The sequence below is a fragment of the Vibrio sp. MM46 genome (assembly GCF_027587135.1).
GTDB classification, from domain to species: Bacteria; Pseudomonadota; Gammaproteobacteria; order Enterobacterales; family Vibrionaceae; genus Vibrio; species Vibrio harveyi.
On the sequence record NZ_JAPPTO010000005.1, the window covers coordinates 114,549 to 172,219 of the forward strand.

Genomic DNA, 57,671 nt, shown 5'->3' on the forward strand with positions numbered 1-57,671 from the left:
TGTTTTATGTGTTCAACCGCGTCGTGGGCATTAATAATATCAAGGTAGGAGGGTAATCATGGGTTTGCCGAATTATGCATCCAAAGGCGAGAGAATTGCCTACGCTGGGTATTTGGTTTTTTGCGGCTTGGTGCTGTTTTTCCTTATCGCACCGATTCTAACCATCATTCCTCTATCGTTTAATGCCACACCTTATTTTACCTTTACTGAGGGCATGCTGAATCTCGATCCCGAGGCATATTCAGTGCGTTGGTATCAAGAGATGTTCACTAACGAGCAGTGGTTGTTAGCGCTCAAAAACAGTACCTTTATCGCTTTGATGGCGACTTTGATTGCCACAACGCTTGGCACATTAGCGGCACTAGGGTTAGCCAGCAGTAATTTGCCGTTTCGCAATGCCATTATGGCGCTACTGATCTCGCCAATGATTGTTCCGGTGATCATCTCGGCGGCAGCAATGTATTTCTTTTATACGCGCTTAGGACTGTCCCAAACATACATCGGCATCATTTTGGCTCACGCTGCACTTGGTACACCGTTTGTGGTGATCACGGTAACGGCAACACTGAGTGGTTTTGACCACAGCTTAGTTAAAGCCGCTGCTAGCCTTGGAGCTAATCCAGTATATACCTTCAGACATGTAACGTTTCCTCTAATACGTCCGGGTATGATCTCCGGTGGCTTGTTTGCTTTCGGCACTTCGTTTGATGAAGTGGTGGTCGCGTTGTTCTTAACGGGGGCGGAGCAAAAAACCGTACCAAGGCAAATGTGGTCGGGCATTCGCGAGCAAATCAGCCCGACCATACTCGCCGTCGCGACACTGTTGATTTTTATGTCGGTGTGCCTGCTCGTTACGCTAGAAATACTACGCAGACGAAACGTGCGTATCCGTGGCATTCAAGAATAAATCTGGTTAAAGCAACAAGCCATTTTGCGGTTACCCTGAGCTTTCTCTGCAAAGAATTACTCACTTTTTTGACCGAATGCGCCTACTTGTGGGCGCTTTTTTCGTTGAATCCTGACGCTTTGCTCAGTTATGAGAGCTCGTACTTTCAAACCGGACTTTTGTCCTGAAACTTTGTCCTGCTTCCTCATTATGATTGCGCCATCAGAACGAACGAGGAAAACATTATGACTGCTCATATCGCAGGTTCTGCAGAGGATTTTGCTTCAACTGTTATCATGCCGGGCGATCCGCTACGCGCGAAATACATCGCTGAAACCTACCTAGATGACGCCAAACTGGTTACGGACATTCGTAACATGCTGGGTTACACCGGTTATTACAAAGGTCAGCGCATTTCAGTTATGGGGCACGGCATGGGCATTCCATCAATGGTGCTTTACGGTCACGAACTGATTAATGACTTTGGTGTGAAACGCATCATCCGAATCGGCAGCATCGGCGCGACACAAAAAGACGTTCACATGCGTGACGTTATCTTAGCCCAAGCGGCAGGCACAGATTCACCGACGAATGCTAAGCGCAGCAGTGGCTACCATATGGCAACGTCTGCAACGTTTGAATTGCTGCACAACGCTTACATGTCTGCGAAAGAGAAGGGCATTGATGTCAAAGTGGGTAACATCTTCACAGGCGATCTTTACTACGATCCGGATGAAGACATGATCCCAGCCCTAGAGCGCTTTGGCGTGCTTGGTGTGGATATGGAAGTGGCGGGTTTGTATGGCTTGGCACACCAATTCGGCATTGAATCGCTGGCGATTTTGACCGTATCTGATCACTGCATTACTGGCGAAGAAACCACAGCAGAAGAGCGTCAGCTTTCTTTCAACAACATGATTGAAATTGCGCTAGAAACTGCGATTAAAGCTTAACCCTACAATTAAGTTTTCTTTGAGAGCTGGCTCGCTGGCTCTCTCTAATACTAAGAACATCTATCTCATGAGCCCTTGGAGTGAATTATGAAAAATAAAATAACACTCACCGCAATTAGCTTTCTCGCCAACTTCATCATGGCGGGTTTTGCGACCCAATTTGGTATGTTGGTTGAACCGCTTGCCAACACCTTTGATGCGAACGTTAACGAAGTCGCATCGATTTTCTCGCTATTAAACGGCGGCGCACTTGCCGGTACTATCGCGGCTTTCTTTTTGATTGAAAAAGTCGGCATCAAACGCATGACCGTATTGTGTTACGGTGCGATTGCCGCTGCGGCACTGAGTCTATATGTCGCGCCTTCTCTGTTTATCGTAATGCTTGGCATGACTGTGATTGGTTTCTGTGGCGGTGTCGGTCTTTGTATCGCGGGTACTATCGTTGTATCGGTATGGAAAGACAAAATTCAAAGCACCATGCTGGTGGTACAAGACGCGACCTTTAACATTGCTGGCGTCGTCTTCCCATTGATCACCACTTACGCGCTGACGAACGCAATGAACTGGAGCATCAGTTACCTAAGTGTGGGCGTTGTGGCGTTGGCAACCATGTTTGTTGCCTTACTAACCAACTTTAACCAATGTGGTGGCGAAAGCGGCTCTGAACAAGAAGCAAAATCTGAATGGAACTTCGGCATCATCAGCGGTGGCGTAGGTTTGTTCCTAGGTATGCTTGCGTTATACACCTTCCTAACTTGGGCACCAATGTTCGTGAAAGAGAAGTTTGATATCCCATTTGAGCAAGCGGGTAACATCATCACTCAATACTGGTCTGCGGCTCTGGTTGGCGCGTTGGTTTCTACTGTGATTGTTTCGCGCATGAAGATTCAAACTTTTCTACTGACGATTATCTCTGTTGCTATGGTGATCACCAGCGTTATCGTTACTACGGATAAACTAGAATGGTTGTCATACCTGACTTACGGTTACGGCTTTGCTTGTGCAGCGCTTTACAATGCTTTCATCGCTTACGGTGTATCGTTTGTGCGCAACGCAACCAGTAAGAACGTGTCTTACATCTTAATCAGCGGCAGTGCGGGCGCGATGTTCAGCCCAGCTATCAGTTCAGTAATGGAAAGCGTGGTTGGTCTGCAAACCGTGATGTACGCCATCCCAGTTATCTACGCAGTAGTCGTCGCAATGCTGGTGATTTCAATGAAGTTTAAGACAGTAGAGCAAACGCAAACCGCTTAAATGAAATTAAGTAAGAGAACAAAAAGGTCTGCACAGTGCAGACCTTTTCTCGTTTATAAGTGAAGAACTCAGCTATTCTTCAACAAAATTACGCAGTCCTTCTAAGTCGAGAATACGTAACCCTTTCTTTTCTTTAGCAATGAACCCTTTGCTTTCAAGTTCTTTCACTGCGCGGCGATACACACGATCTGAGGTGGCAAATCGCTCCGCTTCCAAATAGTTCTTTTGGAACCCATCCACTGGCAGGTCATTTAGATACTGATGATAAATGTCGTACGCCACGTTATAGGTAATTGGGTAAAGTAACCGGCGAGAAAGAATTTCCACCGTATCTTGGTAATCAATCGCGATGGCGCTAGCAAAGTAAAGCGACAGTCGAGGCTGTTCTAACAAGCATTTTTGCAGCTTTTGCGCGTCAATAATCGCAACTTCAACCGGTTCTACAGGAACAATGTCCATTTGGCAGCGGTAGCCAGTAAAGAACTCCATCTCACCAAAGACCTGTTGTTCACACTCAAGCGTGCCAAGCAGAAACGTTTTGCCGTTTCTTGCTGTAACGCCCATGGAGATACGACCGGAATCTACCAGATATAGGTTTTCGACATGCTCACCTTGGGTGAGGAGCTTTTCGTTTTCATCAAAAATTCGGCGCGTACAGATGCAATCTCGGATCGTTTTTTCGATGAGATGCTTATCTTCACTCCATTGCGCCTCAAAGCGTCCTTTACCTAGGGTTTGTAATTGCATCGACGTACCTTAAATGACAATTCCTGCGAGCTCAAAACGTGCCATTAATGGCTTGCTCTCTTGCTGATACCAACTTGCTGGCATGTTGGGTTTAAGCTGGGTTTTTTCTTGTTTGCTGATCACAACATAGCGCAAAAATGTGTCGAGTGTGCTCATCATTATTTCAAAGCTCATGTCGCCATCTTTACTGATGGTTTTTAATAGTCCAACGACCGTATCTTCCGGTATCAATGGTTCGATAACCGCATGTTTGCGCTCGGTAATTGTCTTAGAACAAGGTAGTGAAGCACGTGCAGTTTCCCAGCACACTTTATTGGTTTTACTCACGAGGTTGTGCTTATAGCAGTAATAGCTAAACAAAAAGCGTGACAGGTTCTGCCAGCGCTCAGCTTGGACTTCTAACCAAAGGTGTTGCAGCTCGATATCAGCGTCAGTCATGGGAATGCGTCAGAAAAGGAAAAGAGGGCGTAGTGTAACTGCGTTTAAGGTATTCGAAAAGTCACATGCATGTCGCCCTCTTTACGTTATTGCGTGATATTGCTTGGTCTCTTAACCCTGTCTTAACCAAGCCGCTGCTAGTTTCCGTTTTCACACTGCTCCGTCCTTGGGAGCGAATTCAAGTTAAGTGACGAAAACGTGTCATCTGATTGTGAGAAAGAAACATGTACAGAAAGTCTTTGGTTGCGGTGATGATTGCCGCCGCTCTTATAACTACAGGGTGCAATCCATCTTCCGCTTCTGAAGAAGCTAGTCAAGAAGGTCCGGCAGCATTTGCTCAGGTTGTAAAACTCTCTACTGTTGTTGCCAAATCCACGACTACGGCGTTGTATGAGCAAGTGCAAGGGCGCGTAAATCCCATCAAAATTGCGCAAATACGCCCTCAAGTCGAGGGGATCATCGAAGCAAGGTTATTCACCCAAGGGGACTTTGTGAAGAAAGGCACACCCTTATATCAAATCGATGCTGACTCCTACCAAATTGAAGTCGAAACCCAGCGTGCTAACGTGGTTGAAGCTGAAAACGCTTATAAAAAAGCACAAGCGCAATATGAGCGATTGAAAAAGCTCAGTGAGACTGATTTTGCAAGTCAGCAGAACTTAGATGATGCGCGTTTTAGTGTTGGTACAGCGAAAGGGCAATGGATGAGCCGCAAAGCGCAGCTTAATAAAGCCAAACTCGATTTAGAGCGTACCGTCGTAACCGCTCCAATTGACGGTGTGATAGGTGAAGAGCTGATCACTGAAGGTGCATTGGTCAAGCCGAGTGACTCGTCGCCGCTAGCGGTGATTCGTAAGGTTGATCAAGTGTATCTCGATGTTCAAGTGCCGGCGTCTATGGCTTCTCGCTTAACCGATGACATCCATCAATCTGATCGCAGCTTAAAAGTGATATCGCCCAGCGGTCACATCCTCTCCGGTAAGGTGGTCTATTCCGCTGTGTATGTGGATGAAGAAACCAGCAACGTGACATTACGTGCCGTCGTAGATAACACATCACGCGGATTATTGGTTGGGCAATTTGTACGAGCACAGATCCCCGTTGGCGAAGTTGAGGCTTTTGCTATCCCCAATTTAGCCGTGAAACACAAATCGACGGGCGAGGCTTACTTGTTGGTGGTGAAAAATGGGCAATTGGAAGAACGGCTTGTAACGACCGATGGTAATACTGGCGGCATGACCTTAGTGACCAGTGGTGTCAATGAAGGAGAGCAAGTGGTGGTCGTTGGTGGTGAGAACGCTTTTCCCGGTACCAGTATCGAAACAATGGAATGGCACGACAATACTAAGCAGTTGAATGGGTAATCACTATGTCGCACTTTTTTATTCGCCGCCCCATCTTTGCGTGGGTGATCGGCATCCTTATTACGCTTTTGGGTTTAGTGTCGATTACGCAGCTCGCAGTGGAGCGATTTCCGTCGGTGAGTCAGCCTCAGGTTGACGTCTTTTTTAGCTACCAAGGAGCCTCGCCGGAAACCATCAATGACACCGTTATTTCGATCATCGAACGTGAGTTGTTTGGTACTGATGGCATTGAGTCGTTTACATCCAGCTCAGATTCGACTGGTAATGGGCAGATCAGCGTGAAGTTTGCCTACGGGACTGACCCTGAACTGGCGCAAATTGCGGTGCAGAACAAAATAAAAACCGTTGAGCCTCGTTTACCTCAAGACGTAAGACAAAGTGGTTTGAATGTTGAGTCGAGTTCAAGCTCCGATCTGATGTATTTAAGCGTGTACTCCAAATCAGGCAAGATGACAGAAGGGGCATTGAGTGACTTTTTAGCGCGCAATGTGACCGATGAAATCAAGCGTATACCTGGGGTTGGTAAAGTGACGGTTTACTCTGCCGAGCACGCGATGCGTATATGGGTCGATCCACAAAAGCTAGTTTCTTATGACCTTACCATGTCTGACGTGACGGGCGCCATCAGCGCGCAAAACGTACAAATCGCTTCGGGGCAAGTAGGACAAGAGCCTGCAAAAGTAGGGCAGAAAACCGTAACGCCGTTGACCGCGTCGGGACAGCTCAAAAACGTCAAAGAGTTTGAGAACATCATTTTGCGCTCTTCGACTGATGGTAAACAACTGCGACTTAAAGATGTGGCGCGCGTTGAATTGGGGCAAGAAAGCTATAACTTTGGCAGTCGCATCAATAGCAAATCGTCGGCAAGTATCGGGATTAAGATGATGTCAGGCGCGAATGCGGTGGCGACGTCGAACCGCATTCATGCGCGGATGAAGGAGCTCAAGAAAACCTTTCCTGAAGACATCGACTACATGGCGTCGGGTGATGCAGCACCATTTGCGAAAATCTCCATTCAGAAAGTGGTTAAGACGTTGGTTGAAGCGATGATCTTGGTGTTTATCGTGATGTACCTATTTTTGCAGCGATTTACTTACACCTTTATCCCCGCCATTGTCGCACCGATAGCCTTGTGCGGTGCGTTCGTGATCATGAAGTTGATGGGCTTTTCGATTAATGTTTTCACTATGTTCGGGATTGTTCTATCGATCGGTATCATTGTGGATGATGCGATCATTGTGGTGGAAAACGTCGAACGCTTGATGGCAAAAGAAGGACTATCGCCTTTAGAAGCGACTAAAAAAGCGATGAAAGAAATCTCCGGTGCCGTAATTGGGGTAACGGCGGTCATGGTGGCGGTGTTTGTGCCAATCTCTTTCGCTTCGGGGACATCTGGGCAAATCTATCAGCAGTTTGCGCTGTCGATCGCTGTTGCGATTTTGTTCTCTGCATTTTTGGCGCTAACCCTGACGCCAGCGCTGTGTGCGACCATGTTAAAACCCATTAAGGAAGATGCGCACAAGCGTACGGGTTTATTGGGTTGGTTTAACCGCGCGATTGAATCCTCCACCCAGCGTTATGGCTCGTTGGTGGCGAAGACAACCAATAAAACGATGCGCATGATGGGGATTTACCTCGTGTTATCGGTGGGTGCGGTGTACATGTTCCAGCAACTCAACAGCACTTTCTTCCCAGAAGAAGATCAAGGTTACTTCTTTTCGTCGATCCAACTGCCAGCCGATGCGAGCCGAGAAAGAACCTTAGAAGTGGTTTCGATTGCTGAAAAGTTCCTATTAGCTCAGCCAGAGGTGCGCGCTTCCAACGTAGTCTTAGGCTTTAGTTTTGCGGGTTCCGGCTCCGGCTCTGCACTCATGATTACAGACTTAGTCGAGTGGGATAAGCGTGAGCGTTCGAGTGCGGACATTGCCAATGCATTTAACGCGTACATGAGTGAGCACTCTAATGACGGTGTGGTGTTTGCGGCTTTACCTCCTGCAATCCAAGGGTTGGGCGCAACTAATGGTGTTAGCTTTCAACTGCAAGACCGAGCAAATAGAAGTGCAGCCGATTTTGAGCAACTGAAACAGAAGTTCAACCAAGCATTGACGGCTCGACCAGAAGTGACAGGGCTGTTTTATAACGCGACTCCTTATACGGTAGGGCTGGCGTTAGATATTGACCGTGAAAAGGCAATGACGTTGGGTGTTTCGTTCTCTGACATTAGCGAAACTCTGAGCACCGCTATGGGGTCAAACTACGTCAATGATTTTCCAAACCATGGGCGGATGCAGAAGGTGATTGTGCAGGCGGACCAGAAATACCGCATGAACATCGAAGATGTTTTGGGCATTGCGGTGAAAAACAGCAGTGGAAAATTGGTCTACTTATCTGAGCTGATCAAAGCCGATTGGCAGTCCATGCCGCAACAGCTAACTCGATATAATGGTATGCAAGCGGCGGACACTTCTGCGATGGCGGCTCAGGGCTACAGCTCCGGACAGGTAATGAACGCAGTGTTAGAAGTCGCTAGCCAAGTCGATGACAGCGTGAGTATTGAATGGACCAACTTGTCTAAACAAGAACGCCAGGCAGAATCTGAAGTGGAGATCTTGTTGCTGTTCTCTTTGCTAGTGGTGTTTTTAGTGCTTGCCGCGTTATATGAGAGCTGGACCATACCGATTGCGGTTGTCTTGGTCGCACCGCTTGGGCTATTGGGCTCTGCGTGGGCGGTATCATTAAGTGGGCTGCAAAATGATATGTTCTTTAAAGTGGGGTTAATTGCTCTGATCGGTTTATCGGCTAAAAACGCGATATTGATTGTTGAGTTTGCCAACCAACAACGCAAGCTGGGATTATCGGTTGCTGAAGCGGCAATTCTAGCGGCGAAATTGAGATTACGACCAATCTTGATGACCTCTCTGGCATTTACCTTTGGTATTGTGCCACTGATGTTCGCAAGTGGGGCAAGCTCAGAGATACAGAACTCACTTGGTACAGGCGTATTTGGTGGCATGGTATCAGGGACGTTATTAGCCTTGTTGTTTGTGCCGACCTTCTTTGTGTTTGTGAACAAGCTAACCAAAACTAAGCGTTAAGTTGCGTCAATGGTTAGCCAAGTAGGAGCGATGCCACAGTAAGCTCTTGTCTAACAAGGCATTACTACGCTAGGCGATTCAAAAATAATAGGGGCGAGTGAATTCGCCCCTTTTTGCGTTCAGTTAGGGTCGTCTTAACCCAACCTTAACCTGACCCTTTTTAGTATCCACTCTCGAAAAAAGCGAAAATAATAACGAGCATGGAGAGTGGTAGCGTGACGGTTCTTATCGGTAGTCGATTTGTTTACTCTTTTCTTGATGGCACCATTGTGGATACCGAGCAAGAAGAAGAGACAAAAGTGCTTGGCAAAAACAGCAATCAGTTACTTGGTATGATGATTGAACACCCAAACCAAACTCTATCGAGGCAAATTCTGTTTGATAGAATTTGGACGGATAATGACGTTAAAGTCACTGAAGCGAGTTTGACCCAAGCCATTGCAACGCTAAGAAGGACCTTGTGCGACAATCGTCAAAAGTCTGAGTATATTCTTACTGTGCCTAAGTGCGGTTACCGTTTCATCGCTTCTGTCGAGTGTTTGCCTCCAGACAAGCTCATTGTTGAAGAGAGCCTTAAACAGCAAACACAAATCGAGATGCCTTCTTTGCATCGTGAAGAGACCACTTATGCGGTCGAGTTTTATCAAAATACCAAAAGTTGGTTAAGTAAAATTAGGGACGCTTTTGCGATATGGTAAAACACAGTCCAAAGCGTTCATTCCACCAACTAAACAACATTTAAGGGGATTTCATGTCATCCAATCACTTACAGCTTCTCATCGTAGAGGATGATCACGACCTTGCGAGCGCTGTGATTGACTATCTCGCCTTGGAAGACATCCATTGCGACCATGTGGCGAACGGCGTGGCATGCTTGCAGATGATTGAAAAAACCGACTATGACGTGATCATTTTGGATATCAATTTGCCAAGAATGAACGGCTTAGATGTATGTGAAAAACTGCGAGAACAAGGGTTGGAAACGCCAATCATCATGCTCACAGCATTAGACTCGCTGAGCGACAAACTTGCGGGATTTTCGCGCGGGGCAGATGACTACCTTATCAAACCTTTTGCGATGGAAGAGTTGATTGCCCGAACTATTGCCTTATCTAAACGACGTAGTGCGCAAAACACCAAGTTAACCATTGCCGATCTGACCATCGATGTACAAAAGAAGACTGTGAATCGAGCAGGGCAGTCCGTTTTACTGTCTCCGATTTCTTTTAAGATATTAGAAGTGCTGATGCGTGAGAGCCCTAATCCTGTCACTCGTGAGCAGTTGATGTACAAAATTTGGGGTGAAGAACAGCCCGACAGCAACAGCCTTAAAGTTCACATGTTTAACCTGCGTCAGCGCGTCGACCAAGGGCACCAGAAAAAGCTCATCAAGACCGTGGTGAAGCAAGGCTTTGTTATCTCAGAAGGAGATGTGTCGTGAAGATCAGACCCAGTATCCGTTTATACAGTTTCTTTGCAGTATTACTCACAGGCATTACGACCATTGTGGTGTTGTCCATTTTAACGATGCACTATTTTTTCTCCGGCATGGACATCGCACTAAGAGACTCGATGTTCTCTCACGCGATCTCTATAGAGACCCAGCCAGGAGAACCAGTAAAAATCAGCGACTTTACCATTGCTTCACGTTGGCGCGATCTGCCCCAAGATGTGCGTGAGAATATTCCTCGTGATAGCTTGGAAACGAATACACTTACCAACTATTTTGTTGATGGTTCGATCTTCTCGCCACCCAAAATGGCATTGTTTGCGATGAAAGTGCAGCATAATGGCATGCTGAAATATGTCTCAGTGTCTTTCTACGACAGCACTGAGCAGTTCCCCGTTGATGATGAATTTCCTCACTTCTTCATTATTTTTTCTACCGCGTTGGTGGCGATATTGCTGTTCTATTTGGTTTTGATCATCATCTTTCGCAAGGTCACAACACCTGTTGAACAGTTAAAGAATTGGGCAAAGAACATGACGACGGATCAGCTTAGTCAGCCTATTCCAGATTTTCACTACAGCGAGCTCAACGTGCTGGCGAATATCGTTAAATCAAGCATGGAGTCAGTGCAGCAAAGTGTTGAGCGTGAGAAGAAATTTCTTGCCTACGCGAGTCATGAGCTGAGAACACCTATTGCGGTCACCAAAACCAATACCGAACTGCTAAAGAAGATGTGTGAAAAGCAAGTTGAGGTGGAAAAACAACAGGAGGTGCTCAGACGGATATCGCGTGCAAATGCGACGATGACCGACTTAACAGAAGCAATACTGTGGCTCAACCGAGGTAACGCGCCTCAAATCCCTGCCAAAGAAGTGGTGTTGGGAGATTTATTAGCCCAAATCATTGATGAATTGTCCTATTTGCTGCAAGGCAAGCAAGTAACCGTCGATATTATTACTGATCGACAACAAGTGTTATTGGTTGAACCGTTAGCGCGAATGGTTTGCACCAATCTGGTTCGCAACGCTTTCCAACACACGGCAGATGGTTTTGTGCAAGTAAAGCAAGAGGGCAGCTCGGTGGTGATATTCAATCAAAGTGCAACTCAAGATGCAGAAGAGAACAATCTCGGTTTTGGCTTAGGGCTTGAATTGACTGAACGAATCATCAAGCAGAACAATTGGCTGTATAAAAACAGAGCCATTGATAATGGTCATGATGTCTTTATTGATTTTCTTCCAAGTTAAGTTCGACGCTTTTTGATAATACAACCCCTCGATTTACCGAGGGGCTGTTTTAAGCAAAGCACAAACGTGGAAGCTTAACGAGAAATGATCTTGATTGAACTGATCTTATCTTCAAAGCCATCGGCATTGTATGAGCCATGATCGCGGGTGTAGTAATCACCTCGGAAGTTTTTATCGACATAAAAACGGACACGCCATCCGCGAGGGATAGAAAACGAGCTCATTTTGTCATCGAATTTGTACATACTGAGGTCGGAAATGTCATGGCTAAGCATCAGTGATGGACCTGTTTGGTGTCGATACTGATAAATCACGGCTGACGCATTATCATTCACATCACTATCACTACTGCCACGAAGAGAGGAGCCTTCGCATTTCGCATCAGACGTTTTACAAAAGATACTGCCTTCCCCATATTGCTTTTCACAACTGCTTCGTACGTTTTGTCTTGCCTCTGCTTCAGTTCGACCTGCTTGAGAAAATGTATCCATAAAAGGTTTTAGAGAGCAAACGTAAACAAAATCACCGCCATAGCTAAGCGACGGTAAAAACAGCAATGTTCCTAACATAAATCTCTTAACCAAAGTCATATTGATAATCCTAATTTAAGTCGATCAAATAATCGCAGAATGAATACCACAACTTTGTTTTTAGGTAATGAGAACGGAGCGTTATGGCTTGAAAATTCACCTTAAAATTACACAAGCGTATGTTGTTGCTCATTATTTCGGCGATTTATTGACAAGTGCATTTCTGAGAGGGAAGAAAGGCAGCCAGAAAGCTCAACGAAAGTGAAACCATTTATGGTAAGTCACGTCGTTAAGTGATCCTGGTGAAAAAGCGCAATAGGTGAGAAATCCTTATCAAGCAAGTGAATTTTATAAAGTTCGTCTTCTGGCAGATTGAGTACTAGAAACTGAGACCAAAGCGTTTGATTGTTAATGAATTGTTTCTTTTAAAGCTCAAGGCGCTTTATATGAGAGTGCTCTTTGTCGTGAGAAGAGTAAATGGTGATGCCTAAGTGGTAACGGCATTTAAGGAACTCATCATATAGAAGAATAAAGATGGAACTAAAAAATCTCACCGTCGCGATAGCGACCTTCTTTGCTAGTACGAATGCGCTTGCTTTAAGTGAGCCATCGCAGCAAGTCACAGAAATATATCAACATCACGCTCATCAAAACGGTAATGATAGAGCGTTGCCAGATTATGCACCAACTAAGCTGCTTCCCCCACAACCGAAACCGACCCTTCGTACCCTTTCTACTCGGTCTGCGGAGCAGGCAGTAAACGTGTGTGATGTAGAAGCTTTCACTTCGAACAGTAGCAATGATGTGCTCAACGCAATCAAAACCCAAGGAGCAAGTTGTGTTAATGCGCTTTTCTCAGCCGAGAGTCGAATACAAGAAGCGGCGTTCGAATCTGGGCACATGTACAACATTGCAAAGCACACGACCAATTTAGCGAAAGCCTACGCTGGGGGCGGCAGTGATGAGCTTGAAGCTTTGTTCCTGTATTTGCGAGCAGGTTATTACGCTGAGTTTTACAACAGCAAGGTCTCGTTTCTTTCTTGGGTGACCCCTGCAGTAAAAGAAGCCGTCGATGCCTTCGTTAACAATGCGAACTTCTATGAGAACAGTGACCCACATGGCAAGGTGCTCAGCGAAGTCATTATCACTATGGACAGTGCAGGGCTCCAGCATGCCTATCTACCACAGGTTACGCAGTGGCTCACTCGCTGGGACAGTCAATACGCTCAGAACTGGTACATGCGTAATGCAGTGAATGGCGTATTTACCATTTTGTTTGGTGGTCAGTGGAATGAGCAATTTGTGCAAACCATCGGTAATCAGACTGAGCTTGTTAAAGCACTAGGGGATTTTGCACTGCGCTCGTCAGCTATCGGTTCTAGTGATGAGTTTATGGCAGCGAATGCTGGTCGTGAGTTAGGACGATTAACCAAATATTCCGGTACTGCTTCCAGTACAGTGAAAAGCAAACTGACCGAGATCTTTGCTCAATACGAGATGTACGGTAGAGGCGATGCCATATGGCTTGGTGCTGCCGATACGGTCTCTTATTACGCGGATTGTAGTGACTATGGAATTTGTAACTTTGAGTCCCAGTTGAAAGGTTTGGTGCTTTCTCAATCGTACACATGTAGTCCTACCATTCGTATTTTGTCGCAGAACATGACGCAAGAGCAGCACGTCGCGGCTTGTTCGAAGATGGGGTACGAAGAAGGGTATTTCCACACTTCACTTGAGACAGGAAGACAACCTGTTGCGGATGACTACAACACGCAATTGCAGGTCAATATCTTTGATTCAAGCGATGACTACGGCAAATACGCTGGACCGATTTTTAACATCAGTACCAACAATGGAGGAATGTACCTTGAGGGCGATCCAGCAACGCCGGGGAACATCCCTAATTTTGTTGCTTATGAAGCGCCTTACGCCAACCCAGATCACTTTGTGTGGAACCTAGAGCACGAGTACGTTCATTACCTTGATGGACGATTTGACCTTTATGGTGGCTTCGGTCATCCAACTGAAAGAATCGTGTGGTGGAGTGAGGGCATTGCCGAATATGTGTCGAAGGAGAACGATAACCAAGCTGCGATAGATACTATTAAAGATGGGTCAACGTTTACGCTCAGCGAGATCTTTGAGACCAGTTATGATGGTTTTGATGTCGATAGAATTTATCGCTGGGGTTACTTGGCGGTTCGATTCATGTTTGAGCGACATAAAGACGACGTAAATCAAATGCTGATAGAAACTCGTCAGGGTAATTGGGCAAATTACAAAGCAACCATCAATCAGTGGGCAATCTTATACCAGAGCGAGTTTGAACAGTGGCAACAAGCTCTTGTTTCTGGTGATGCTCCTAATGCAGTCATAACCGCAAACAGTGAGGGTAAAGTCGGTGAAAGCATTACATTTAGCAGTGAAAACAGCACGGATGCAAACGGGAAGATCGTCAGCGTCTTGTGGGATTTCGGTGATGGCACGACCAGCACACAAACCCAGCCGTCGCACCAATATGGCAGTGAAGGGCAGTACACGATCAGCTTAACCGTGACTGATAATGATGGGCTAACCGCAAGCACGACACACAGTCTTACTATTACGGCGCAGGGCGGTTCTGATGCGCTACCACAAGATTGTGCAGTGCAAAGTAAAATCAGTGGTGGACGCTTAACTGCGGGACAAGCGGCGTGTTTGGCGACGCAACAAACCATTTGGTTGAGTATCCCAGCGGTCAATGAGCACACCAGTATGGCAATCACCACGGCAAATGGGGTAGGCGACCTGAAAATTGAGTACAGCAATGATGGTTGGCCAAACGGTTCAAATCACCATGCGTGGTCAGACAATGCGGGTAATGCCGAGTGTATTACCTTGTCCAATCAGCGCAATTACTGGGGGTACGTTAAAGTCTCTGGTGAGTTTGAAAATGCCGCGATTGTAGTGGACTTTGATACCTCAGGTTGTCGTCAGTAAACATTGTTTCTGTTAATTAAGATCAACTGGTCCTAGTAACAACAGAAAATGAAACGCCCAGCACGAGTTTACATTGTGCTGGGCGTTTTTATTCATATTGAATATCGGTTAAGGCTTAGAAGTGCCCCAAGTACTGCCAATCAGCGTTGTTTGGGTTCGCCTCCGTTGGCCAAGGGAAGTACCAGTACTTGCCGTCAATGAGGCGGTAGTAATGGTAACCACCACGGAAGTGGTACACGTAAATATCGTTTATCGTTCCCGTGTTGTTGTTCTCGCCCCAAACTCCCATGCGATCTTGCTTGTACCAATTTAAGATTTCGGCTTCAAACTTAGCTAGGTCACTGTTGAGCTCAGCAATGTACTGTTCAATATCCGTATCGCTACCAATGAAGCGCCAATCAGCGTCAGAGGTGTTTTGAACTGGCAACGCGTTGTTCACTCCCGGACGTTTTTGCATAAAGTAACGGCGCTCACCACTTTCATCGGTATCAATGAAAATAGCGTTCTCAGATTGTCCCCATGCCGTTGAACTCGCTTGTTCCCACGTTAGCAACTGCGGTTGATTGAAGTAGTTGGCAATGCGCTGTGCATTGTCGATGTTACTACGATCGACTTTCAGTGGGTTAAAACCAAACTGGACATGGTTTTCCGCTGAGCCTAGGTACTTCCAGCCTTCATTGTCTGCTTGGTTGGTTGGGAAATCCGCCGCAGAGATATCACGCATTAGGAAGTAATCGCGAGTGCCGGTGACTGGGTTAGGGTACACGTAAAGTGCACCAGCGCGGCGTTCTGCGCTTGTCTCACCATTGTTCAGCACACCCGCTCCGTAGTTGTCTGCTACGAACTTGTCGAAGTCAGCCACAAAGCCAAAGTCGATGCGGTTTAACGCTGCGTTGTCGGCAAACATGACTTGTTCATCAACGTATTGTTTGTAACCGTGCTCTTGACCAACAAAGATAGGACCAACAAGCTTATCGATCGCTGGGTTTTGATCAGGGATCAAGCTATCTAGTACTTGTTCACCATTCACGTCAGTACAACTTAAGGTGACACGAGTCGGTAGTGGCAGTTGCTCTAGGTTAAAGTGAAACTTATTGCTTTGTGAGTCGTTTAATCGGCTACTTGCAACCGCAATGTTTTGTACTGAACCATCCTGGCGCTCCACCGTAACCGCACAGCTACGTTGAGAGACCATACTCGGTTGATGCATTCCACCTTGATGTCGTGCGTAACGCCAATCTGCACCGTTGTTGTGTTTCACGCCACTAAACTGTTGGCAGTGGGAAGAGGTAAAGTAGCCCGCACCATCATGGCTCGTGCCGGATTTATCAAGCACGCAAAGTGGCACTTCGCCAATTTCGGCGTTTGGCGTGTAAGTCACTGCACCTTCACCGTATTTAGACAACAACGAGTAGTCATGATCTTGAGAAATCATGTGCTCACGCTGACCATTGATGTTCCAGTACATGTCTTCGCTGCTTTCACAACGCACCATATCTGCACTGACTGTACCAACGAAGTTTGCACTTTCGCCGTTGCTTGCCGTGTAGGTGAACTGACAAATACGAGCTTGCTGATTGTTGACCTTCATCGTCTGCCACAAATCTTGTTGAATTTGCTCGTCAGACAAAGAAGACACCGCTTGCCAGCCTTCCGGATGATAAGTTACATCTGGTGCAGAAGGCAGCTCAAACACGTTGCCGTAGTTGGAGTAAATCAGCGGGTAAACTTGGCTTGCAAGTTCGTTACGCGGATCGTAAATGCCTAACATGGTGACAACAGGCACGCCTGCTGCAGTAGGTACTGGCGTGTCGGTTTGTGTTTCTTCGTAACTTTGGCTTTCTTGATTCCAACGAACATAACCCGTTGAGCTGTTTAAATCGACGTTAAAGCCGTTATTGAGCCATGTTTGTACACGGCGAGACTGAGAAGGGTGCTCTAACGTGTAATGACTAATAGTGCCCAATAGCGCGGCTTCGCCACCGGCTTGAGCGTCACGCATAAAGCGGAATTCACCCGCAAATGGTGGTACCACTTCACCACCCACATCGTTAGTCGTGGCTTCACCTGTCCAGTGTAAGTTACCGATAAAGCGGCGATGCAGAGCATCCCAACCCCAACCAGATTCTAAATCGTGCGTAGAAGCATACCAAGGGTAGTGACCCAGGCCGTAGTTATGACCCAGCTCGTGCGACCATTCGTTACCTGTTGTTGCCGTTAACGTCACGATGCCACCGCCGCCACTGCCGCCATGATCAATAATGCCATTGGTGTACACGCCGCGGTTGGTGTGCGCGGTAATGTGATTGAAGCGTTTATTGTAAGCTTGCGAATAGCCAGCACTATCGGTAATGCCGATATTCGCGTTATTCACACCTGTAGATACCAGTGCTTTACCAATGGCTTCACGCATGTCACCGCCGTGCCAACCTCCTTCACCGTCTGAGCTTGTGGTGTAAACCTTACCGTTTGGCAGCGTCACTTTCGGGAAATAAGCGGCAGTGTAATCCGCCATCACCAGTTTAGATGCTGGGATTTTCTGGAAGTAATCGGCGCTGAGTTTTGCCATGTTTTTGATCATGGTGTTGCCATCACGCGGCGCCGTGAGCATACCCATGTCGATGTTTTGAATGATAAGCTCCGGCGCGCCGCCAAAGACAAGTTCATTAGCAGCTAAATCGCCTTGTCGATCGGTGTTATCGGTTAAGCGCAGTGACAAGCCTGGCTTCATCCAATCCCATTGCAGCGGCAGTGACCACGCGTGATGGGAGAATACCACTTTAGAACGTCCATTATCTGGCTGATCAGAAGCCGCAAGCGCGCTTGGTGGCAGCATTGGAAGGCGAGTGATTACTGTGCCTTCAAAGCTCAGTTCTACCCAAACTTGTTGAACGTTTTTGTCTTCTGGCGTGAATAAAAGCAGAGCTTCACGGTCGATCACCAAGTCAGGGAACAGGTTAACATCGTTTTGATTCGGGGCGGTGGTCGTATGGGTTTGAGCAAAATGGATAGAACCAGTCAAATCGCCATTCAAGTGATTTACTAGCGGCAATTCGTCTGCGTAACCAAGGCGTGCTGCACTTGTCGTGAACTCAATCTTTTGTGGCTCGATACAATCAATCGCATTGCACGAAGAAAGCTCCGCCGTGTACCGAGTGTCTGGTTTCAGGTTGCCAATGAACAAGCCAGATTGAACGTTGTCATAACGCACGGGCTCTGAACCTGATTCGGTCAACGTCAAAACCACGTTGTCATTCGCGTTTTGCGTAGCCCATTTTAGCTGAACACCTTGATCTGAAACGCTGGCTACGTTCAATGCATTGATGTTTGGCGCAGATAGGTCACCACAGTCAGAAGTCTCGATGTTTTGAATCATATCTGACTGCCAAATGTATTCGCCATTGGGACCCTTAGAGCCTCGGGCAGCAGGGATATATTCTACGTAGCAACCTGTGTCGTCTGGGTTCATCACACCAAACTCTTTGTGGATCAGGTAGAAACCACCGTTATACCAAATAAATTCCCATTCCGGACCGACGAAGTCCACTACGTTGCGATAAGCTTGGTCTTGCTCTCCAAACATAAAAGGAAACTTAGGGTAGTTATCGAAGTTAACCCAGTATTCATGTCCTTGGAAATTTAGATAGGTTTTGCCATCACGTTGATAGGTGTCTTGACCTTTGTCTGCTAACTGCTTGAGCATTTCAATGCGTTCAAAGGTTTGATTTCCGATTTCGACCAAGGTTAGGTCGTGGTTCGCGTTTGCGAAAGCGGCTGTACTTCCTAGGAGTGAAGAGATCAGCCAAGCGAGCGTATTTTTCTTCATATGAGACTCTACTTTTGCCAATGGAATAGACATTAAACATGCCGCCAGAAGCTCGGCACTTAGGGGAGTTGCATCATCCATTTCAATATGAACGGATGATAAATTTGATTATCTGATGGGATTTGAGTTTTAAATAGGTGGGATAAATCGGACTTGTGACTCTGCTTCCAGCTTTGATTTGATCACGAAATCGAATTGATATCTTATGTCCAAATTCGTATTTATCTATCTATACAAAATAGGGTTCTTTATATAGTAAATTAATAAAATGCCTTTATTTTATAATAAGTTAGACTTTAAATGAAAAAAGCCAGCCCGAGGACTGGCAATCAAACTAAGTTATTTGAAATTAACAAGAGTTTGAAATGAAAATGAAATTGGAGATGAATAAAACGCTATTTTTCAACCATCTGGGTTGCACCTTGTAACCAAGTTTTGTCATGCGCATCTAATGATGGGCTGAGCGCTTTGTAAACCTGCGTGTGATAGTGATTTAACCAATCCACTTCGTCTTGGCTAAGTAAGGTGACATCGAGCATGCTGGTGGCAATTGGGGCGAGGGTAATGGTCTCAAAACCGTAAAACGTGCCAAATTCATTCTGATCGACTTCCACGACTTTCATGATGTTCTCGATACGAACGCCGTATTCACCTTCGCGATACACGCCCGGTTCGTTGGTGATCACCATGCCTGGTTTCAGTTCCACTTCGCGATGGCTTTGCGAAAAGTTTTGTGGACCCTCATGAACATTTAAGCAAATACCAACGCCATGTCCCGTGCCGCATTTATAATCGATACCATGCTGCCACAACACTCCGCGAGCCATGATGTCGAGATTGGCACCCGTAGAGCCTTTCATAAATCGAGTCTGAGTCAGTCGGATGACCGCTTTGAGCACTAAGGTGTAATCTTTGCGCTGTTTAATGGTCGGTGACCCGAAATGGAAAGTACGGGTGATGTCCGTAGTGCCGCCAAGGTACTGACCGCCAGAGTCGACAAGAAAGAAATTGCTCTCGTTGATGACGGCATTGCTTTCTTCATCAGCGGCGTAGTGCATTTTGGCACCATGGGCAGCAAAGCCTGCGATGGTGCGAAAACTGTCGCTTACATAATGACGAGTTTGACGGCGATAACTTTTTAACTGCGCCTCTGCAGACAATTCAGTAACAAGCCCACTTGGGACTTGGTCTTCTAGCCAACTCATGAACCGCACTACTGCCACACCATCGTCCTTCAATGACTGCTCGAGATTGGCTAGCTCGGTCGGGTTTTTGCTGGCTTTCATGTCGGTGACCGGGCAAGCCATTGGCTTTAGTGAAACGTTTTGCTCAATTGCACTGACCAATAAACTGTCGGTGTAGCTTGGGTTAAACGCGAGAGATAGCCCTTCACATTGCTGATTCAAATATTGGCTCACGTAGTCGTAATGACGAACGCTGACACCTTGCTTGTTGAGTTGCTTTTCTATCTCAGCTGGTAACTTCGCTTTGTCGATAAATGCGGTAGCGCGCGTTTGTTCCACCACAAGATACGCTTCAGATACTGGGCAGTAAGGAGTATCTGCGCCGCGAATATTTAGCGTCCACATTACATCGTCTAACGTGGACACCAACAAACCGTTAACGTGGTTGTCGCCAAGCCAAGAACGAAGGTCAGCCAGCTTTTGCTTGGTCTCTATGCCTGCAAAGGCGACAGGGTGCTCAAAGATCTTTTCAGTTGGTCTGCTAGGGCGGTCATGCCAGATTGGTGTCAGTAAGTCGAGGTCGAGGATAATCTGGATGTTTTTAGGCTCAAGCGCTTGTTTGAGTTCTTGGTAAAATGCATAGCTGATAGAGCGCCCATCTACCGCGATGGTACTGTTGGCTTCTAACGTGCTGGCTAACCATTTGGGAATACTTGGCGTCTCTGGTTGACGCGCTTTAAATAGGTTGAGTCCAGTCCCATGAAGTTGTTCTTCAGCTTGAATGTAGTAACGACCGTCGGTCCATAATCCACCGCCTTGAGTGGTAATGACAACGTTGCCCGCCGAGCCGGTAAAACCAGAAATCCATGTTCGACCAGCCCAATGATCCGCAGAGTATTCACTATTGTGAGGATCGTTATTCGTTACGATATAAGCTGCAACGTTATAAGTTGCCATCGCATCTCGCAGCGATGAAAGGCGTTGATTTACCGAGTTTGTTGTATTCATGAAAGACTTCCTGAAATCATGTTTGAACAATAGATATGATGTTGCTCAGAGCCAATTTTTGCAGGGCTTTGCTGCCCGCAGAGTTGCGTCGCTTCTGGACATCGGGTTCGAAAGACGCAACCGCTCGGAGGGCTGAGCGGGGAAGGGAGATCGCCGGGCAGCAATTGGATCTCGCGGTTGCGTGCTAATTGAGGATTAGCGATTGGCACAGCAGAAAGTAGCGCTTTGGTATAAGGGTGCTGCGCATCATCAAATACTTGGTCGTAACGTCCGATTTCCATCGGCTTACCCAGATACATCACCATTACGCGATCACTAATATGACGTACCACGCTGAGGTCGTGAGCAATCATTACCAGCGTCAGTCCCATCTCTTGTTTGAGGTCATCGAGTAGATTGATCACTTGCGCCTGAATGGACACATCAAGTGCGCTCACGGGTTCATCACACACCACCAAGTCTGGATTAAGAATCAACGCTCGTGCGATGCCGACACGTTGACACTGCCCACCGGAAAACTCATGCGGATAGCGGTTACGTTGGCTTGCGAGCAGTCCTACTTTGTCCATCATTGCGATGACTCGCTTTTCAACTTCGGCGCGTTTAAGCCCTGGTTCGTGCGTTAGTAGTGGTTCGGCAATGCATTCTGAAATGGTTAAGCGCGGATTTAAGCTGGCTGATGGGTCTTGAAATATCATCTGGAATTCGCGACGACGAAGGGCGAGTGCGTTTTTGCCAAAGCCACGCATATCTTCACCTTTCCACGTCAGGGTGCCGTATGTCGGTTCAACCAACCGAAGTAGGGCGCGCGCCAATGTGGACTTACCACAGCCGGATTCGCCGACAATGCCAAGGGTTTCACCTCGGTACACATCTAAGTCAATGCCATTCACCGCTTTGACGATCTTTCTTCGACTAGGAATGATATGGCGCGATACTGGAAAGTGGACTTTCAGGTCGCGGGCAGACAATAACACTTCTTGTTGGGTCATAACGTTTCCTTAAGCCGATTGATGAATAAGAGAAATACTGCCTTGCGCTTTGACATGACAGGCGATGGATTGGCGTCCGTTAAGGGGAGCGAACCGAGGCGTCTGTGTTTGGCAACGTGGCTCACGATAGTCACAGCGATCTCTAAACGGGCAGCCTTTGTGATTGATCAGAGCGCTCGGCGGGTTACCGGCAATGGTTGGCAAACGAGGCATATCTTCGGTAATCGATGGGATCGCCTTTAGAAGCCCTTGGGTATACGGGTGAGCTGGCTGGGCGAACAAGGTGTCCGTATCGGCTTGTTCCATTTTTTGTCCGCCATACATGACTAAAACTCGGTCGCACATTTCAGCGACTACGCCCATATCGTGAGTGATGAGCAAGATGGCGGTGTTGAACTCTTGTTGTAACTCACGCAATAGCGTCAGGATTTGAGCTTGTACTGTCACGTCGAGTGCTGTTGTGGGCTCATCGGCAATAAGTAGTTCCGGTTTACACAGCAATGCCATAGCAATCATCACACGTTGGCGCATACCGCCAGAAAGCTCGTGTGGATATTGGTTCATGCGCGTTTCCGGAGAAGGAATCCGCACTGCATCTAGCATCTGAATGGATTCTGCTATGGCTTGTTTTCGGCTCATTCCTTTGTGCACCATCAGCACTTCACTGAGCTGTTTGCCAATCTTCATAAATGGATTAAGAGAGGTCATCGGATCTTGAAAGATCATGCCGATTTTCTCTGCGCGAATGCGGTTGAGCTGCTTCTTCGACATCGCGAGTAAGTTCTCGCCATGAAAACGTGCTTCGCCCGAGACGTTCCCGTTATCAGCTGTTAGCCCCATTAGCGCAAACACCGATTGGCTTTTGCCTGAGCCGGACTCGCCAACGATACCTAGCGTTTCTCCCGCTTGAATCGTGTAGGAGAGATTGCTGACCGCTTGCACTTGTCCGTCTGGCGTATCGAAGCGCACGTTCATGTTTTCAATTGATAGCATGGGAAGTCCTTATCGATCTTTCGGGTCAAGGGCGTCGCGTAAGCCGTCGCCGATGAAGTTAAAACAAAACAGGGTTGCGACCAAAAACAACGATGGGAAAAGTAGCATCCACAATGCCACGTCGATGGTTTTTGCGCCTTCTGAAATCAAGATTCCCCAACTGGTGTCTGGCGGTTGAACGCCTAAGCCTAAGAAACTCAAAAAGGATTCAAACATGATGAATCCGGGCACCATTAAGGAGGAGTAGACCATCACGATCCCAAGCACGTTTGGCAGCACATGACGGCGCACAATGGTGAATTTAGATACGCCGATGGAATGTGCTGCTTCAATAAATTCGCGCTTTTTGATACCGAAGGTTACGCCCCTTACCACTCGGGCAATACCCAGCCATGAGACCATGCCAATCACGATAAAGATCAGATAGATGTTGTTGCCAAATAAGGTCACGAACAGGATGACCATGAACATAAATGGCACTGAGTCGAGCACTTCGATGATACGCATCATTACGCTGTCTACCACACCACCAAGATAGCCGGAAATACTGCCCCAGATGGTACCAATCACAACAGCAACCAAGGCACCAACAAAGCCAACCAAAATCGACAGGCGACCACCTTGCATCGTGCGGGCAAACAAGTCTTGTCCTAGGTCGTCGGTACCAAAATAGTGCCCGCTGTTCAAAGAGGGTTTCCCCAACTCGTACGGGTCAGCAAGGATATTCCAATCAATCTCATCATGTCCAAAGGCAGCAAGTGAAGGACCAAAGGTGATACACAAGATGATGAACGCCAGCACGTAAACGGAGGTCATTGCCGCGCGATTTCTGCGAAAGCGAGTCCATGCGTCTTGCCACAGACTGCGACCCTCTACAGCTTCGATATTATCAACAACTCGGTCTTTTAAGGATTGAGTATCCAGCTTTTTAATCGATAACATGCTCTGCTCCTAAACTCGGATACGCGGGTCGATAACGGTGTAGAGCAAGTCGACCACAAGATTGAAAAAGATCGTCAGTGAAGCAACGATGAGAGTAATACCCATGACTAAGCCGTAATCGCGATTCAGTGCGCCGGAGACAAAGTGTTGCCCCATACCGCCAGTACCAAAAAAGATATCGATGATGACCGAACCTGTGACAACCGAGACGAAAGCTGGACCCAGCATGGCGACGACGGGGATCAATGACGGTCGCAGTGCATGGTGGAACAAGATGTATGCGGTCGATAACCCTTTGGCTTTTGCAGTACGAATATAAGGTTGATTAAGTGTTTCAATCATGGCGCCGCGCATAACACGAGCAATACTGGCGATAGAGCCAATCGCAAGGCTTAGCACTGGTAGTACGAGAAAAGCGAGTTGTCCTCCTTCCCAACCACCGGCAGGCAGCCAACCTAAATGAATCGCAAATATCGTCACCAATATTGGCGCGAGGACGAAAGCAGGCACAACAACACCCGTCATGGAAAGGGTCATCAACCCGTAATCTAAGCGGCTATTGCGTTTTAACGCAGCAATGGTGCCGAGCAACATACCAAGTGGTACGGAGATACAAAAAGACAGAACGCCAAGTAGGGCAGAGACCGGCCAAGATTGAGCGACCAACTGAGTCACCGTAAAGTCTTGATAGACAAAGCTTGGTCCTAAATCGCCTTGAGCGAAGTTGGTAATATAAATCCAGAACTGAACCAAAAATGGTTCGTCGAGGTGAAATTTGGCTTCGATGTTAGCGCGAACTACTTCCGGCATAGGACGCTCCATGTCAAACGGTCCGCCGGGTGCGATATGCATCAACCAAAAAGAGACCAAAGCGATAAACAACAACGTCGGAATCGCGATGGCTAATCGTCTGAGAATGTACCAAATCATGATCCATCATCCTTTGGTCATTCGACGTTACATGTCGTCACGTCGAGAAAGAGAAAAAAATTGGCCTGAGCTCATCACCGAGGGAAGAGAAGTTCGACACGATATGCCATGTACTCGCAATGTCAGTGCGTGTTACCGAGCCGACTCAGGCCGAAAGCATGCCATTAGTGGACTTTCACATAGACATTCTTGCGGTAGTACGAGGACTCGGGGTTAGTACGCTCGTAGCCACCAACATAAGGCTTGATCAAATATTGATCGTTGCCTGGACGGTAAACCGGGATAATCGCCATATCTTCAATCAGCATGCTTTCTGCTTGTAGATACAGCTTTGAGGGATCATTCATGGTTTTAGAACGCGACATCAACTCATCATATTTGGGGTTGTTGTAGCGTGAATCGTTGTACTCGCCATTGGATACGAAGATATCGAGCCATGTTGAAGCTTCGTTGTAGTCTGCAGTCCAGCCGCCACGAGTGATTTCAGTTGGCTCTTTTAATGCGTAGAACACTTTAGGCTCGAGTTGTTTAATGGTGATTTGCGCGCCTAAGCGGCTTTTCCACATGCCTGCCATTGCTGTTGCCATTTTCACGTCTTTAGAGAAGGTAGGAACTGTGAAAGTGAGTTTGAGTGGATTCGCTTTGTTATAACCAGCCTGTGCCAATAAGCGTTTGGCTTTGTCGATACGCTGATTCGTTGTCCATGTCGCGTATTCTGGGATGTGTGATTGAAAGCCATCGGTTTGTGGCGGCACCAAGGTAAACATTGGGATACCTCCGTTTCTTAAAATCGCATCGGTTAAGATCTTGCGATCAATGGCATAGGATAAGGCTTGTCGAACACGCAGGTCTTTAGTTGGACCCTGCTGGGTGTTGAGGTAATAAAACGTCGAGCCAAGTGACGCACTGGTGTCTGCGACTTCTTGTGGCAGCTTGGTGATCAGCTTTTTCTTTTGCGCAGAAGGAATCGACATCACTTGGTCTATTTCCCCTGCTAAATAGCGATTAAGCACAACATTGGCATCACCAATCGGCAGCCATGTGATTTTATCCAACACGACGTTGCTTGCGTCCCAATAATATGGATTTTTCACCATCACCATTTTTTCGTTTACCTTCCACTCAGAAACGGTAAACGCGCCATTAGTAACAATGTGTTTTGGTTGCGTCCAGTTGCTGCCGTATTTTTCAACCGTGGCTTGATGCACCGGAGCAAGAACCGGATGACTAAGCAGCTTGATAAAAAATGGAATTGGCTTTTCAAGCGTCACTTGGAAGGTTTTTTCGTCCAGTGCTTTTACGCCAAGTGTTTGCGGTGTTGCTTCGCCTTTCATAATCGCTTGTGAGTTTTGGATGTTTGGAATCGCGGCAAACCAAGCGTAAGGGGAAGCCGTATTGGGATCGAGTAGGCGCTGCCAGCTGTAGACAAAGTCTTGTGCAGTGACATTGTCACCATTCGACCATTTTGCATCACGAAGCTGAAAGGTGTAGACCGTATTGTTGTCGTTCACCGACCAAGATTTCGCAACGCCGGGAATGGTTTTTCCTTGTTTGTCTTGAATGGTTAACCCTTCGAACAAGTCTCGACCAAGGTTAAATGCGGGCTCAGCTGCTTGCTTCGCTGGATCGATAGACGTCACTTCTGCACCGTTATTAAGCGTGATCTCTTGTGCTTCGGCGAGTGTCACGCCCGATGGGTACGGCACGGCGTAAGTCGGAGCGGCAAACATTGGGCTCATGATAGATGCCAACAAAAGTAGCTTGGGTAGTTTCATCCTTTCCTCACTCGATTCATCCTTGAAGGTGAGTTGAATGTATATTGTATAAATTGTTCAGACAATCGAGTTTTAACATACCTGTAACAGGGTGTTGAAAGCTGAGCTTTTTGGTCTCAAAAAGTGAGCCAATAGAATTTCAATGCGTGAATTTATACCGACTTGGCACAGTCAGATTTTCTGCCAAGAAGGCAGGGTAAAGAGAGAGTGAAGAGAATAAAGCGGATAGAAACGAAAAATCCCCTTCATGCTCGAAGCAAGAAGGGGATCAGTGTTAGCGTTTCACATTCAGCGTAAGTTGCGCTCTATTCTCTAGATTATTTCACTAGGAAGTGCTTAACGAACTCAGTGATTTTCACCATGTCGTCAACGGCGATGAATTCTTCAGTGGTGTGTACTTTCGCCATACCAGTAGAAAGGTTTACCGTTGTTAGACCTTTCTTGTTGAAGTTGTTTGCGTCGCTACCGCCACCAGTGCCTTTTGTGAATGCATCGATGCCCATGTCAGCGAATGCCGCTTTGATTGCTGATACGTGAGCATTGTCTTCTTCGATAACAAATGCGTCGTACGCGCGGCTTGATTCGATTTCAACTTCTGCGCCGTGTTTTTCACATACTGACTCGAAGGTAGAGATCATATGGTTTACTTGTGCTTCTAGCTTCTCACCGTTTAGAGAGCGTGCTTCAGCAACGATTTTTAGTTCTGGCATCACGATGTTTGTCGCTTGACCGCCGTTTACCATACCGATGTTTGCTGTGGTTTCTTCGTCGATACGAAGCAGTTTCATCTGGTTGATTGCATCTGCCGCTACCATGATTGCGCTGATGCCTTCTTCAGGTGCTAGACCCGCGTGTGCAGGGCGGCCTTTGATTGTCGCGACGATTTTTTGCTGACCAGGTGCCGCAGTCACGATGGTGCCGATAGGACCGCCTGTATCCAGTACGATCGCTTCGTTAGACGTTACGTGCGTCATGTCGAAGTACTCAGAGCCGAACAAACCGCCTTCTTCATGCACAGTGAAAGCAAGCTCTAGCGTTTTGTGCTCTAGGTTTTCAGCTTGGATGCAGCGAACCGCTTCCATGATCGCTGCGATGCCTGATTTGTCGTCACCACCAAGGATTGTATTGCCTTTAGAGCGAATGATGCCATCTTCGATGATCGGCTCAATGCCGATACCTGGCGTTACTGTATCCATGTGGCAGCTCATTAGGATAGAGCCTTCTTTCTTACCCTCTAGACGTGCGTACACGTTAAAGCCGTTAGAAATGTGTTCTGGTACAGGTAGCTTGTGAACAGTAAAGCCTAGTTCGCCCAGTTGCTCAGCCAGAGTTTCTGCAATTTGTTTTTCATTCATAGATTCGCTGTCGATGCGAACCAGTTGGCAGAAATGTTCAACTAGACGTTCTTGATTAATTTGTGTCATTTGGATGTCTCTTTCTTTCTTGGTCGAGACCGCAGCGGTATAGAGTGCGAGCCCGAAAGGGAACAGAACACCTCTTATTACACAGCTAATCCGAGTGAAAGCTGTCTTGAATCAAAAAACGCCTCTGCCTGACATTATTCTGACCTGCTAATTACCGGATCTGATGCGGCGGTCACGAAAGTACACAATGAATGTAGAAATATGCGAAAGCGAGTTTACTTAGTCAATCAATGTTTAGACCCACTAAGCCTTCAAATCGCCGCCGCGTCTACAAACCAAGTCATTCTCGCTGAACCAAGCATCTCGAGGTTACTTGGGTATAGTATGAGCTTTTGACGAATTTAATGAGAGATGGAAAGTCTATGATTCAACAGAATTGATGCTGCATTTATGTACAGAGTCGAGCTATTTTTGTAACTGATGAAAAGTTACCAATATATCTGTAGGGTGGATTGTAATTTACTGTCTATTTATTGAAGCAATATCACAAATGTGGATTAATACAGTCTCTGTTTATTCATGTCCTCTCGCACTGCCTTTCTGGATAGACCGAACTCTGCAAAGGGTTCGGTCGCTTTAATTAGAATTCTATTAACGGATTATGCTTGATAACTAAAAAAACAAAAACAAGAAAGCCGGGCAGGGTGCTCGGCTTTTTTGATGGTTCTTTTCTATTTGTCACTGTGAAGAGTCAATAGGGTTAATCCGATCAGCCATTCAATAGTGCGTTGACTGTCTTTGCTTAGCTTAAAAGAGGTAACCGCTTCTACCTGACTTTGGAAGTCACAGAGATAAGGTGTGTGATGTTCACAAACTGTCATCAAGAATGCCAAACGCCAAATCGCCATGAACTCGGCGTCTTCTAAGCGAATTTTCCAACTTTGGATAAAAGCGACTTCGTTGTTAGAGAGGTCGAGTTTATCCATCATCATCTTAAGTAGTCTACCTTGCAGGGCACGCGGGATGTCGGCTTTCTTTGCAAAGTGGTGGCTTATCCCCGTCCTCGATATACCTGTTTGTTCACTCAACGTTGTGTAAGACATTTTCTCGTAACCAAGCGTGATCAACTGCTCTGTTGCCACATCGAGAATGGTGTTGATGGTGATCTGGGTATCTTCGTGTGTTCGGCGTGCCATAACTATTGCCAGTATTGTGATTAAAAAATCATACTAACACTTATCGTCTGCCATTCCATATAAACAAACTAATATTGACGTTGTTTGCATGATAAATGCGCGTTACTGCCCAAAATAATCGCCGCGGTAACAAGTTGTTTACATCTTGCTGCGGTGTGTAAATTGATGTGGGATATGATAATGCATTGATATAGCTCGCTTTCCGTATAATTGTCGTAAACGTTTGCTATAACAAAATTGCGTGTAACATAAATTTTACAATCAATAGCTAAAACTGCGTAAAGTCAGATTTCCATTCGTGTATTCCAATTTTTCTCCTCCTGCGCCAAGTTAGAAATATCGAACGAGAACGCATGTTCAAACACAACAATGACATAAGGAGAAAGTCATGGTGGACACCTACAACCCATTAGGCACGGATGGATTCGAATTTGTGGAATACACAGCGGCGGATAGCGAAGGTATTGAACAACTGAAAGCGCTGTTTGTTTCGTTGGGTTTTGCAGAGATCGCAAAACACCGTTCTAAAGAGGCTTGGCTGTACCGACAAGGTGACATCAGCTTTATCGTTAATGCTCAGCCGCACAGTCAGGCAGAAGGCTTCGCTAAAGTTCATGGCCCTTCAGTTTGTGGCATGGCTTTTCGTGTGAAAGACGCGAACGTAGCACTCAAGCAGGCGCTGGATAACGGCGGTGAAGAGTACAAAACAGAAATCGGTCCTATGGAGCTGAGCATCCCAGCAATTTACGGCATTGGTGAAAGCCTTCTGTACTTCGTGGATCGTTACGGTAAACAGAGCATTTATGATGTCGACTTCCGTTTCTATGACGATGCAGATGAGCGCCTAGCGAAAGCAGATGTTGGTATGTACGAAATCGACCATCTGACTCATAACGTGAAGCAAGGCAACATGGATGTGTGGTCTGGATTCTACGAGCGCATTGGTAACTTCCGCGAGATTCGTTATTTTGACATTGAAGGTAAGCTGACAGGGCTTGTTAGCCGCGCAATGACCGCACCGTGTGGCAAGATCCGCATTCCAATCAATGAGTCTTCTGACGACAAATCCCAGATTGAAGAGTTTATCCGTGAGTACAACGGTGAAGGTATTCAGCACATCGCGATGACCACCGATGACATCTACCAAACCGTTCAAACACTGCGTGATCGTGGCATGGACTTTATGCCGACACCAGATACGTACTACGAGAAAGTCGACGAGCGTGTGAAAGGGCACGGCGAAGACGTAAGCAAACTGCGCGATCTACAAGTTCTTATTGATGGCGCGCCAACCAAAGACGGCATCTTGCTGCAAATCTTCACCCAGACCGTTATTGGTCCAGTGTTCTTTGAAATCATCCAGCGTAAAGGCAACGAGGGCTTTGGCGAAGGTAACTTCAAAGCCTTGTTTGAATCAATTGAAGAAGACCAAATCCGCCGAGGAGTACTAAGCGATGCATAAATGGATCACATTCCCTCATCGGGAGGGAGTGTGCTCCAAGCAAGCACATGCTGATTTCCCGGAAGAGGCAATTTACGAACGTGAAGCAGGTCGAAGTGGGTTCTTCGGTCCTGCGGCACACTTTCATCATCAACACGCACCGACAGGTTGGTCGGAGTGGGAAGGCGATTTACGTCCGCGCGCTTTCGATTTCAACCTAGTCGAAACGGCAAGTCAGGTTTCGCCTTGGGCAGTGCCACATCTGCTACACAACGCCAACTGTAAGATCCGTGTATGGCGTATGGATGAGAAGATGGACTTCTTGGTGCGTAACGCCGATGGCGATGAGCTGCTGTTTATCCATCACGGCACGGCGGATCTTTATTGCGACTATGGTCATCTCAAAGTGAGCGAAGGCGATTACGTAATGATCCCACGCTCGACCAGTTGGCGATTAGAACCAAGTGAACCAATGTTTGTTCTGATGATTGAAAACACAGATGCTGCTTATTCTTTGCCAGAAAAAGGCATGGTGGGTAATCATGCTGTATTCGACCCAGCCGTTCTGGAAACCCCGTCAATCAATGACGAATTCCGCGCGCAATACTCAGAAGAGCAAACCCAAGTTCATGTGAAGCGCCATGACAAAGTCAGTGTGATTACTTACCCATTCAACCCGCTTGATGCGATTGGTTGGCACGGTGACTTGGCTGTCGTGAAAGTGAACTGGCGTGATATTCGACCTTTGATGTCGCATCGCTATCACTTGCCACCTTCTGCCCACACGACATTTGTTGGTGCTGGATTTGTGGTGTGTACGTTTGTGCCTCGTCCAATCGAAAGCGACCCTGGTGCTCTGAAGGTGCCGTTCTATCATAACAATGACGATTATGACGAAGTCTTGTTCTATCACGCAGGGGATTTCTTCAGCCGTGACAACATAGAAGCTGGTATGGTGACTTTCCATCCGGCAGGCTTTACTCATGGTCCTCATCCGAAAGCGTTCAAAGCGGGTCAGGAATATAAGAAGAAGTTTACCGATGAAGTGGCAGTGATGATTGATACACGCCACGCGCTCGAGTTTTCTGACGAGCTCGATAAGGTTGAAAACAAAGAATACGTCTATAGCTGGCAAGAGAAGTAAGGGGCAAGGATGAAATTAGCAACCAAGAAAAATGGCACTCGCGATGGTCTGTTGATGGTCGTGAGCAAAGACCTGACACAATGTGTTCCGGCAACCGAAATTTTCCACGCGATGCATCTCGCGCCCACCATGCAAGTGGCATTGGATAACTGGGATAAAGTCGCTCCACAACTGGAAGAGCTTTATAACGCGTTAAACAATGGTTCTGTTTCAGGAAGTGAAGAGTTTGAATCCCACTATCTAGAGTCACCATTGCCTCGCGCCTATCAATGGGCGGATGGCAGTGCTTACGTCAATCACGTCGAATTAGTCCGCAAAGCGCGTGGTGCGGAAATGCCAGAAAGCTTTTGGACCGATCCTTTGATGTATCAAGGTGGTTCTGACGCATTTATTGGTCCTTGCGACAACATCGAATTTGCCAGCGACGAGTGGGGCATCGACTTCGAAGGTGAAGTTGCCGTGATCACCGGTGACGTGCCGATGGGAGCAAGCATTGCAGAAGCACAAGAATCTATTCGCCTTATCATGCTCGTAAACGATGTATCGTTGCGTGGTTTGATTCCGGCAGAGCTGGCAAAAGGTTTTGGCTTCTTCCAATCAAAACCGTCATCGGCGTTTTCTCCTGTTGCAGTAACGCCAGATGAGCTGGGTGAAGCATGGTATGAGAACAAAGTGCATCTGCCGCTTGTTTCAACCTACAACAATGCCCCATTTGGTTGCCCGAATGCAGGCATAGATATGACGTTTGATTTCGCTGATTTGATTGTTCATGCCAGCAAAACACGTCCACTTTCTGCAGGTGCAATCATTGGCTCGGGTACAGTATCGAACAAGCAGGGCACGGAGCATGGTACCTCTATCGAAGAGGGGGGCGTAGGCTACTCGTGCATTGCAGAAGTGCGCATGATTGAAACCATTCGTGATGGCAAACCGTCGACGAGCTTTATGTCGTTTGGTGATTCTATCAAGCTTGAGATGTTTGACGCAGATGGTAACTCGATCTTTGGTGCGATTGATCAGCAAGTCAGCCAATACCTAAAACACTGAGAGTGAGAGGTAAGGGAAGTATGAGCGATAACATCACCCTCTATGGTTATTGGCGGTCTTCTGCGGCTTATCGAGTTCGTATTTGTTTAAACTTAAAAGCCTTGAGTTACGAGTCTAAATCGGTTCATTTGGTACGTAATGGCGGCGAGCAGCATAGCGCGGAGTACCATGAGTTAAACGCCTCTGAGCTTGTGCCAGTGCTGGTGGATGGTGGTATTCAACTCAACCAATCTCTTGCCATCATTCAGTATCTCGATGAGCAATATCCGCAAGTTCGAGTGGTTCCAGAACCATCGCCGCTTCGTTACCAAGCTTTGGCTATGGCTCAGGATATCGCGATGGAGATCCACCCACTCAATAACTTGCGCGTGTTGCAGTACCTAGAAGGGCAGCTGTCGTGTGATCAAGAGACAAAAGTTGAGTGGATTCATCATTGGGTAAATCAAGGCTTTATGGCATTAGAAGAGAAGCTAAATCAGCATCGACAACAACATGGAAACTGTATCTACAGTGTGACTGACTCTCCCTCTGTTGTTGATATTTGCTTAGTGGCTCAAGTGTACAATGCATTACGTTTTGGGGTGGATATGACTCCTTATCCGGTAATTAGCTCGATTGTAGAAGCATGTAATCAACTGCCAGCGTTTATTGATGCCATGCCAGAAAACCAACCCGACGCGAACAGCTAGTACTTTCTCTATATTTTAACGAATAACAAACGGGCTCTTAATGGAGTCCGTTTTTGTTCTTGTTTGATTAACGTAAATCGTGCTCAAAAGCTTTGCGGCTGTTATTATCACTCCGCAAAATTTACCGGTTTTGTTGCTCTGGTTAGAATTTCCATTTAGGCTTTGAGTAACTAGTTGTTTTGGGCGCACTTTATCTATGACCAACATCTTTATCATTGTTGTTCTTCTTGTTGTTTTCTTCTTTATCATTCAAAAGTACGTGATCAAAAACGATGACACGCGAGACTTCCCATATCGTTCGAAAGGTCCACTATTAAAAGGGCAGGAAGGGGCGTTTTTTAATGCCTTGAGAGCAGCGGTTGGTGATCACGCAGTGGTGTTTGCCAAAGTAAACATGGCAACGCTGATCGCACCAAAAGAAGTCAAAAATAAGAAGCAGTTCTTCATTGCCAGCAACCGAATTTCACGCAGCTACTTTGATTACGTTATCTGCGATCCTAGAACGCTTGAACCTCGTGTAATTATTGAGCTTGATAATGGTCAGCAATTGCATAAAGGCAAAGTCGAGCGCCAAAAACTGTTGATGCACGTGTGTAAATCGGCGAACCTTCCTTTGATTGGTGCATCGGTAAAACACAGTTACCAAGTGGGGCGTTTACGTCGTTTATTGGCAGCACACATTGATCTGATTGAGCCGGACAAAGAAATCCGCTTTTGCAAAAAGTGTGGCAGTCCGATGATCATCAGAACCGCGAGCCAAGGCGAGTTTAAAGGTCGACGCTTCTTTACTTGTAGTCGCCAACCAAACTGTACCTACACAGAAAACTACAATGTGGTGTTTGATACCGAAGACGAATAAGCATTTTGTTCCCTAGATAGTGAAATAGAGAGAGGCTTCAACTGGATTAGTTGAAGCCTTTTTTGTTTTACCGTTGAACAAAGAAGAGCACTTCGCAGCATCCATTCTGGTAGCTCCTATACTTTGATAAAGAAAGAAGAATAGGGAAGCGTTATGCGATATGGATGGATTCTTTCAGCACTACTGCTCACGTTCAGTAGCCATGCACAGCAGTCACTCAAACCACTTGAATGCCAATTAACAGATACACCTCAGGATCACTTCTTGTTTTATCGTGAACAGATGGTTTACCACAGTGAGCAGTTTGCGATTTTTCAAAATTTCAAAGGGCGAGTCAGTACTCAAGTGGATCTCAAAACGGGCAAGTTGATACGTACGACGTTTATTGGTGAACCATTTGAGCCTAAATACCAAATTTTGTTTGGTGATTGTCCAAACGTATCGCAAGTTTTGCAAATTTGGATGCTCAGTGAAGTGCCTTACGACAATTAGGTCAAACAACAAAAGTTAAGTAGATCACACTTTTAACACCGTTCAGGTCGAGCCTTGACGATAAAATCATCTGAAAACGGGTGTTGAGTTTAGATTTTCGCCAAACGATTCAAAGTTAGTGAATTTATGCTTGCACCCCCAATGGGATATAGCTAATATCCTTCTCGTTCTTAAGGAATGGGTCCGTAGCTCAGTTGGTTAGAGTACTACCTTGACATGGTAGGGGTCGGCGATTCGAGTTCGCCCGGACCCACCACTCCTTAAAGCCATGCTAAAACCAAAGTATGCCGAACATAAAATTTGGGTCCGTAGCTCAGTTGGTTAGAGTACTACCTTGACATGGTAGGGGTCGGCGATTCGAGTTCGCCCGGACCCACCAAATTTAAAGAAGCGCCCACCTTTTTAGGTGGGCTTTTCTTTACCTGAAATTTGTCAAATCGCGCTAATTTCCCTCTAAGGCACAGCTCTCCGCTATTCGATGTTCAGGTACGTGATTCATCGAGTGTCCTGACGTACGCAACTTTCACATGCCATCCCGCCTTTTATCCAAACAACAAAACGAGCAATAGAACGATTGAACTTAGGATGAGTAGTATTCGCCAAATTGGCTTGGTTTCAGAAACGTCTGAACCGTTGTGATGACACATGCCCATAAGAAATCCCCTTTCTCATTACCTGATAAAGAAAGGCTAGGGCTTCACCCAAGGTAAAGGTCAAGCGGAGGTGAACGGTTTACCTCCACAATCGCTCAAGCTTATTTTGCGGTAATTAGAATATTCAATAATAAATCTGGAAATTATCAATTATTTCAATGTTATAAGGGTAGTAAACCGTTATTTCTCAAGTTTGAATGGATACAGTTTTTTAATGTTGATTCGCAACGTGTGGCATTTTTGAGTAGTTTTGAATGATATACCCAAGTAACCTCGAGATGCTTGGGTCAGCGAGAATGACTTGGTTTGTAGACGCGGCGACGATTTAAAGATCTAGTCACTCTAAATCAAGAATCGGCAACAAAGTATACAAGCCAAGACCCTTACTATTTGCAAAGAGTGCCCTTTGGGAGCGTGTCTTTGACTCGCTTTTTTAGTCAAACAAATGGCTGCGTCAAACAACTTGGAAAGAGCTGGCTATTCCGCTTCGTTGTTTTCCTTGCACTCGAATCAATGACAACGCTCTGAATCCAGCATCTTGAAGTCACTTGGGTATATGTTCAATATAGAGATCATTATGAAGTTAATTCCCTATAATAAGTTTCAAATCGATACGTTCTTGTCTGCACCTGAAGTTTTAAAGCGAATACAAGAAAACACATCAGAACGAGCTTTTTTCAAGCCTAGTTCCTCTTCAGCATTTTGTGGAAAGGTAGACGAAACGGGCTTCGATCTTGTGGGAAACATTCGTTATAGAAATTCATTTTTACCTGTCATGAAGGGAAAGGTAGAGGCGAATAAAGATGGTACTCGGGTGAGCGTCTCCATGCGGTTAAACTTGTTTGTGATGTGTTTTATGTTGTTCTGGCTTGCCGTTACCGGAGGTGCCGGTATTTACATTCTTCTGAGTGTTGATACTTTTAGCTTACCTTTGCTCATACCACTCGGTATGTTTTTGTTTGGAATCGCGTTGACTTGTGGTGGTTTTTGGTTTGAAGCACTAAGACAAGAACGTAAGCTGAGACAGATTATTTCTACCTGGCAATAGAGGTTTGAAGCGTATCTCGCAGCTAGGCTTGATTGAATGCACTATCAAGCCTAGATATCTCTTATTCTCGGGTTTTCCCGGTGCTATTTTTCAGGGCTTTAGCGAGAAGTTTATTCGACTTCGACTATAAAAACTTTTCCAAATTTTTTGAGTTGTTCGAGTTCCCAAGGTGGCTGTTTAACAAAAACGTTTTTCACTCCAAGTTTCGAATAATCGTTTGGGTTATAGGTCCAACCGGAGTAATCCGAATCGGAAAAACTATCGTAGCGGGGAGATTGACCAAGGGTTGTTATTTCTTGTTTTACTTTGATTTTTTTGAAGAACGAATCTTCTTTTTCCTTAGTTTTGCCAATATACGTTTGCATTTCATGTAAGACTTTTTGAATTTCTTCTTCCCTTTGTCTTTTGGGTAAGCCCTTAAATGAAGCCTCAATATCTGAGGTATCAAACTCCTGACTGCTTAAGCCTCCGTGAAAACCGATAATTGCTTTGTTTGATATATATTTGTTTTTGCCTGCGGTAAATACATAGTTTGCACAAGAGGAAAGGCAATAGTCGTTGACTTCAATATCTATTTTATTTGCAAAAACCCATTCACCTAAGGCCATTCCCAGCTCCACATCACCGCCGTCACTTGAGATCACAAGAGTGGTTGGTTTTACTGCCGCATCAGCATAGATTTCCACAACAGCGTCGTTTGCTTCGGAGGTTAATGTACCGGTGTAGTGAATCGAGTCACCCACAAGTGTAACGTTGGTTGTTTCTGCGCTGTAAACGGGCGCTCCCGGCAGCAATAGAAAAGGGAGAACCATTTTTGTTAACTTAACACACATAAATTTACCTGATTAATGAACCGCATTAATAGACATGTTTATCTGCGTCTGGTTCCTTATGTGTAGGGCTTTTATAAAAATGCTAGCTGTCGAGTTAACAACAAACTTTAGATCATGCTATGTGTGCCACAGCCTTGTGTTAATGCAAATCGATAGTCCGTCGTTGGCGTAAACACCATTGTTAAATCAACCGGAAGAAAGACGACATCTGCTGCTAAAGAGAGCGGGATGTCGATGAAAGTCAAAGGGTAAAAGACATAGTCGACCACCGAGTCGTTTCTAAAAGCGCAAGGTTGGGACGCGACTGCCAGTGTTGTTCCTGAAAACGGCGCTCCATACCCTCCCACAAGGTGAGTATCCAAAGAAGAACAACCCATCATTGAAGTGGTAAGCGTAAGAAGTAATGCAGTTCGTAGTTTCTTAAAGTTATTGTTTTTCATTTTCATTTAAATATTTTATAAACATAAACGTTGAAATTGAATCTATAGCCCAAAAGAATGAATTGCGAGTAGATATTCTTTTTTGTGTTCAATAATATGCGCTACGCAACAAGATTTAGAGTGTTTAGGTACATAGTGGCGTTTAAGAGAGAGGGAAATGAAAGGTTTCGCTCTTAGATTGTCATCGTTCTCCACAGACCTCCCTAGAAATGTGTAATGTGGCAATTTAATCAACGATTGACGTCGCGATACCACTTACGTTCCAACTTAATTTAGGAATAACTATGTTTACTGATTTTTTCATACAGAAAAATAGAAAAGCGGGAGAAAAACATGTTCCTAACTCGTTCCCTAAACATAAGTTAGTCCTCAACTTAGTAGTCGGCGTCTTTCTGGTGGTGTATGGCGCTTATGGCATCTATTCCGGCGAGTTATATGTGTTTTTAGGAAGGCGTACAGAGGTAACGCTACACGGTGATGCCATATACATCGCTTTTGCTGCCTTTATACTTGGCTGTATTTACTGTTTGGTAGAAATCATCGACCATTTCGATAAGCGAGATAACGAAGAAATCTACATACGCATTAGGGCAGGTTGCCAAGCATTTGGACTGTTGATTTTTGGTTTTGCATTGATACAAAACAGCGTTATGGCAGGCGCTTAGGCAACATTACTCGTTGTAGCAGGATGCTTTTCTATCGGTATTAAATACATAGCAAAGTATTGCGGCGTTATGCAGTAATTAAAAAGGGGATTAGATTGGATAAAGCAGTAAGAGTAGGTGTCGCGGCAGTGATTGTGCGCGAAGGACGAGTGCTACTTGGTGAACGTATTGGCTCACACGGGGCTCATACTTGGGCTACACCCGGAGGACACCTTGAATGGGGTGAATCTATTGAAGATTGTGCTAAGCGCGAAACACTCGAAGAAACCGGCTTAGTTGTTGGGTCTTTTAAGAAGTTGAGCTTCACGAATGATGTTTTCGAGAAAGAGGGTAAGCACTATGTCACTTTGTTTGTTGCTGCTTCATGTGAGGTTGGAGAGCCTCAGGTCGCTGAACCGGAGAAGTGTAAGCAATGGAAATGGTTTGACTTAGACAAGCTTCCGGAACCTCTATTTTTGCCTTTAGAGAATTTGCTAAAAGCACAAACCGAACTAGATGTGCTTTTCCAAGCTAGCGCTGAATAGAGAGCCGTAGCGTTGCCCCTTTGGTAAAAGCTGGTTTAGTTTTGAGCTCTAGACCAGCTTTGATACTAATCCCTAAGTCACCTCAAGGTGCAGGGATATAATGACTAGTGGTTAATTTTATCGCGCTATATCCACTCTTGTTCTTCAACCGATACGGTAATATCGCTTTTCAGCTCACCAGTATGCGCCGTTGTGGATGGCTCAATCATCATGAAGTGAGTGTCTGGCTCAGCGACAGGGCAGTGCTCGACACCTTTCGGTACAACAAACATTTCACCCGGCTTTAGTACCACTTCTTGCTCTGGTAATTTCAGCGTCAGTTCACCCTTAAAGACGATAAATAGTTCATCTTCGTTGTCATGTTTATGCCAAACTAATTCGCCAGAGCCTTTTGCGATTTTAACTAGCTGACCGTTCGACTCAGCTAATATTTTGGGTGTCCACTGCTCTGAAAAAAGCCCAAATTTCTCATTAATGTTGATCTTCTTCATTGATGATAACTCCTTGAATTTTTGGGATTGAAACGCTTTTTATCTCCTTCGACGTTATGTCGCTACTGACCGTATGTAAAGAGAAACATTGTTCACACGTAATAGATGACCGTTAAGGTTGATATTTGAAGCGATACAGGGTGTAAGGCGCCTTTGCATTACCGAGACCTTGACTGAATGCTGGGTGCTGATGAAGCTGGTCTTGGGTGACATAAATGTAATCGCCGCTGACTGCCATACTGTCCGGCCAAGATAGCTTTTTGTCTTGAATAAGTGTCTGATATTTCCCTTTGGTTACCAAACCAACACCACTATGTTCGAGATCGGTCGCTAAAATGCCACCCCCTGGCGCATACGCAATGCCATCGCTGGGTCTTTTTGGTCCATATACTTCGATTTTATTCTGCAGCTTACTATCTGTGTTATATGCATTTTCTAGGGCTGAAGTCGGAACTCGATAGATTTTTGTGCCAGTAAATGCGCCAAAGTAGAGCCATTCGTTATTGTCATCAATAGCGATTGGGTTTAACCCAAAACGTAAGTGGTTCGTGGCACCTTGTTCTGTTTTCGATGCCAATAGAGAAGCTTCGATGACTATATCTCTGTCTTCTGGCATAAGCTGGGGCGCATTTTCTAATACACGTGTCGACTGACCCGTTTTTAAATCTACCACGACAATAGCGGGTTTCGTTGCACCAATGAAGTTGCCAAAGGTCATGTCAGCGATGTAGATCTTCGCGTGCTTTTCATCGATGGCAAAATCTTGCAGGAACGAGTTGTCTCTTAGCGCAGATGAGTTAATTGTAATTTGGTTGCTCAACTTATTTTTAGACGTGTCCCACGAGACCAATTGTGCTGGTGAGGTTTCGCTGCCCATATCGAGCATCCAGACCGTACCTTTGCTGTCGGAGTGAACGCCAATAACCGCACTTAAGCCTACATCGCCGACCTCTGGTCCGTCTGACCAGTCCATGGTTGGGAAGGGTCTTTTAGTACCATTCGCCATCACTTCGACGACTCGATATTTGGGATTGTCCAAAGGGTGCATGCTTACGATCAAGCGACCTTCGGGTGTTACGGTGACACCTGCGCCGCGGTAGTCGTTAAATTGTGTCACGGCTTCAAGAGAACCGATTTCCGCAGCGTAAGTTGAATAGGATGCCACCGCTGAAATTGCGGCAGCAGCAGTGAAGAGGCTGGTAGTTAAAAGATGCTTTTTCATTTTATTTCCATTTTGAAATGAACAGTTTGATGTATGGATTTTGGCGACTCGAATGAGATGTTGAGCGTCTCATTCAGTGCGTATTGAAATCCTAGCCTCGGAATAGTCCATTAAAAACAGTTCTGTATTTGATTTATTTTCTAATAATTTTTGATAATCCGTGAGTGCAAAGCTCAAAGCTCAAAGCTCAAAGCTCAAAGCTCCAACGTGACTATTTTATTGAATCTAATTAGCAAGAGATAAGTTGTGGTGATGAAGTGATGTAAAGCGTCTGATTTTGTGAATAATTATTATCTTTTGAAGAGAGATATTGTAGTGAATAGTGGTTGTTAATAAAAAGTTTCACAGCAAACAAGCAGGCACAACAATGTTCATTAATAACAATACTAAAATTACACTTCTTATCAGTACCAGTATCATCGGCTATGCCGTTACTCAACCTGCGTTCGCCGCGAACGTGCCAGACGGAGTAAAGCTGGCTAAAAAGCAGGAGTTTGTTCGAGGTAATGGCACCGAAGTCGCGACCATTGATCCACAAAAGTCCGAGGGCGTTCCAGAATCTAATGTGATTCGCGATTTACTGGAAGGCTTAGTAACGCAAGATGCCGATGGTAAAACCATCCCTGGCGTTGCGGAGTCTTGGGAAACAACGGACAATCGCACCTTCGTTTTTCATTTACGACACAACGCAGAATGGTCTAATGGTGACCCGGTTACTGCGCAAGATTTTGTTTATAGCTTCCGTCGAGTCGTAGACCCAAAAACTGCGTCACCTTACGCTTGGTATCTTTCTTCGACCAAAATGAAAAACGCGCAAGACATCATAGAAGGCAAGAAAGACATCAGTCAGTTAGGTGTCCAAGCGCTTGATGACTATACCCTTAAGGTCGAGCTCGATGCTGAAGTACCATACTTTGTTAAGATGCTCGCTCATACCACCATGATGCCAGTCCATAAAGCAACGGTAGAGAAGTGGGGAGATAAGTGGACCAAGCCGGAACACTTTGTGGGGAATGGTGCATATGTGCCAGACCGATGGGTGGTCAACGAGCGTCTCGTGCTTAAGCGAAATCCAAAGTATTGGGATGATGTACACACCGTCATTAACAAAGTGACTTATCTGCCTATTGAAGATCAGGTGTCAGAAATGAACCGCTTCTTGTCAGGTGAGATTCAAATGACCAACGAAGTGCCAAACGAACACTTCCGTCGACTTCAAAAAGAGTACCCTGAGGACTTGTCGATAAAAGGCAATCTATGTAGCTACTACTATCAGTTCAATACTCAACGTGCACCGTTTGATGATGTTCGAGTACGTAAAGCGCTGTCTTATGCGATTGACCGAGACATTATTACCAAAGCCATCCTCGGGCAGGGACAAAAGCCTGCGTACTTCCTGACGCCAGAAATCACGGCCGGATTTTCCCCTCAGTTGCCTGAATACGGCAAACTCACTCAAAAGCAGCGTAATGAAAAAGCAAAAGCACTGCTTAAAGAGGCGGGCTATGACAAACAACATCCTCTAGATATTAATCTGCTGTACAACACATCAGAAAACCACAAGAAACTCGCCGTTGCCATTTCATCAATGTGGAAGAAAACACTGGGCGTGACAGTTCACTTAGAAAACCAAGAGTGGAAATCTTATTTAGCCAGTCGTGATGAAGGGAGCTTTGATGTTACGCGCGCCGCGTGGTGTGGGGATTACAACGAAGCATCAACCTTCCTGACTTTGATGATCGGCTCTAACGTCAATGGTGGAGTTCACTATAAGAGCAAAGCGTACGATGACATCATAGAAAAAGCGTTGAACTCGACCTCAGAAGAAGAGCGAACCAAGCTTTACTACGCGGCAGAAACTCAGATGGCGAAAGACATGCCATTAGCGCCTATCTATCAGTACGTGACGACTCGTTTAGTTTCTCCACTTCTCGGTGGTTATCCGAAAGGCAACGCTGAGGATAAGATCTACACCAAAGATCTGTACATCAAAGCGAAATAAGCGCTAGATAAGAGTTTGAGTTTCGTGAGATTTGCGAAACTCAAACTCTCTTTTTTGGACGGGGGAAATCGGCAAGGGTGGCTAAGCTGAGAAAACCAGCTTAAGCGCGAACTCGACGAAACATGCTATCTAGAGATAACGCCCCTTGATTGTGCAGAAACAAGAATGGGTACAATGCCATTGCCCAGAAGAAAGGAAATTCCCATCCGCCGCCCGGCAGTGCCCACGTATATCCTGTGAAGAAGTGACCCGAGAAGAGCTCCGCTGCAATTAAATACGCAATTGCCCACAAAACGCCGATGCGTGTAAACAATCCCCAGCCAATCAATAGCGCCACGGAAATTTCCGTTATACCACCTACGTAGATCATTAAGTCAGTGAACCAAGGACCGACCGTATCAAAGCCAGCAACCTGCCCAAAGTAACCTCGCATTCCATTGTGTATCTGGGTTCCTGCAAACAGTTTTTCCGTCCCGTGGGTTAAGAAGTTCAATCCGAGAAATAGGCGTATACAGGTAAGGGCAAATTCGTTTGGGCTTTCTTTGTATATCTCTTTCGCAATGCCGATGAACTGAACAAGCAACGGGATCAACGATAAGGCGGTTAACCACCCAACCAATGAAATGTCATTTTGATCACCGATACGAATGATGATTATGGTTGGAGCAATGGTCATCAAAAATGACAGTCTGTTGCGATTTCTCAGAGCGAAAACAAGGATAGGTGTCAATACGCCAAAGCATAGAAGAGATGTGGTTAGCCACACATCATTGTAGGTATTGAGTTTAAACACGATCGCTGCCAGTGACGCTAAAGACGTTATTTGTAACCCGACCCACGTGTTGTTTTTATTGTTCATTGATAGTTTCTCCATCTCGTGACCAGTAAGAGCAGTCATCCTGTCCTCATCAGGTTTATGAATTTGTAGTGAGTGTCTGAACAATAAAATACGCCTTATTAACTCTCTGATAATTAGGGAATAAGTGAAATCATTCTTTGGCTGAGATGAACAATACACAGACAAAGCGAGTGACAGCTGCAAGACAGCGAGTAATTAAGGTGGAAGAGAGGAGAGGCAGAACGTGAAGCCGATGTTAATAAGTATCCTTCAATTCAACACGTTGTCGACTATTGATAAAAAATGACTTTTATTACTTAATTTCGGTAAACAGGGAATCAATGACAATGCTCTGAACCCTGCATCTTGAAGTCACTTGAGCATATGTCATTCATATATTCAATTAGATTCTGTGCTTAACTATATTTATGTATTATGTGTCAATGGGGTAAATATATTTTCCTGCAATTAATGTTTGAACCTGATCGCATAACTATCTGATATCTATTATCTTGTGAGATCAAACTGTGCTTTTATGAATCAATTGGAGAAGATATAACGAATTGTCTTCTCGTGTCTTTATTTCCTCATGAAAAGACTAAGCAAAAAAGATGTAAAGTGTCTCTTTTTGCTGTTTTTCTGCGGCTTAATCGTAATATAAAACGAGAACAGTTTATGAAGCGTCAGTATATTCTTGTTGGTTTGTCAGTAATATTGTCAGGCTGTGCATCACAACAATTGATGGTTCCAACCGCGAGTAAAGTCATCATTGTTGGTGATACTTTGGTTTATGATGGTGTCATTTCTGGCGGTGATGTTTTAAAAGCAATTCGGTTAGTAAAATCTAGCGATAAGAAGATTAAAAAGCTCAGAATTACCAGTCCTGGAGGCGAGATTGATACCGGTATCGAGTTTGGGTACTTTGTAAAAGAAAATAATCTTGATGTGGAAGTCAGCCGTCTATGTTTTTCAGCATGCGCAAACTATGTCTTAACGGCTGCCAATAGTATTACCATTAAAAAGGATGCTTTGATAGGGTGGCACGGTGGTGCGTTACAATCTGATGAACTGTGGAAACAAACCATTCCAAACGGTTATTGGAATCAATATGAAGGTTACCTCAACCATCTGAGGGTCAAAGAAAAGGCGTACTTTAATTACATCAATGTCGACCCATATATCACGGTTTATGGTCAGATAAGAGACAGAAGTTGCCAAAAAAACAAGCTCACAGAAGGTTGGTACTACTCACTCAACGACCTTAAACAAATGGGAGTGAAGAACGTTGACCTACAAGGCGGAAAGCTAATGAACAGTGTTGAGTACGAAAACTCAGACATCACGTCCTGTTTGATGCCGGACGTTTACATTAACAAAAATGGCTCCTAGCTCTAGCTCTAGCTCCTAGCCGTTAGTCCTTTCGATACCACGTCTCTTAAATCAATATTCATCTAAACATCATCAAGATGAAGGCTTGCCACGGTAAGCCTTCATTTTTGTTGTTGCTAGGATAACGACTAGCCTTCGTATCAGTTAGAAAGATAGTGCTTTTTGTATAATCGCTTTGAAGTGCCAGAGAACTTTATGTGCTCTGTTTTTCTTGTTGCATAATCAAGAATAATATTGGGATGCACACTTACGTGAAAATATTCGGGAATATTGATCGCTCGATAATAAATATCATCCCGATATTTATTTTCTTCTATCAAACCACAATCGATTAGCTTGTTGAGCATGCTAAATGCAGAGAATATATCGATCCTCGTTAGTAATGATATTTCCTTTGCTGTTTTTCCTTGCTCGGGGAAATCAAGCATCCGACACATAATAAGGTCTTGCAGCATTCTTGTTGCAATCGCATTAAGCTCTTCTTTACTTAGTTTTTCCATGGCTATCAGGCACCTTTTGATGAAAAGTTGAACTTGATGTTTTTATGGAAACATATTGTTACATTTGTGTCAATAAGCCATTCTCTATGTTTTATTTACCATAGATATAACACTGATTGGATTTTGCTTTATTTATTTTTATTGAACTAAATTTCACTTGCTATTATTTGAATCTTAGTTTTTGCATATCGACAAATTCATTGTTGATATTATTGTTTTTAGTGGTCTTTTTTGAAATCAACATTTGAATACGCTTTGTTTTTAATGGGGATAGTGATTGCTAATTTAGAGAACATTGGCTGAGTTAAAGAGGTTTTCGTGCGTGTAAAAAGAATAAAAACCATAGAAATTAAATCATGCATTAAATCTGCGCTTTTCTTTGAACGCGCTTAGAAACGCAAACTCGATGATCCGGTGTAATGCTTCTGTCTACTAAACAAATGGTATGAGTATGATAGTAAGTAAGATATCTGATGAGCTAATTACGGAAAAAGCAAAACTAGAGTGGCTAGCGTATTGGCGCCACTTTAGCACCGTTAAGCATCGCCTTTGCTGCGAAGCCAACTGTACCGCAGAGCATGATTATGGTGTTCTGGTTAGAAAAGACGGGGAAGAACGTAAGGTTTTCGTGGTGCCCTTATGCAAGGCGCACAGTGATAATCTTGAACGATTGGAAGTCTCCGACGGCACAGAAATTATCTCCGCGGATCTGACCTTGTGATTTACGTTGTTGCTTCAACGACGTTTAGGGAACGCTTTGAATCGTAGGGTTTCAAAGCGTTCTTCCTAAGCAAGGGGGGAGGTTACATTTTCTTTTGATAAACCCTTTCAGGGCGACCAACTTTACCATGTTGAATCACAGCAAGTAGAAACCCTTTTGCGGCTAAAAACTCAAGATAACGTCTTGCTGTTGTTTTGCTGATGCCGACTTCATTGCCTAGAGACTCCGCCGTGTAAATAATTTCGCCATCATCAAAGGCATTCGTGACTTTATCGAGCGTGAGCTCATCGATCCCCTTGGGTAAGGCTTGCATGTGTGATGATTTGGATTGAAAGTTAAACAGCTCGTCGACGTGGCGTTGATTGATGTTGTCATTTGCTTTTAACGAACTGGTGTACTTCAGATAGCGCTCTAAAGAATCGGTTAAGCGATCATAAGAGATTGGTTTTAGCAGATAGTCGAATACGCCACACCTTACGCCTTCTCTTACTGTTTCCATGTCATTGGCGGCGGTGATAAAAATAACATCTGGTGACTGCTTGGCAGCGGTTATGTCTTTCAATAAATCGATACCTTTGCCGTCAGGCAAGTAGTTATCCAATAAGACCAGTTTTGGCTTCAGTAACTGAATCATCTTTCTGGCTTCAGCGATACTTTTTGCAATTCCGATAGGTCTGAAACGTTGTGTTTGCTGAAGATAGTAAGAATGAAAGTCCGCGATATTGGATTCATCTTCTACTATCAAAACGTCATAAATTTCCATCTTTCAAACTCTCGTTAGGAATAAATAAAGAAAAGATTGTTCCGGTTGGTTCGGCATCGTCGACGAGGATTGCACCGCCAGCGTTATTGACAAGCTGGTGGACCAAATACAAGCCAATACCGTGTCCCGGTTGCGATTTGCTGGTGATCCCTTTATCAAATAGGGATTCTGCGATTTCATCGGGTATTCCAGTGCCATTGTCAGCAACCTCGACCACCAATTCCGTTTCGTTGGCGTCAGAAATTAGTATCGAGATGCATTTGTTGCTGTCAGGGTTTTTCAACGTTGCTTCATAAGCATTGTCGAGTAGGTTACCTATGATGGCGGCTAACTCATCATCAGTAAGTTTGGTTGGTGTACCGCTCAGGTGGCAGTACGGATCAAAATGGAGAGCGAGACCAAGTTCTTTTGCTCGGCTGTATTTGCCTAATAACAGACCCGCAATCACTTTGGAGTTGAACGTACGAGAAATGAAATCAATCAGCTTTTGATGTGTTTCTGTTTCTTGCCTTATAGCACTGAGCGCCTCTTCGTACGCGCCAATTTGAATCAGCCCACTCACTGTAGAAAGCTTATTTGCGTATTCGTGGCTCAATACTCGTAAATTGTCGGTTTGCTGCTGAACTTGGTTAAGTTGCGATGTGAGCGTGCTTAAATCATTGCGCGGTCTGAAGCTGATGACCCAGCCAGAGTGTTGATTTTCTTCCCAAATCTTTACACGAGTCGCGACCAAGGTTTCGCCATTACAGGTAATCACTTGATGCTGTCTCTGTGACTCCTCCGAGTCTTCTCCCATCTTTGCTCCCAAGAAAAAGTCAGCAGGGGTGACGTATTCGTTCACCATTCGACCTTGGAGGTGGGAAAGATTACGCGCAATTCCCAGAATCTTAAGTCCCCTCTGGTTTGCCGACAAGATACGACCTTGTTTGTCGACTGCAATAATGCCCTCGTAAACCGCTTCAAACACCGAGTTTTGCACGCGGAGGGAGAGGGCGATCTCTTCTGGTTCCATGCCATACATCTGGCTTTTTATATGACGGGAGAAGAACCAAGCGCCCAAAGATGAGCAAACTAGAATGATCAATAAGGCAAAGAAAAACGGTGTGGAGTAGAGGAGCAGTAAATTACTAACGGTATCCAGTAAGTAGCCTACTGAAACAACACCAATGATCTCGCCAGTTGAGGAAATAATGGGGGATTTCCCACGTATCGCAAAACCTAAGCTACCTTCTCGTATTGAGTAGTAGTGCAATCCTTGTTGAAGGGCGCGTATGTTGTCTCCACCTTGCATCGGGTAGCCAACTTTTCTGATGTCTGGATGCGCTAAGCGAATGCCCTTACTATCGCCGACGACGATGAAGTTGGCATCGGAAATCCCTTGTAGGCGCTTAATTTGTTTTTGTACCCGCGCTGTATCTCGTAAAGAGACCGCTTCGATCAGTTGAGGGTCGCTGGCAATTTCACGAGCTTGTATGACTGCGCGCGCACTGACCTGGTGGTTTAACGTATCAGAAAGGATGTGGTGGAAATAGCCACCGATAAGGAGTAATTGAAACGAAACAACCACAAAAAGCAGCGCCCATACACGCTGTCTAAAAGAGAGGTTACGACAGAGGTAGTCGTGAAATGTTTGGTCTGGCATGAATGGTAAGCTTCTTATTGATTGAAGGGTAAATTATCAAATGAAACAAGGAAGAGACCTGATCGAGATCTATTGAAGATAGTCAATCGAGCCTCGTTCCTTGTGTAACTGTCTAACCGATCACATATTTGATCATCACGCCTGCTGCAACCGCCGAGCCAATAACGCCGGCTACGTTTGGTCCCATCGCGTGCATCAGTAAGAAATTCTGCGCATTCGCTTCTAGACCCACTTTGTTTGACACCCTTGCTGCCATCGGAACCGCAGAGACACCCGCAGAGCCAATCAGTGGATTCACTTTTTCATTCGCGAAACGGTTCATCAGTTTTGCCATCAATACACCTGCCATTGTGCCAATACAAAACGCGACGATCCCAAGTGCGAGAATACCGATGGTTTGCGGTTGTAAGAATTTATCGGCAACCAACTTGGAACCCACAGAAAGACCCAAAAAGATGGTGACGACGTTGATCAACGCGTTTTGAGCAGTATCCGATAAACGTTCAACTACGCCACATTCTCGCATTAAGTTACCAAAGCAGAACATACCTAGTAGCGGTGTCGCCGAAGGAAGCAACATGGCAATCAGAATCAACAGGAGCAAAGGGAAGCAAATCTTTTCTAACTTGCTTACTTTACGCAATTGCTGCATCGTGATTTGGCGTTCTGATTCTGTGGTCAGCGCACGCATGATTGGCGGCTGAATCAAAGGTACAAGTGCCATATAAGAGTAAGCTGCTACAGCGATAGCACCCAGTAACTCTGGTGCGAGCAAGCTAGATACGTAAATCGCCGTTGGACCATCTGCGCCACCAATGATGCCCACAGCAGCGGCTTGCGCGACACTGAAATCCATCAAACCCATAGAGCTCAAACCCAGAGCGCCGAGCACAGTTGCGAAGATACCAAACTGAGCTGCCGCACCAAGAAGCAAGGTTTTAGGGTTGGCTAACAATGGACCAAAGTCCGTCATTGCGCCTACGCCCATGAATATCACCAAAGGACCAGCGCCAGATGCAATTGCAATGCTGTAAAATAGGTACAGCATGCCATCTGAGTATTGATACTCTTCTGCGAGTAAGTGGATATTGGCAAGTTGAGTTGGTGTCGCCGTTGCAAGTGCCGTTTTTACTTCGGCTGCGGAGTCCGTCGTAATGTTCAACACAGAGCCAAACGCTGATATTACCTCAGGTTTCGCAGCATGGAGCGCGTTTTCTACCGCAGACAAGGCTAAGCCTGCATCAGGTAGGTTAGCAAGAATCCCACCAAAACCGATTGGCACCAACAACAAAGGCTCGAACTGTTTAACAATGGCGAGATAAAGCAGAATCAAGCCAACAATAAGCATGATGGCTTGTCCCCATTCGAGGTGGAACAAACCAAAGTCATTCACTAACGCTAAGACATTTTCCATGTGACTAATGCCTCGTTATGCCAGTTGAAGTAAAGGTTCGCCTACATCTACTGCATCGCCCTCAGACACATCAATGCTGGCGACTTTTCCGGAACGTGGTGCGCGAACTTCTGTTTCCATCTTCATCGCTTCAAGAATCAGCAGCACATCGCCTTCTTCAACTTCATCACCAGGCTTGGTGTGGATCTTCCAAATGTTACCCGCAAGTGGGGCGTTCATTGGCTCGGCATCTTGAGCGGTTGTCACTGGTTTTGATGGCGCGGATTGCGGCTCTGACACGGCTTGAATATCGCCACCTGCGTCAACCTGAACGACATAACTTTGGTTGTTGACGGTAATGGTGTAAACACCGCTTTCTGAGGTAGCATTCATGGTTTGTTTCTCTGGTTTGGTGTTATTTTTTGTTTGTGCTGTTGCTCTTGCTGCTTCATTGCAAGGTGCGGGTTCAAAGGCGTCTGGGTTGTTGCGGTTTTCTAGGAACTTCCAACCCACTTGTGGGAAAAGCGCGATAGTAAGTACATCATCAATGGCGCTGCCGGAGAGCGGAATGTTTTGCGCTTTTGCTTGAGTGGTCACTTCTGTGGTCAGGTGCTCCAGTTCTGGCTCCAACTTATCGGCAGGGCGGCAAGTAATTGGTTCTGAACCTTCCAACACACGCTGTTGCAGTTCCGTGTCGACAGAGGCAGGCGTTTTGCCGTACTCGCCTCTCAAGACCCCCGCGGTTTCTTTGGTAATGGTCTTGTAGCGCTCACCCATAAGGACATTGATGACAGACTGTGTGCCGACGATTTGCGACGTTGGCGTGACAAGCGGCAGATATCCCAGCTCTTTTCTGACTTTCGGGATCTCTTCTAACACGGCATCAAGCTTGTCTGCGGCGTTTTGCTGTTTCAACTGACTTTCCATGTTGGTCAACATTCCACCAGGGACTTGCGCCACGATAATGCGAGAGTCTGAGCCTTTTAACTGACCTTCAAAAGCGGCGTATTTTTTACGTACTTCTCTAAAGTATGCAGCGACAGCTTCCAGCGCTGAAATATCCAAACCTGTGTCGTATTCTGTGTTTTGAAGCGATGCAACCAGAGATTCTGTTGCTGGGTGACCGTAAGTGCCGCTCATGGAAGAAATCGCAGTGTCCACACGATCAACACCAGCTTCAATGGCTTTCATTAACGTCATATCAGCCATGCCAGCGGTCGAGTGGCAATGCAGATGAAGGTCAACATCCACTTGCTGTTTTAATGTTGAAACCAGCTCACTGGCTAAGGTTGGTGTCAGGATGCCCGCCATGTCTTTGATTGCGATCGAATCAACGCCCAGTTCACTCAATTGTTGCGCGATGTCGACCCAGGTTTGTAGGTTATGAACTGGGCTAGTGGTGTAGCAGAGTGTACCTTGAGCGTGTGCGCCTTGTTTTTTCACCGCAGCAATCGCTTGTTGCATGTTCCGTGGGTCGTTCATCGCATCAAATACACGGAATACATCCATGCCGTTTACCACAGAGCGCTCAATGAACTTATCAACGACGTCGTCAGCGTAATGGCGATAACCCAATAGATTTTGACCTCGAAGCAGCATTTGCAACGGAGTTTTTGGCATCGCTTTTTTGAGTTCTCGCAGTCTTTCCCAAGGATCTTCCCCTAGAAAACGAATGCAACTATCAAACGTAGCGCCACCCCAACACTCAAGTGACCAATAGCCGATGTCATCCAACTGTTGGGCGATTGGCAGCATATCGTCGATGCGTAAACGGGTGGCAAATAATGACTGGTGGGCATCACGTAATACAACGTCAGTGATGCCAATGCGTTTAGTAGACTCAGACATTCGAATTCCTCTTATAGCGAGCTTTGTTTGATTTTTTGATGATGAATAGCGGCAGCAATCACAGCGACGAGTTGGTTATCATCGTTTGATGGTTTGGCAGCACCCACTTTCTTTTGCGGAGGGGGAGTTGGTTCGACATGAAAGCGCCCCAAAAAGCGAGACATGGCTTTGACAGCAAAGACCAAGAAAACAAGAAAAGTGAAGACAAAACCCATACCCAGTGTCATGAGGTTTAAGCCTTCGGCAAATAAATTAACTTCCATTAATATCTCCCATTGGACAAAACAAAGAGCAAAGGAAGACTTTGCTCTTTGACAAAATAAGAAGGGGATTAACCGCCCAACATGCCAAACACGACACTTGCGATGACTAGTACAATACCGCCACCAAGACGAGATGAGATTTGCGCGTAAGACAGCAAGCTCATGCGGTTTGACGCAGCAAGAACTTCAAGGTCACCAGAGCCACCACGGTTTGCCATACATAGACCGGCAGTGATTGAAGACTCGATTGGGTAAAAGCCCATTAACCAACCACCGACAGAGGCACCAATTATTGCGCCAGCAACGATCAGTGTTGCGATGATTAAGTTCGTGAAGGTTAGTGCATTCATGATTTCGCCAAGGTCGGTATAAGCGATACCAACGCCCACCATGAGCACCCAAAGCAATTGTTTTGAGAAGAATGAAGACAAGCGTTTTGCGCCTTCTTTCACTTCTTCAGAGCAGATACCACAGGCGTTAACAATCGCAACGATGATGACCATGTAAGCGAAAGTGTGGATTTTTACGTCACCAAAACCTGGCAGTATTTCTTTAGAAAGGGCGGATGAGAAGGTGTAAATACATGCCGCCATCATCAAGCCAATCGCGATTTCACGTGGAGTGATTTTTGGAGCTTCGCTCTCTTCAACATCGAAATTAGACTTACGCAATAGCTCGCCATTACCAGTCAAAGACGGTACTTTTTCACCGATGCTGTTTAGAACGGCTGCTGCGACAATCGCTACGATGTTAGCGATGGTTAAAATTGCAATTGCAACCGAGTAGTACTGTTCTTTAGAGCCACCCGTGACTGACTCATAGATTTCAGAAAGTGGAATCGCACCTGCACCGTTACCACCACCCATGATAGGCAGTACGTAAAGCATCATGATTTTGTCGATAGAAATGCCAAACATCATTCCGCCAAGAATGCCGAGAATTGAAGCACCTGCAACGGCTGCAAGAATGGTCGGAATGTAACCAACTAATGATTTAAGCAGTAGCTTACGGTTAACCGCTAAAATCGAGCCAGTGATCAGAACGGCAATGAACAAGTCGAGGAAATCGGTCTTCTTCATGACTGCAGTAACAGTGTCAATTTCGTTTTGGGTTAGTAAACCTGCATGAACAAACCAAGCTGCGACAAGGAAGATCATGACAGGCGCACCGCCAATGTATTTGTTAAAAATAGGCAGGCGTTTACCCAGTTCGCCAAATAGCGCACCAACAACAAACATAAAACCAAAACCGCCGACAATATTATCAGGGATGGTGTCTGTCATATGTGCAATTAACATGACCGCGAACATAAATGCATATAGCGGTAATGGTAAGCCAAAGATTCGGACTTGAGATAATAAGTCTAATCCCGGGCTTCTTGTTTCAGTTATTGAAAGGGTCTTTTCGTTCATCATTATTATTCCGTGTTGATTTAACATGGCGTAATTTAAATTTGAATGAAAAACCTAACTGTGAGTGTGATCATTTTACTTTGTGGAATATATACACACTTATGAATTTAAAGTTTTTAATTATCCAATCACTTAATTTACAGATGGTTAAGTAATTAAATTCATTAAATTCATAAATGACGTTTAGTAGAAGAAAATAGTCGATACGGATCATCATTTTTCAAATTCAAGTGACGCATGATGGCGGCAACACGAAAGAGGATGATGATCATGTTTGACACCTACGCATTTAGCCGAGTGAACCGAAATCAATACGAGAAGTTTGGTGCTATTACCGAGTTTCTAACTTGTTATGATTTGGATGTTGACGCTGATGTAGAGCGATTTGTGGTGGCGAAGTCTCAAGGTCAAATCATTGCTTGCGGCGGTCTTGCTGGCTCAACACTAAAATCTATTGCGATTGATCCTGCCTTACAAGGTACTGGATTTTCTCTGCGATTAATGACTGAGTTGACCACGATGGCTTATGAAATGGGGCGCTTTGATCTGTTTTTGTTTACCAAGCCTCAGAATATGCAAAGGTTTCGTGAATCTGGCTTTTTCCCCATTTCTTTTGCAGACGATAAATTAGTCTTGATGGAAAATAGTCAGACCAATTTAAGAAACTTTGTACGTTCATTAAGAAAGAAAAAGAAAGACGGTGATAAAATAGGCAGCATTGTGATGAATGCAAACCCGTTTACTTTAGGGCATCAATACTTAATTGAAACGGCGGCGTCACAATGCGATTGGCTACATTTATTTGTCGTCAGCGAAGAGGGTAAAGGTTTTTCTTATCACGATCGTTTGAACATGATTGAAAGTGGCACTAAACATATTCCTAATCTTACGATTCATCATGGTTCAAAATATATAATATCTAAAGCAACGTTTCCTACTTACTTTATTAAAGAGAAGCGATTGATTGATTATTGTCATACCGCTATTGATCTAAATTTATATCGTCAGCATATTGCGCCAGCATTAGGCATTACACACCGATTTGTTGGGACAGAGCCAGACTGTGTTGTGACTCATTATTACAACCAACAAATGAAACACAGATTAACCACCAAGGATCTCAACGGCGCACCAATCAGCGTTATTGAAATAGAGCGTAAGTGTGCGTCTGGCACCACGATTTCAGCTTCAACGGTGCGAAAACTCTTGCAGAAAGGGCAATTGGATCAACTGGTTCACTTTTTACCCTCAACCTCTATCGACTACCTACATAGGCACACGGACGCTTTACCGTGTCTTACCCAAGAAACAGTGGCTGCTTAACAGCCCAATTAATTTTTAACCAAGGTGTTAAAGGTCTTTCAATGAAAATAATAAAACCCGCTTTTGCAGGGACGCTGGAATCCAGTGACTTGCAAGTTCGTATCTCACCCAATCCAGAAGGTGATATCGACATTTCTCTTGATAGCACAGTGAAAAAGCAGTTTGGCAAAGCCATCGAAGCGTTGATTCATGGTGTGCTCAATTCGATGGGCGTGACTTCCGCAACGTTAGAAGTGGAAGACAAAGGCGCACTAGATTGTGTGATTAAGGCTCGCGTTCAGGCTGCAGTCATGCGCGCGGCAGACAGCAGTGACATTCAATGGAGCAAATTATCATGAGTAAGTTACGCCGTAGCATGTTGTTTGTTCCAGGGGCAAACGCCGCCATGTTAAGTAATACCTTCATTTATCAGCCTGATGCAATCATGTTTGATTTGGAAGACTCTGTGGCGCTGAGAGAAAAAGACACCGCCCGCATGTTGGTGTTTAACGCGCTACAACATCCTCTGTATCAAGAGATTGAAACAGTAGTCCGTGTGAACCCACTAGAGTCTGAGTTTGGTTTAAAAGATCTGCATGCCGTTGTGCGTGCGGGCGTCAATGTGGTTCGTCTACCAAAAACAGACAGTGCAGAAGACGTGCAAGAAATGGAGCGCTGCATTGAAGACATCGAACGTGTATGTGGCAGAGAAGTTGGCAGCACCAAAATGATGGCGGCAATCGAAAGTGCGCAAGGTGTGAATAACGCCATCGAAATTGCTCAATCGTCTACGCGTTTAATTGGGATTGCACTGGGTGCTGAAGATTATGTCAGGGACTTAAAAACACAACGTAGCCCAGAAGGGACAGAGTTGCTGTTCGCCCGTTGTTCTATTCTGCAAGCTGCGCGTGCTGCGGGCATTATGGCGTTCGATACCGTTTATTCCGACGCTAATAACGAGCAAGGGTTCCTCAACGAAGCGGAACACATTAAATCGTTAGGTTTCGACGGAAAATCGCTGATTAACCCAAGGCAAATCGAGCTACTTCACAACGTATTTGCACCGACTCAAAAAGAGGTGGATTACGCGATTCAAGTTATCGAGGCAGCAGAAGAAGCGCAAGAGCAAGGGCTTGGTGTGGTTTCACTTAACGGAAAAATGGTCGATGGACCAATTATCGAGCGAGCTCGTTGGACGTTACAAAAAGCGCAATCTGGAATTAAAGAGTAGGGCACGAACATGAAACAAATGGAATCCATCAAACCAGCATTGCTGCCAGAGACGTTGTCACTGTTTTCAGAGGCAAATGCGTTAACGCCTCATCTCAAAGACTCAAACTCTAAAAAGTCGAGAAAGCTAAAGTCAGATCTGCGTTCCGCCATTTTAGATTCTGGGCTTAAAGACGGTATGACGATCTCTTTCCATCACGCGTTTCGAGGTGGCGATAAGGTGGTTAACTTGGTGTTAGATACTATCGCTCAGATGGGATATAAGAATCTGACACTGGCTTCAAGCTCTTTAACGGGTATTCATTCGCCGGTTGTTGAGCACATCAAAAACGGCGTAGTGAGTAAGATTTACACATCAGGTATTCGCGGTGAGCTTGGTGAAGCCATTTCTCATGGTTTGCTCAAAGAACCTGTGCATATTCACTCCCATGGAGGACGTGTGCACTTGATTAAATCAGGCGAGCTAAACATCGATGTGGCGTTCATCGGTGTGCCTTGTTGCGATGAGTTTGGCAATGCAAATGGCATGAACGGCAAATCTCGCTGCGGCTCTTTGGGTTACGCCAAAATCGATGCTCAACACGCGCGTAAAGTGGTCATGCTTACTGAATCTATCGTCGGTTATCCAAATCACCCAACATCAATCACACAAGATTTGGTGGATGCCGTAGTCGAAGTCGAAGAAGTTGGTGATGCGAGCAAAATTGGTGGCGGTGAAACGCGTCTTACCAGTAACCCACGTGAACTGCTTATTGCAAAACGTGCTGCCGATGTGATTATTAATTCTGGTTACTTTAAGCAAGACTTTAGCTTACAAACTGGGTCTGGTGGTGCGTCGCTTGCCGTCACACGTTTTCTAGAAAATAGTATGGAAAAACGAGGCATTACCGCTGAGTTTGGGCTGGGTGGCATTACCTCAACCATGGTCTCTATGCACGAGAAAGGGCTGATCCGAAATCTAATCGACGTGCAGTGTTTTGACTCTGGTGCAGCGGACTCACTTGCTCGAAACCCAAACCATATTGAAATCTCAGCAAATGAATACGCTAACCCATCTTCCAAAGGCGCAGTGGTTGATCGTCTAGACGTGGTCATTCTCAGCGCGCTTGAAATTGATGTGAACTTCAATGTCAACGTTATCACGGGTTCTGATGGCGTGATTCGTGGCGCGTCTGGTGGTCACTGCGACGCAGCGGCAGGCGCAAACCTTGCCGTGATTGTGGCTCCGCTCGTGCGTGGTCGTATTCCAACTGTCGTAGAGCAAGTGCTAAACGTGGTAACGCCGGGTCAATCGATAGATGTGTTGGTGACTGACCATGGTATTGCTGTGAATCCTCGACGCCCAGAAGTAAAAGAGCGTTTGTTGAACGCAGGACTGCCTGTGCTTGATATGGAAGCCTTGGTTGCGAGAGCGCAATCATTAACGGGCAAAGCGGAACCAATTGAATATGACGATCAAGTGGTGGGTTATGTACGTTATCGCGATGGTTCTGTGATTGATGTCATCAGAAAGGTTAAATCTGAATGAGCATTCGTTATGGGCTGAAAGTTGGTCTCGATGATGTCTTGAGCAACAAAGAAGCTCGTGTGAAACGACAAGGTGAGTGGTTAAAACGCCACTCCCTTCCTTTGCTGTCGTTTACCGTCAATATGCCAGGTCCGCAGAA

51 protein-coding genes and 2 tRNA genes (2 of these 53 cut by a window edge) are annotated in these 57,671 nt (G+C 45.5%); 29 read left to right on the forward strand and 24 right to left on the reverse strand.

Annotated features, from left to right (window positions below; genetic code table 11):
• The 4 genes from OH459_RS07610 to tsgA all read left to right on the forward strand — a co-directional run.
• Nucleotides 1-56, forward strand: the 3' portion of a protein-coding gene (locus OH459_RS07610; RefSeq protein ID WP_269986263.1) for an ABC transporter permease. 1,225 nt of this gene lie to the left of the window's left edge; the window shows 56 of its 1,281 coding nt (coding positions 1,226-1,281); its start codon lies beyond the left edge, outside the window; its stop codon occupies nt 54-56.
• A 2-nt stretch (nt 57-58) separates the two neighbouring features.
• The gene (locus tag OH459_RS07615; RefSeq protein ID WP_269986265.1) at nt 59-907 is read left to right on the forward strand and encodes an ABC transporter permease; all 849 of its coding nucleotides are present in this window, start codon (nt 59-61) and stop codon (nt 905-907) included.
• 221 nt (nt 908-1,128) lie between these two features.
• Nucleotides 1,129-1,839, forward strand: a complete 711-nt coding sequence (deoD, locus tag OH459_RS07620) for a purine-nucleoside phosphorylase (RefSeq protein ID WP_370445480.1) — start codon at nt 1,129-1,131, stop codon at nt 1,837-1,839.
• A gap of 87 nt (nt 1,840-1,926) precedes the next feature.
• Nucleotides 1,927-3,093, forward strand: a complete 1,167-nt coding sequence (gene tsgA / locus OH459_RS07625) for an MFS transporter TsgA (protein WP_269986267.1) — start codon at nt 1,927-1,929, stop codon at nt 3,091-3,093.
• Between the two features lie 72 nt (nt 3,094-3,165).
• On the opposite strand, the gene OH459_RS07630 is transcribed toward tsgA, so the two are convergent.
• Nucleotides 3,166-3,840 carry a Crp/Fnr family transcriptional regulator gene (locus tag OH459_RS07630; protein WP_104028419.1) on the reverse strand — a complete coding sequence of 225 codons (675 nt, stop codon included), beginning with the start codon at nt 3,838-3,840 and terminating at the stop codon, nt 3,166-3,168.
• Between the two features lie 9 nt (nt 3,841-3,849).
• Nucleotides 3,850-4,278: a hypothetical protein gene (locus OH459_RS07635; protein WP_269986269.1), complete on the reverse strand. Its 429-nt coding sequence runs from the start codon at nt 4,276-4,278 to the stop codon at nt 3,850-3,852.
• Between the two features lie 224 nt (nt 4,279-4,502).
• Between OH459_RS07635 and OH459_RS07640 the strand changes: the two genes are divergently transcribed.
• From OH459_RS07640 to OH459_RS07660, 5 genes are all read left to right on the forward strand, one after another.
• Entirely contained in the window at nt 4,503-5,642 is a 1,140-nt protein-coding gene (locus tag OH459_RS07640) for an efflux RND transporter periplasmic adaptor subunit (RefSeq protein ID WP_258455523.1), read from the forward strand.
• Between the two features lie 5 nt (nt 5,643-5,647).
• Entirely contained in the window at nt 5,648-8,737 is a 3,090-nt protein-coding gene (locus OH459_RS07645) for a multidrug efflux RND transporter permease subunit (protein ID WP_269986270.1), read from the forward strand.
• A gap of 200 nt (nt 8,738-8,937) precedes the next feature.
• Entirely contained in the window at nt 8,938-9,435 is a 498-nt protein-coding gene (locus tag OH459_RS07650; protein WP_269986271.1) for a winged helix-turn-helix domain-containing protein, read from the forward strand.
• Between the two features lie 53 nt (nt 9,436-9,488).
• Nucleotides 9,489-10,178 carry a response regulator transcription factor gene (locus OH459_RS07655; RefSeq protein ID WP_017818034.1) on the forward strand — a complete coding sequence of 230 codons (690 nt, stop codon included), beginning with the start codon at nt 9,489-9,491 and terminating at the stop codon, nt 10,176-10,178.
• Nucleotides 10,175-11,434 (forward strand): sensor histidine kinase, encoded by a 1,260-nt coding sequence (locus tag OH459_RS07660; RefSeq protein WP_269986273.1) that lies wholly within the window; start codon nt 10,175-10,177, stop codon nt 11,432-11,434. The genes OH459_RS07655 and OH459_RS07660 overlap by 4 nt, the downstream gene beginning before the upstream one ends.
• Nucleotides 11,435-11,508: 74 nt before the next feature.
• Here OH459_RS07660 and OH459_RS07665 read toward each other — a convergent pair whose 3' ends face one another.
• Nucleotides 11,509-12,003, reverse strand: coding sequence for a beta/gamma crystallin-related protein (locus OH459_RS07665; protein ID WP_009703515.1), 495 nt, complete (start codon nt 12,001-12,003; stop codon nt 11,509-11,511).
• Nucleotides 12,004-12,498: 495 nt separating this feature from the next.
• Here OH459_RS07665 and OH459_RS07670 point away from each other — a divergent pair, with 495 nt between their 5' ends.
• The gene (locus OH459_RS07670; RefSeq protein WP_269986277.1) at nt 12,499-14,943 is read left to right on the forward strand and encodes a collagenase; all 2,445 of its coding nucleotides are present in this window, start codon (nt 12,499-12,501) and stop codon (nt 14,941-14,943) included.
• 115 nt (nt 14,944-15,058) lie between these two features.
• Here OH459_RS07670 and OH459_RS07675 read toward each other — a convergent pair whose 3' ends face one another.
• The 9 genes from OH459_RS07675 to OH459_RS07715 form a co-directional block, all read right to left on the reverse strand.
• On the reverse strand, nt 15,059-18,769 hold the full coding sequence (locus OH459_RS07675) for a M66 family metalloprotease (RefSeq protein ID WP_269986343.1): 3,711 nt from the start codon (nt 18,767-18,769) through the stop codon (nt 15,059-15,061).
• Nucleotides 18,770-19,164: 395 nt separating this feature from the next.
• Entirely contained in the window at nt 19,165-20,961 is a 1,797-nt protein-coding gene (locus tag OH459_RS07680; protein WP_269986278.1) for an aminopeptidase P family protein, read from the reverse strand.
• Nucleotides 20,958-21,953: an ABC transporter ATP-binding protein gene (locus OH459_RS07685; protein WP_269986279.1), complete on the reverse strand. Its 996-nt coding sequence runs from the start codon at nt 21,951-21,953 to the stop codon at nt 20,958-20,960. Before OH459_RS07685 ends, OH459_RS07680 begins: the two co-directional genes overlap by 4 nt.
• Nucleotides 21,954-21,962: 9 nt before the next feature.
• Complete coding sequence (locus OH459_RS07690) at nt 21,963-22,946, reverse strand: ABC transporter ATP-binding protein (RefSeq protein WP_041055639.1); 984 nt, start codon at nt 22,944-22,946, stop codon at nt 21,963-21,965.
• Between the two features lie 9 nt (nt 22,947-22,955).
• The gene (locus OH459_RS07695) at nt 22,956-23,888 is read right to left on the reverse strand and encodes an ABC transporter permease subunit (RefSeq protein WP_269986280.1); all 933 of its coding nucleotides are present in this window, start codon (nt 23,886-23,888) and stop codon (nt 22,956-22,958) included.
• A gap of 9 nt (nt 23,889-23,897) precedes the next feature.
• Nucleotides 23,898-24,818 (reverse strand): oligopeptide ABC transporter permease OppB, encoded by a 921-nt coding sequence (gene oppB, locus OH459_RS07700; RefSeq protein WP_005445478.1) that lies wholly within the window; start codon nt 24,816-24,818, stop codon nt 23,898-23,900.
• Between the two features lie 164 nt (nt 24,819-24,982).
• Entirely contained in the window at nt 24,983-26,593 is a 1,611-nt protein-coding gene (locus OH459_RS07705) for a peptide ABC transporter substrate-binding protein (protein ID WP_061065082.1), read from the reverse strand.
• Between the two features lie 317 nt (nt 26,594-26,910).
• Nucleotides 26,911-28,017: a M20/M25/M40 family metallo-hydrolase gene (locus tag OH459_RS07710; protein ID WP_005445476.1), complete on the reverse strand. Its 1,107-nt coding sequence runs from the start codon at nt 28,015-28,017 to the stop codon at nt 26,911-26,913.
• A 671-nt stretch (nt 28,018-28,688) separates the two neighbouring features.
• Nucleotides 28,689-29,153 (reverse strand): TetR family transcriptional regulator, encoded by a 465-nt coding sequence (locus OH459_RS07715; protein WP_045490118.1) that lies wholly within the window; start codon nt 29,151-29,153, stop codon nt 28,689-28,691.
• Nucleotides 29,154-29,541: 388 nt separating this feature from the next.
• Here OH459_RS07715 and hppD point away from each other — a divergent pair, with 388 nt between their 5' ends.
• From hppD to OH459_RS07760, 9 genes are all read left to right on the forward strand, one after another.
• Nucleotides 29,542-30,615, forward strand: coding sequence for a 4-hydroxyphenylpyruvate dioxygenase (hppD, locus tag OH459_RS07720; protein WP_005445472.1), 1,074 nt, complete (start codon nt 29,542-29,544; stop codon nt 30,613-30,615).
• The gene (locus tag OH459_RS07725; protein WP_050908162.1) at nt 30,608-31,738 is read left to right on the forward strand and encodes a homogentisate 1,2-dioxygenase; all 1,131 of its coding nucleotides are present in this window, start codon (nt 30,608-30,610) and stop codon (nt 31,736-31,738) included. The genes hppD and OH459_RS07725 overlap by 8 nt, the downstream gene beginning before the upstream one ends.
• A 9-nt stretch (nt 31,739-31,747) precedes the next feature.
• Complete coding sequence (locus tag OH459_RS07730) at nt 31,748-32,785, forward strand: fumarylacetoacetate hydrolase family protein (RefSeq protein WP_045490112.1); 1,038 nt, start codon at nt 31,748-31,750, stop codon at nt 32,783-32,785.
• A 20-nt stretch (nt 32,786-32,805) separates the two neighbouring features.
• Nucleotides 32,806-33,474, forward strand: coding sequence for a maleylacetoacetate isomerase (gene maiA / locus OH459_RS07735; protein ID WP_269986284.1), 669 nt, complete (start codon nt 32,806-32,808; stop codon nt 33,472-33,474).
• A 196-nt stretch (nt 33,475-33,670) separates the two neighbouring features.
• Nucleotides 33,671-34,333, forward strand: a complete 663-nt coding sequence (locus tag OH459_RS07740) for a DUF2726 domain-containing protein (protein ID WP_009701558.1) — start codon at nt 33,671-33,673, stop codon at nt 34,331-34,333.
• A 153-nt stretch (nt 34,334-34,486) separates the two neighbouring features.
• Nucleotides 34,487-34,825: a hypothetical protein gene (locus OH459_RS07745; RefSeq protein ID WP_009697431.1), complete on the forward strand. Its 339-nt coding sequence runs from the start codon at nt 34,487-34,489 to the stop codon at nt 34,823-34,825.
• Nucleotides 34,826-35,004: 179 nt separating this feature from the next.
• Nucleotides 35,005-35,081, forward strand: a tRNA-Val gene (locus tag OH459_RS07750).
• 46 nt (nt 35,082-35,127) lie between these two features.
• Nucleotides 35,128-35,204 (forward strand) — tRNA-Val (locus OH459_RS07755).
• Between the two features lie 851 nt (nt 35,205-36,055).
• A complete protein-coding gene (locus tag OH459_RS07760) occupies nt 36,056-36,526 on the forward strand; it encodes a hypothetical protein (RefSeq protein ID WP_269986288.1) in 471 nt (156 codons plus the stop codon).
• A 110-nt stretch (nt 36,527-36,636) separates the two neighbouring features.
• On the opposite strand, the gene OH459_RS07765 is transcribed toward OH459_RS07760, so the two are convergent.
• Both OH459_RS07765 and OH459_RS07770 read right to left on the reverse strand, forming a co-directional pair.
• The gene (locus OH459_RS07765) at nt 36,637-37,359 is read right to left on the reverse strand and encodes a peptidase (protein WP_029791032.1); all 723 of its coding nucleotides are present in this window, start codon (nt 37,357-37,359) and stop codon (nt 36,637-36,639) included.
• Between the two features lie 107 nt (nt 37,360-37,466).
• Entirely contained in the window at nt 37,467-37,805 is a 339-nt protein-coding gene (locus OH459_RS07770; RefSeq protein WP_269986289.1) for a YceK/YidQ family lipoprotein, read from the reverse strand.
• 278 nt (nt 37,806-38,083) lie between these two features.
• Between OH459_RS07770 and OH459_RS07775 the strand changes: the two genes are divergently transcribed.
• Both OH459_RS07775 and OH459_RS07780 read left to right on the forward strand, forming a co-directional pair.
• Nucleotides 38,084-38,464 (forward strand): hypothetical protein, encoded by a 381-nt coding sequence (locus OH459_RS07775; protein WP_017190266.1) that lies wholly within the window; start codon nt 38,084-38,086, stop codon nt 38,462-38,464.
• Nucleotides 38,465-38,559: 95 nt separating this feature from the next.
• A complete protein-coding gene (locus OH459_RS07780) occupies nt 38,560-38,988 on the forward strand; it encodes a nucleotide triphosphate diphosphatase NUDT15 (protein ID WP_005445461.1) in 429 nt (142 codons plus the stop codon).
• Between the two features lie 125 nt (nt 38,989-39,113).
• Here OH459_RS07780 and OH459_RS07785 read toward each other — a convergent pair whose 3' ends face one another.
• Together OH459_RS07785 and OH459_RS07790 are read right to left on the reverse strand one after the other, a co-directional pair.
• Complete coding sequence (locus tag OH459_RS07785) at nt 39,114-39,479, reverse strand: cupin domain-containing protein (RefSeq protein ID WP_005445460.1); 366 nt, start codon at nt 39,477-39,479, stop codon at nt 39,114-39,116.
• Between the two features lie 112 nt (nt 39,480-39,591).
• The gene (locus OH459_RS07790) at nt 39,592-40,701 is read right to left on the reverse strand and encodes an L-dopachrome tautomerase-related protein (RefSeq protein ID WP_269986290.1); all 1,110 of its coding nucleotides are present in this window, start codon (nt 40,699-40,701) and stop codon (nt 39,592-39,594) included.
• A gap of 367 nt (nt 40,702-41,068) precedes the next feature.
• On the opposite strand from OH459_RS07790, the gene OH459_RS07795 reads away from it, so the two are divergent.
• Complete coding sequence (locus OH459_RS07795) at nt 41,069-42,703, forward strand: ABC transporter substrate-binding protein (RefSeq protein WP_269986291.1); 1,635 nt, start codon at nt 41,069-41,071, stop codon at nt 42,701-42,703.
• Nucleotides 42,704-42,803: 100 nt separating this feature from the next.
• On the opposite strand, the gene OH459_RS07800 is transcribed toward OH459_RS07795, so the two are convergent.
• Nucleotides 42,804-43,601 (reverse strand): DoxX family protein, encoded by a 798-nt coding sequence (locus tag OH459_RS07800; protein ID WP_269986292.1) that lies wholly within the window; start codon nt 43,599-43,601, stop codon nt 42,804-42,806.
• Between the two features lie 615 nt (nt 43,602-44,216).
• Between OH459_RS07800 and OH459_RS07805 the strand changes: the two genes are divergently transcribed.
• Nucleotides 44,217-44,930, forward strand: coding sequence for a hypothetical protein (locus OH459_RS07805; RefSeq protein WP_017818054.1), 714 nt, complete (start codon nt 44,217-44,219; stop codon nt 44,928-44,930).
• Nucleotides 44,931-45,070: 140 nt separating this feature from the next.
• On the opposite strand, the gene OH459_RS07810 is transcribed toward OH459_RS07805, so the two are convergent.
• A complete protein-coding gene (locus tag OH459_RS07810) occupies nt 45,071-45,430 on the reverse strand; it encodes a hypothetical protein (RefSeq protein ID WP_269986294.1) in 360 nt (119 codons plus the stop codon).
• Nucleotides 45,431-45,881: 451 nt separating this feature from the next.
• Between OH459_RS07810 and OH459_RS07815 the strand changes: the two genes are divergently transcribed.
• Nucleotides 45,882-46,151 (forward strand): hypothetical protein, encoded by a 270-nt coding sequence (locus OH459_RS07815; protein ID WP_005445453.1) that lies wholly within the window; start codon nt 45,882-45,884, stop codon nt 46,149-46,151.
• A gap of 82 nt (nt 46,152-46,233) precedes the next feature.
• On the opposite strand, the gene OH459_RS07820 is transcribed toward OH459_RS07815, so the two are convergent.
• The 6 genes from OH459_RS07820 to citS all read right to left on the reverse strand — a co-directional run bounded on the left by OH459_RS07820 (nt 46,234) and on the right by citS (nt 53,472).
• Nucleotides 46,234-46,914, reverse strand: coding sequence for a response regulator (locus OH459_RS07820; protein WP_005445452.1), 681 nt, complete (start codon nt 46,912-46,914; stop codon nt 46,234-46,236).
• Entirely contained in the window at nt 46,901-48,556 is a 1,656-nt protein-coding gene (locus OH459_RS07825) for an ATP-binding protein (protein WP_269986296.1), read from the reverse strand. Before OH459_RS07825 ends, OH459_RS07820 begins: the two co-directional genes overlap by 14 nt.
• Before the next feature lie 112 nt (nt 48,557-48,668).
• Nucleotides 48,669-49,970 (reverse strand): sodium ion-translocating decarboxylase subunit beta, encoded by a 1,302-nt coding sequence (locus OH459_RS07830; RefSeq protein ID WP_269986297.1) that lies wholly within the window; start codon nt 49,968-49,970, stop codon nt 48,669-48,671.
• Nucleotides 49,971-49,985: 15 nt separating this feature from the next.
• A complete protein-coding gene (gene oadA, locus OH459_RS07835; protein ID WP_269986298.1) occupies nt 49,986-51,797 on the reverse strand; it encodes a sodium-extruding oxaloacetate decarboxylase subunit alpha in 1,812 nt (603 codons plus the stop codon).
• Between the two features lie 11 nt (nt 51,798-51,808).
• Entirely contained in the window at nt 51,809-52,060 is a 252-nt protein-coding gene (locus OH459_RS07840; protein WP_009697443.1) for an OadG family protein, read from the reverse strand.
• 68 nt (nt 52,061-52,128) lie between these two features.
• A complete protein-coding gene (gene citS, locus OH459_RS07845) occupies nt 52,129-53,472 on the reverse strand; it encodes a citrate/sodium symporter CitS (protein WP_017190260.1) in 1,344 nt (447 codons plus the stop codon).
• Between the two features lie 270 nt (nt 53,473-53,742).
• Here citS and citC point away from each other — a divergent pair, with 270 nt between their 5' ends.
• The 5 genes in view from citC to citX are tightly spaced (at most 41 nt apart) and all read left to right on the forward strand, a layout consistent with a single transcriptional unit that may run on beyond the window.
• Nucleotides 53,743-54,795 (forward strand): [citrate (pro-3S)-lyase] ligase, encoded by a 1,053-nt coding sequence (gene citC, locus OH459_RS07850; RefSeq protein WP_418103943.1) that lies wholly within the window; start codon nt 53,743-53,745, stop codon nt 54,793-54,795.
• A 41-nt stretch (nt 54,796-54,836) separates the two neighbouring features.
• Nucleotides 54,837-55,133 (forward strand): citrate lyase acyl carrier protein, encoded by a 297-nt coding sequence (gene citD, locus OH459_RS07855; protein ID WP_101904809.1) that lies wholly within the window; start codon nt 54,837-54,839, stop codon nt 55,131-55,133.
• Nucleotides 55,130-56,005, forward strand: a complete 876-nt coding sequence (gene citE / locus OH459_RS07860; protein ID WP_269986301.1) for a citrate (pro-3S)-lyase subunit beta — start codon at nt 55,130-55,132, stop codon at nt 56,003-56,005. The genes citD and citE overlap by 4 nt, the downstream gene beginning before the upstream one ends.
• An 18-nt stretch (nt 56,006-56,023) precedes the next feature.
• A complete protein-coding gene (citF, locus tag OH459_RS07865) occupies nt 56,024-57,532 on the forward strand; it encodes a citrate lyase subunit alpha (protein ID WP_422485351.1) in 1,509 nt (502 codons plus the stop codon).
• Nucleotides 57,529-57,671 carry the 5' portion of a citrate lyase holo-[acyl-carrier protein] synthase gene (gene citX / locus OH459_RS07870; protein ID WP_009702086.1) on the forward strand. Its footprint extends 394 nt past the window's final position, so 143 of the gene's 537 nt are visible here — the first part of the coding sequence; it begins with the start codon at nt 57,529-57,531; the stop codon falls past the right edge of the window. Before citF ends, citX begins: the two co-directional genes overlap by 4 nt.

What these genes read in the sequence shown, in the direction of transcription:
- OH459_RS07695 (WP_269986280.1), bottom strand. Translation starts at nt 23,888, where the DNA reads ATGTTATCGATTAAAAAGCTGGATACTCAATCCTTAAAAGACCGAGTT.
- OH459_RS07805 (WP_017818054.1), top strand. Translation starts at nt 44,217, where the DNA reads ATGAAGCGTCAGTATATTCTTGTTGGTTTGTCAGTAATATTGTCAGGC.
- OH459_RS07775 (WP_017190266.1), top strand. Translation starts at nt 38,084, where the DNA reads ATGTTTACTGATTTTTTCATACAGAAAAATAGAAAAGCGGGAGAAAAA.
- OH459_RS07685 (WP_269986279.1), bottom strand. Translation starts at nt 21,953, where the DNA reads ATGACCCAACAAGAAGTGTTATTGTCTGCCCGCGACCTGAAAGTCCAC.
- OH459_RS07785 (WP_005445460.1), bottom strand. Translation starts at nt 39,479, where the DNA reads ATGAAGAAGATCAACATTAATGAGAAATTTGGGCTTTTTTCAGAGCAG.
- citF (WP_422485351.1), top strand. Translation starts at nt 56,024, where the DNA reads ATGGAATCCATCAAACCAGCATTGCTGCCAGAGACGTTGTCACTGTTT.
- OH459_RS07655 (WP_017818034.1), top strand. Translation starts at nt 9,489, where the DNA reads ATGTCATCCAATCACTTACAGCTTCTCATCGTAGAGGATGATCACGAC.
- OH459_RS07825 (WP_269986296.1), bottom strand. Translation starts at nt 48,556, where the DNA reads ATGCCAGACCAAACATTTCACGACTACCTCTGTCGTAACCTCTCTTTT.
- OH459_RS07740 (WP_009701558.1), top strand. Translation starts at nt 33,671, where the DNA reads ATGACCAACATCTTTATCATTGTTGTTCTTCTTGTTGTTTTCTTCTTT.
- OH459_RS07770 (WP_269986289.1), bottom strand. Translation starts at nt 37,805, where the DNA reads ATGAAAATGAAAAACAATAACTTTAAGAAACTACGAACTGCATTACTT.
- OH459_RS07745 (WP_009697431.1), top strand. Translation starts at nt 34,487, where the DNA reads ATGCGATATGGATGGATTCTTTCAGCACTACTGCTCACGTTCAGTAGC.
- OH459_RS07830 (WP_269986297.1), bottom strand. Translation starts at nt 49,970, where the DNA reads ATGGAAAATGTCTTAGCGTTAGTGAATGACTTTGGTTTGTTCCACCTC.
- citS (WP_017190260.1), bottom strand. Translation starts at nt 53,472, where the DNA reads ATGAACGAAAAGACCCTTTCAATAACTGAAACAAGAAGCCCGGGATTA.
- OH459_RS07665 (WP_009703515.1), bottom strand. Translation starts at nt 12,003, where the DNA reads ATGTTAGGAACATTGCTGTTTTTACCGTCGCTTAGCTATGGCGGTGAT.
- OH459_RS07705 (WP_061065082.1), bottom strand. Translation starts at nt 26,593, where the DNA reads ATGAAACTACCCAAGCTACTTTTGTTGGCATCTATCATGAGCCCAATG.
- oppB (WP_005445478.1), bottom strand. Translation starts at nt 24,818, where the DNA reads ATGATTTGGTACATTCTCAGACGATTAGCCATCGCGATTCCGACGTTG.
- OH459_RS07630 (WP_104028419.1), bottom strand. Translation starts at nt 3,840, where the DNA reads ATGCAATTACAAACCCTAGGTAAAGGACGCTTTGAGGCGCAATGGAGT.
- OH459_RS07640 (WP_258455523.1), top strand. Translation starts at nt 4,503, where the DNA reads ATGTACAGAAAGTCTTTGGTTGCGGTGATGATTGCCGCCGCTCTTATA.
- OH459_RS07635 (WP_269986269.1), bottom strand. Translation starts at nt 4,278, where the DNA reads ATGACTGACGCTGATATCGAGCTGCAACACCTTTGGTTAGAAGTCCAA.
- OH459_RS07725 (WP_050908162.1), top strand. Translation starts at nt 30,608, where the DNA reads ATGCATAAATGGATCACATTCCCTCATCGGGAGGGAGTGTGCTCCAAG.
- OH459_RS07795 (WP_269986291.1), top strand. Translation starts at nt 41,069, where the DNA reads ATGTTCATTAATAACAATACTAAAATTACACTTCTTATCAGTACCAGT.
- citD (WP_101904809.1), top strand. Translation starts at nt 54,837, where the DNA reads ATGAAAATAATAAAACCCGCTTTTGCAGGGACGCTGGAATCCAGTGAC.
- OH459_RS07840 (WP_009697443.1), bottom strand. Translation starts at nt 52,060, where the DNA reads ATGGAAGTTAATTTATTTGCCGAAGGCTTAAACCTCATGACACTGGGT.
- OH459_RS07790 (WP_269986290.1), bottom strand. Translation starts at nt 40,701, where the DNA reads ATGAAAAAGCATCTTTTAACTACCAGCCTCTTCACTGCTGCTGCCGCA.
- OH459_RS07650 (WP_269986271.1), top strand. Translation starts at nt 8,938, where the DNA reads ATGGAGAGTGGTAGCGTGACGGTTCTTATCGGTAGTCGATTTGTTTAC.
- OH459_RS07645 (WP_269986270.1), top strand. Translation starts at nt 5,648, where the DNA reads ATGTCGCACTTTTTTATTCGCCGCCCCATCTTTGCGTGGGTGATCGGC.
- OH459_RS07760 (WP_269986288.1), top strand. Translation starts at nt 36,056, where the DNA reads ATGAAGTTAATTCCCTATAATAAGTTTCAAATCGATACGTTCTTGTCT.
- OH459_RS07710 (WP_005445476.1), bottom strand. Translation starts at nt 28,017, where the DNA reads ATGACACAAATTAATCAAGAACGTCTAGTTGAACATTTCTGCCAACTG.
- OH459_RS07815 (WP_005445453.1), top strand. Translation starts at nt 45,882, where the DNA reads ATGATAGTAAGTAAGATATCTGATGAGCTAATTACGGAAAAAGCAAAA.
- OH459_RS07615 (WP_269986265.1), top strand. Translation starts at nt 59, where the DNA reads ATGGGTTTGCCGAATTATGCATCCAAAGGCGAGAGAATTGCCTACGCT.
- OH459_RS07730 (WP_045490112.1), top strand. Translation starts at nt 31,748, where the DNA reads ATGAAATTAGCAACCAAGAAAAATGGCACTCGCGATGGTCTGTTGATG.
- OH459_RS07765 (WP_029791032.1), bottom strand. Translation starts at nt 37,359, where the DNA reads ATGTGTGTTAAGTTAACAAAAATGGTTCTCCCTTTTCTATTGCTGCCG.
- citC (WP_418103943.1), top strand. Translation starts at nt 53,743, where the DNA reads ATGTTTGACACCTACGCATTTAGCCGAGTGAACCGAAATCAATACGAG.
- OH459_RS07715 (WP_045490118.1), bottom strand. Translation starts at nt 29,153, where the DNA reads ATGGCACGCCGAACACACGAAGATACCCAGATCACCATCAACACCATT.
- OH459_RS07690 (WP_041055639.1), bottom strand. Translation starts at nt 22,946, where the DNA reads ATGCTATCAATTGAAAACATGAACGTGCGCTTCGATACGCCAGACGGA.
- OH459_RS07820 (WP_005445452.1), bottom strand. Translation starts at nt 46,914, where the DNA reads ATGGAAATTTATGACGTTTTGATAGTAGAAGATGAATCCAATATCGCG.
- oadA (WP_269986298.1), bottom strand. Translation starts at nt 51,797, where the DNA reads ATGTCTGAGTCTACTAAACGCATTGGCATCACTGACGTTGTATTACGT.
- OH459_RS07800 (WP_269986292.1), bottom strand. Translation starts at nt 43,601, where the DNA reads ATGACTGCTCTTACTGGTCACGAGATGGAGAAACTATCAATGAACAAT.
- tsgA (WP_269986267.1), top strand. Translation starts at nt 1,927, where the DNA reads ATGAAAAATAAAATAACACTCACCGCAATTAGCTTTCTCGCCAACTTC.
- OH459_RS07675 (WP_269986343.1), bottom strand. Translation starts at nt 18,769, where the DNA reads ATGAAGAAAAATACGCTCGCTTGGCTGATCTCTTCACTCCTAGGAAGT.
- OH459_RS07670 (WP_269986277.1), top strand. Translation starts at nt 12,499, where the DNA reads ATGGAACTAAAAAATCTCACCGTCGCGATAGCGACCTTCTTTGCTAGT.
- OH459_RS07810 (WP_269986294.1), bottom strand. Translation starts at nt 45,430, where the DNA reads ATGGAAAAACTAAGTAAAGAAGAGCTTAATGCGATTGCAACAAGAATG.
- OH459_RS07680 (WP_269986278.1), bottom strand. Translation starts at nt 20,961, where the DNA reads ATGAATACAACAAACTCGGTAAATCAACGCCTTTCATCGCTGCGAGAT.
- hppD (WP_005445472.1), top strand. Translation starts at nt 29,542, where the DNA reads ATGGTGGACACCTACAACCCATTAGGCACGGATGGATTCGAATTTGTG.
- citE (WP_269986301.1), top strand. Translation starts at nt 55,130, where the DNA reads ATGAGTAAGTTACGCCGTAGCATGTTGTTTGTTCCAGGGGCAAACGCC.
- maiA (WP_269986284.1), top strand. Translation starts at nt 32,806, where the DNA reads ATGAGCGATAACATCACCCTCTATGGTTATTGGCGGTCTTCTGCGGCT.